Origin of the sequence: Bradyrhizobium sp. CIR18, from assembly GCF_014198295.1 — a bacterium.
In the GTDB taxonomy this organism is placed as follows: Bacteria; Pseudomonadota; Alphaproteobacteria; order Rhizobiales; family Xanthobacteraceae; genus Bradyrhizobium.
Genome location: NZ_JACIHF010000009.1, coordinates 226,617 through 282,403, shown reverse-complemented (window position 1 = coordinate 282,403; position 55,787 = coordinate 226,617). Strand labels below are relative to the sequence as shown.

Below are 55,787 nucleotides of genomic sequence, written 5' to 3'. Positions count from 1 at the left end.
CCTTGGTGATGCCATCAAGCGGGTGGCCTGATAATTGCTCTCGCCGTTGCGAGTTGTTTCCTTGCAGCGGCGAGCGTGATGCCGCGGGAGTTTGACCAAGCGTGAAAGTTCTGATCCTCGGCAGCGGTGTCATCGGTGTCACCTCTGCCTACTACCTTGCGCGTGCCGGCCATGAGGTGACGGTCGTCGACCGTCAGCCCGAACCGGCGCTGGAGACCTCTTTCGCCAATGCCGGCGAAGTGTCGCCCGGCTATTCCTCGCCCTGGGCCGGCCCCGGCGTGCCGGTGAAGGCGGTGAAGTGGCTTCTGATGAAGCACGGCCCGCTCGTCGTCCGGCCGAAGCTCGATCCCGTGATGTGGGTCTGGCTGCTCAAGATGCTGCGCAATTGCACCAGCGCGCGTTACGCCGTCAACAAGAGCCGGATGATCCCGATCGCGGAATACAGCCGCGATTCCTTGCGCGATCTGCGCCGCGACATCGGCATCCAGTATGACGAGCGCTCGCAAGGCACGCTGCAGCTGTTCCGTTACCAGGCCCAGCTCGACGGCACCGCCGAAGACATCGCCGTGCTCAAGCAATATGGCGTGCCCTTCGAGGTGCTGAGTCGCGAGGGCTGCATCGCGGTCGAGCCGGCACTCGCCGGCGTGAAGCAGAAGTTCGTCGGCGGACTTCGCTTGCCGCAGGACGAGACCGGCGACTGCCACATGTTCACGCAGGCGCTGGCCAAGCATGCCGAGGCGCTCGGCGTGCGCTTCATGTTCAACACCTCGATCGACCGCATCGTCACCGACGGCGCGCGCGTCAGCGGCGTCGCGACCAGTGCCGGGATGTTGCAGGCGGATGCTTACGTGCTCGCGCTCGGCAGCTGGTCGTCGCGGCTGGTTGCGCCGCTCGGCATCCCCCTGCCGGTCTACCCGGTGAAGGGCTATTCGATCACGGTGCCGATCAAGGAGGCCTCCGGCGCGCCGGAATCGACCGTGATGGACGAGAGCTACAAGGTCGCGATCACGCGGCTCGGCAATCGCATCCGGGTCGGCGGCACTGCCGAAATCTCGGGCTATTCGGACAAGCTCTACGACGCGCGCCGCGCCACGCTCGATCATTCCTTGTCCGATCTGTTTCCGCGCGGCGGCGATCTCGCCAAGGCGACGTTCTGGAGCGGCCTGCGTCCGATGACGCCGGACGGCCCGCCCGTGATCGGCCCGACGCAATTCGCCAACCTCCACCTCAACACCGGCCACGGCACCCTCGGCTGGACCATGTCCTGCGGTTCGGGTCGCGTGCTCGCGGACATGCTGTCGGGCAAGAAGCCGGACATCGACGTGAGTGCGCTGACGGTGGACCGGTATAAGCACCGGTTTGGCTAGGACTTTCTCCGTTCGGCATTGCGAGGAGCTTTTGCGACGAAGCAATCCAGTATCCCTCCGTGGAGACAGTCTGGATTGCTTCGCTACGCTCGCAATGGCGATGTGGAGGTAGCGCGCGTCCAAAATCCATCACCGTCACCCTGAGGTGGCCGCTTCTTCAGCGGCCCTCGAAGGGCGACGGCCCGGGTCCATCGGGGCCGTGCATCCTTCGAGGCTCGCTGCGCTCGCACCTCAGGATGACGGGAAACTAGGTGGTGCCCGGCTCAAGGCCGCTTGCGGCGCGCAGATATGGTCCGGGCGATATGGCCTTCGTCGCCATACATTGCGTCCCACAGATTGACGCCAGAGGCCCACGATCCAATCCAGTCTTCGATACTGGGAGCGTCCTCGAAGAATGCGTCGGTCCAGTCATCGCCATCATGACCGTTGGGATCGAAAACCCGCATCCGGAAATCCGGGTCGAGACAATCGACGCACGAATAGATGGCGCATCCCCAATGGCAGATCGGCAGAAGGCCATCCGGCCAAGCCAGCTCTGGCGCACTCCGAAATACGTCGTAGATCGCAACAGCGGTCTTGCCGGTATCGTCGGGAACGCCTTTGGTCAATCCAATGAGCCCGTATCCGGGGCCAAAACCTCCATTGCCGATATCTGCATACATTCGTTTCAACAGGGGTGGCAGCCGGAAACGAAGATGCTCTTCGTCGGAGGCAATGTCGCCTGCCTTGCGGGGATTAATGCCGCGCGCGGAGGTCGGCCCAGATCGGTTGGGTTTGTCTTCAGCCGTCGCTGGATCGCAGCGATGATGAGGTCATCCATCGACGAGGCCCTTCGTCCTGCAGAATGCCTTCACATCATGCCAGCAGACGGCGTGCCGGCAAACTACCCCGCCCCCGTCACGCAATTCACCCACAGCACCATGGCCTTGGCATCCTGCGCCGGATTGGAAAACCGGTGTGGCCGGCGGCTGGCAAAGCGAAAGCTGTCGCCGGTCTTCAGCGACCAGGTCTCGCTGTCCACCGTCAGCATCATCTCGCCTTCGAGCACGAGGCCGGCCTCTTCGCCGTCATGGGTGTAGAGCTCGTCGCCAGTGGAGCCGCCGGGCTCCAGATGCACCAGGAACAGATTGAGCCGGTTGTCGGCGCTCGCCGGGCTGAGCAATTGCTTGGAGACGCCGGTGCGCCAGAGCTTCAGTTCGGGCCGCTGCAGCCCGCGCGTCACCACCTGATCGGAGGCGCCGTCGGCGCTCGGGCTCGCGCCGAACAATGCAGCGATGCCGACGCCGAGCACGTCGGCGAGCGTCGCCAGCACGCGCAGCGATGGTGACGACAGGCCGCGCTCGATCTGGCTGAGAAAGCCGATCGACAGGTCCGTGCGCGCCGCGACCGTTTCCAGCGAGAATTGCCTGCCGCGCCGGAGATCCCGGATACGGCGGCCGACCGCGACGTCCATCGCGGGCTCGGCGGATTTGGCGACGGCTTTGGTCTTCACCCTCTTCACCGGCTTTATCGCGGCCGGTCTGCGCATTCTTTTGCCACCGCTCACGTCAAACCGCTTCCTTCATGTGCATGAAAACCACTTGCATCATCCGCGAAAGTGTGACCAAATTTTCATATTGGTGAAAATAGGCCGAAACGGCTCGGCTCGCAACGTCTGATCATGACACCCGCGAGCGCCGCCATCGGCCAGACCCAAAGGGGGATGCGATGAAGCGTTTTGGTCTGGCCGCGGTCGCGGCGCTCGCACTGATAGCCGTGGCGCCCGCTTCGGCGCAGCAGGTGCTGAAGGTCGGCTCGACCCCGACGGGTATTCCCTTCACCTTCCTCGACACCAAGACCAACACCATCCAGGGCATCATGGTCGATCTCGTCACCGAGGTGGGCAAGGATGCCGGCTTCAATGTGCAGATCGAGCCGATGCAATTCTCGGCGCTGATCCCGTCGCTGACCTCGAGCAAGATCGACATCATCGCCGCCGCGATGTTCATTACCGCACCGCGCAAGGAAGTCGTCGATTTCTCCGATCCGATCTACACTTACGGCGAAGGCCTGGTGGTGCCGAAGACCGACACCAAGGCCTACGCTACGCAGGACGACCTCAAGGGCGAGACCGTCGGCGCGCAAGTAGGCACCGCCTTCGTCGATGCGCTGAAGAAGTCCGGCCTGTTCGCCGACGTGAAGGCCTACGACACCATTCCGGACATCCTGCGCGACGTGAACACCGGTCGCCTCAAGGCCGGCTACGCCGATTATCCGATCCTCGCCTACAATCTGAAGCAGGGTGGCTTCCCCGAGGTGCGGCTCGTCGATGGTTACAAGCCCGTCACCGTCGGCTCGGTCGGCATCGGCGTGCGCAAGGGCGAGAGCGCGCTGCTCGGCAAGATCAACGCCTCGCTGGCCAAGCTGAAGGCAAACGGCACCATCGACAAGATCCTCGATAAATGGGGCCTGAAGGCCCAGGGCTGATCGATAAATTCGGATCGATGAAGGCTGCCCGATGAAAGGCTTCTGGCGCGACGCCGTCGAGTTCTTCCCGATCCTGATGAACGGCGTCGCGCTGACGATCGTCGTCACCGTGGGCTCGCTGCTGCTCTCGACGGTGCTCGGCCTGATCTGGGCGATGATGCGGGTCTCCGGCATCAAGGTGCTGTCGATGATCAGCGCCAGCCTGATCAATGTGATCCGCGGCATCCCGATCATCGTGCTCTTGTTCTATCTCTACTTCGTGATGCCCGATCTCGGCGTCACGCTGTCAGCCTTGCAGGCTGCGATCCTCGGGCTCGGCATCGCCTATTCGGCCTATCAGGCGGAAAACTTCCGCGCCGGCATCGAGGCGATCGACAAGGGCCAGATCGAGGCGGCGCAGTCGATCGGCATGGGCTGGTGGCTAACCATGCGCCGCGTGGTGCTGCCGCAGGCGGTGCGCATCGTGCTGCCGCCTTACGGCAACGTCATGATCATGATGCTGAAGGACTCTTCGCAGGCCTCCACCATCACGGTCGCCGAGCTCGCGTTGCAGGGCAAGCTGATCGCGTCCTCGACCTTCAAGAACACCAGCGTGTTCACGCTTGTTGCGCTGATGTATCTCACCATGAGCATTCCGCTGATCCTGCTGGTTCGTCACTTCGAGAAGCGGGCCGGCAAGCGATGATCGAGCTGAACGACGTCCACAAGAGCTTTGGCGAGAACGAGGTGCTCAAGGGCATCACGGCCTCCGTGCAGAAGGGCGAGGTGGTCTGCATCGTCGGTCCCTCCGGCTCCGGCAAGTCCACCATCCTGCGCTGCATCAACGGGCTCGAAAGTTACGACCGCGGCGAGATCAGCGTTGAGGGCCTGAAAGTCGATCGCGATGCGCCGTCGATCGTGAACATCCGCACCCAGGTCTCGATGGTGTTCCAGCGCTTCAATTTGTTTCCGCACCGGACGGCGCTGGAGAACGTGATCGAGGGGCCGCTCTTCGTGAAGAAGGAGCCGCGTGCCCGGGCGCTGGAGCGCGGCCGCGCATTGCTTGCCCAGGTCGGGCTTGCCGAGAAGGCCGATGCGCATCCGCCGCAGCTCTCCGGCGGCCAGCAGCAGCGCGTTGCGATCGCGCGGGCGCTCGCCATGCAGCCCAAGGCGATCCTGTTCGACGAACCGACCTCGGCGCTCGATCCCGAACTCGTCGGCGACGTGCTCGGCGTGATGCGCAAGCTCGCCGACGACGGCATGACCATGGTCGTCGTCACTCACGAGATGGGCTTTGCCCGCGACGTCGCCGACCGCGTGCTGTTCATTGACGGCGGCGTCATCGTCGAGCAGGGGCCGGCCAAGGCGCTGCTCAACCAGCCCCAGCATCCGCGCACGCAGGATTTTTTGCGGCGTGTGCTGCATCCGCTTTGATTGGTCTTTGCCATGCCTGCGCGCCTGCCTCTGCCGCCCTCGCTCTATGCCGACACCGCCGTTGCGCCGGCCGCCACGCCGCCGCTCGATACGGACAGGAATGTTTCGGTCGCGATCGTCGGCGGTGGTTACACCGGCCTGTCCACGGCGTTGCATCTGGCGGAGCAGGGTGTCGAGGCGCTGGTGCTGGAGGCGCAGGAGCCGGGTTGGGGCGCGTCCGGCAACAATGGCGGCCACACCAATCCCGGCCTGAAGCACGATCCTGATCAGATCGAGGCGGACTTCGGCGCAGACCTCGGCCGCCGTATGATCGAGTTCTCTTACGGCACCACGAATTTCACGCACGATCTGATCCGCCGCTACCAGATCCCGTGCGAGGCACGTCAGAACGGTACGCTGCGCGCGGCCTATCACGAGGCCAGCGCTGCCGCGATCAAGACGACCGCTCAGCAATGCATCCGCCGCGGCATGCCAGTGACCTATCTGAACCGCGAGCAGCTCCGCGAGATGACCGGCACCGACCGCTACATCGGCGCCATGCTGGATGCGCGCGGCGGCGATCTGCATCCGCTCAGTTACGCCCGTGGTCTCGCGCGTGCGGCGGTCTCGGCCGGCGCGAAGGTGCATGGCGAGACGCCGGCGCTGTCGCTGCGCCGCGATGGCAGCCGCTGGCGCATCGAGACGCCGCGGGCGGTGGTTCATGCCGACAAGGTCCTGCTCGCCACCAACGGTTTTACCGACGATCTCTGGCCGGCGCTCCGCCGCACAATCGTGCCGGTGTTTTCCTCGATCGCGGCCACGGCGCCGCTCTCCGATACGGTGGCCCGCGCGATCATGCCGACGCGGTCCGTGCTCTACGAGAGCGGCCACATCACGGTGTATTACCGCATCGATCAGCACAATCGCCTCTTGATGGGCGGCCGCGGCCCGATGCGCTGGATCAAGTCGCCGTACGACGTCGCCTATCTCATGCGCTATGCCGAGCGGCTATGGCCGCAGTTGAAAGGCGTTGCCTGGACTCACGGTTGGAATAGCCGTCTCGCCATCACCGGGGATCATTACCCCCATGTGCATGAGCCGGCCGAAGGCATCCTGATCTCGCTCGGCTGCAACGGCCGCGGCGTCGCGCTCGCGACCGCGATGGGCGCGCAGCTCGCGCGTCGGCTGATCGGCGGCGCCAAGGCGGAGATCGACATGCCCATCACGGGCATCAAGCCGATCCCGATGCACGCCTTCTGGCCGATGGGTGTGACGACCGCCGTGATCGCCGGCCGCATACGGGACCGGCTCGGCATGTGAAGAAGGCGCCGCCCGGTCCAGGAGCGACGCCTTGCATCATAGATAGATATAGGACGTCAGCAGCGGCCCTGTTTCCACAGGCCGGGCGGGCACCCGTGACCGCGCCAGCCGACCTTGCGTCCGCGCGACCATCCGGGTGGTGAGCCGTGGTAATGATGGCCCATCGAATGACCATGACCATGGCCGTGCCCATGTCCACCACCATGCCCGCCCTTGGCCAGGGCAGGACTGGTGAATGTGAATCCGGCTGCAAGGATCAGCGACGCGGCGAGCGCAAGTTTCTTCATATGTCCTCCACTGGGGCGAGCGCACTTGTCCGTTCAATCAACGAACGGCCGGTAGGTAAGTTCCCTGCGAATGTGGAGGAGTCGTGACGCTCGCGCAGATGCGTAATCGCGCGAGAGCTCAACGCGCGCTGGCACATTCCCGCATTGATCGATGCGCTCAGGCTTCCGCCACCGCGTCGGCCCAGGGCTGGAAGATCTCGACCGCACCAAAATTCGTGTCGCCCTCGCGCATCACCACGCTCGGGCAGGCGAATTTCTGCGGTAAGGTCTGCACGCGGGTCTCTTCATAGTCGAAACGCGAGCCCAGCGTCTTGCGCACGTCCTCCGGCAAGCGAGCGTCCCCGATCACCACCGCGCCCTCGCTGGCGTCGATGCGCGGCTGGTGGATGGCGGCATCGAGGTCCATGCCGAAATCCATTGCGAAGGAGACGAGCTGCATCACCGAGGGCAGGATGCGGCGGCCGCCGGAGGCGCCGACCGCGAGCCGCTTGCCGTCCTTAGTCTCGGCGATGACGGGCGTGTAGTTGCAGAGACAGCGCTTGCCGGGCGCGAGCGAATTGGTGGTGCCCGGCGTCGGATCGAACCACATGATGCCGTTGTTCATGGCGATGCCGGTGTGCGGCGTCACATATCTCGAGCCGAACGAGGAGAGCAGCGTCTGCGTCACCGCGGCGATGTTGCCGTGGCGGTCGACCACGGAGAAATGCGTGGTGCAGGCGGGTGCGAGATATTCGGCGCCGAGCGAGCGTTTGCCGTCGGCATCGCCCATGTCCTTGAGCCGCTCGCGGAAGGCCGCCTGCAGAGCGAGCGCATATTCGACATAGGCAGCCGCGTCCGGCGCGCTTGCCGGCGTCAAGCTCTGCTGCAACAGGCGCAGCGCGTGCGCCATGGTGGGCCCGGCCGTGAGCTCAGGCGTCGCATAGACCTTGCCGCCGCGATACGGGATCGCCAGCGGCTCGCGCAGATGCGCGCGGAAGGCGGCGAGGTCCTCGACCGACAGCGAACCGCCATCGGCCTTGATGTCGGAGGCGATGCTCCTGGCGAGATCGCCCTGGTAGAAATCGCGCGGTCCGGCCTCGGCGAGATGCGACAGCGTCGCTTTCAGCGTGTCCTGCGGCAGTCGCGTCTCGGCCTTGATGCCCCATGGCGCGCTCGGCGGCAGCCCATCCTTCAGGAACGCCGCCGCGCTGGCGGGATAGCGCCTGAGATCGGCGGCCGAACCCGAGATCGTCACCGTGGTCCACCAATCGACCAGCAGGCCCTCGCCGGCGAGCGCGGCTGCCGGCGCGACCAGATCCTTCCACGGCATTTTGGCGTAGCGGCGATGCGCCTCTTCCATCCCGGCGACGACGCCGGGCACGGCGATCGAGCCGGGGCCGTGGATGTTGCGATCGTCCTTCACCCGCGGCCAGGGGAAGAGATCGGAGGCCGCGCCTTCGCCGCTGAGCGGATAGTCGGCAACGCGCAGGCTCTGCGGCGCACACATGCCGTAGTCGATCACCTCGTAATGATTTTCCTTGGCACGGTAGAGCACCATCGCACCGCCGCCGCCGATGCCGCTATTCCAGGGCTCCAGCACGTTCAGCGCCATGGTGGTTGCGACGATCGCGTCCACGCAGTCGCCGCCCGCCGCCAGCACCTGCGCGCCCACTTCGGCCGCCCGCCGCGATTGCGAGGCGACGATGCCGCCCTTGGAGCTGACGGCGGGTTTGCGGACGGTTTGGTTGAGGCTGAACTGATGAGGCATGATGTCGTCTTGATCTCTGTTGTTCTGGCGTTGCTGTGCTGGCGCGGAAGCTCAGCATTGGCGGGGCCTGCGAAGGATGGCACATTGCCGCCAACGAGAAAATCCAAAGGGAGACGCGACATGGCTGGTGTGAAACAGGCGCGGGATGGCGCGGTCGGAATCCTGACGCTGGACGAGCCGGCGAGCCTGAATGCGATGACGCCGGACCTGCTCGGTGCGCTCGCCGCCGCCATCGGCGAGATGTCGCAGGACGAGGGTATTCGAGCCCTGATCCTCACCGGGGCGGGGCGCGGTTTTTGCTCAGGACAGAATTTGAAGGCCTCGGAAGCGCTGGGTGAGGATCTTGCTGCCGGCGTCATGAGGTTCTACTGGCCCGCCTTCAAGGCGCTGCGCGAATGCCGCGTGCCCGTCGTCGTCGCCGTCAATGGCGTCGCGGCCGGCGGCGGCTTCAGCCTGGCGATGGCCGGCGACATGATCGTGGCGGCGCGGTCGGCGAGCTTCATCCAGGTGTTCAGCCGCATCGCGCTGGTGCCGGATCTCGGCTCGACCTGGCTGTTGCCGCGGCTGATCGGCCGCCAGCGCGCCCTCGAGCTGATGCTGCTGAACGAGCCGCTGACGGCCGAACGCGCCCAGGAGATCGGCCTGGTGCGGCAGGTCGTCGAGGATGCAAAGCTGATGGACGAGGCGCTGGGTCTGGCGCGCCGCCTCGCCGAGGGACCGACCCGCGCTTTGGTGGCAACGCGCCTGCTCGTCGAGGAGAGCGAGCATGCGACCTACGAGGCGCAGTTCCGCCGCGAGATCGAACTCCAGGCGGTGATCCGCAAGAGCGCCGACGCCGTCGAGGGGCGCAGCGCCTTCGTGGAGAAGCGCAAGGCGAAGTTTACGGGGGGGTGAGGTGGGGCACGCTTGCCCTGCTCGTCATGCCAGGGCTTGCCTCGGGCATCCGTCTTTGGCCCACGCCCCAAAAACGTAGATGGCCGGGACAAGCCCGGCCATGACGAAGGAGAGACGGAGATTGGAAGCCGCGAGGCCTCAGCGCTCAGAGCGAGCGGTTCAGCCGGCTGGCCTGATACTTGGCGCGCCATTTGGGGCCCGGCCCGCGCATGTAGTGCAGCTCCGGGCGGTAGGGGTCGCCCGCGACCCTGATCAGCGTCTGCCATTTGGCGGCGACGAAGTTCACGGGCTGGCGGAACAGGCTCAGTGAAGCGAGCAACATGACATCACCTCAATGCGGCTTGCCGAGCATGGCGGTGAAGGGAAGATCGAACAGATCCTCGCCGTCGGAGCCGCTGACATGGATCACCCAATCGCGCCAGTCTTCAGCGCCGGGCGTCTGGATCATCGAATTCATGATCTGGGAGGCACGGTCGCGCGCCTCCGTGAGATTGGAGACGGCGGCGCCGTAGCGGTCGATCAGCGTGCCCTCGGTGTTGGAGCAGTGAAAATAGACCTGGACCATATGCGCCTCCTGGCGGGAGTAACTTGGATGGCAAATCGATACCACCCGAAGCCTTCGCGAAACATTCGGGTCGAGCCCGGTAAGGGAATCTACGGATATTGGTCGGCTCAGAGGTCGTTACAGGTTTAATCACAGGCGAGTGATGTTCGGCTGGACGGCGTTCGGACGGCGTGAAACAGCTGTTTCGCGGGAAATCTTGGGGGCCGCCGTGAGCTACTTCACATCCAGGCGTGGACGCCGAAGCCTGCGCGCATGTGCGGGGATGTTGGCGGTCCTGCTTGGGCTCGCCTCGGCGGCGTCATCGGAGCCGCTCCGCCGCAGCGGCTATGCGGTCGGCGCGGAAACCTGCGGCAATGGCGATCTCGCTTTTCCCAGGATCCAGATCGACATGAAGGCCGGATTTTGCGCCGGCCTCGTCGCCAGCGAAGAGGATGGCCTGAAATTCCCGCGCGCGATCGTCCAGGTGCCGGGCCGGGAGCTGCTCGTGGTGGCCGACATGGGCGGCTGGGGCCACACCGACGGACGGCTGCTGCTGCTCGACCCGCGCGCGGCCCAGGGCCAACGGTTCAGGGAGCTTCTGACGGGAATCGAATATCCGTTCGGCCTGGCCATCGGCCCGGACAAAAAGCTCTACGCCTCGACCGCCGAGACCATCTTCCGGTTCGACCCGCTCGCCGACAATCCGCGCGGCACGGTCGAGACCATCATCCGTCATATGCCTGGCCGCCGGATCACGCTGCCCGACGGGACAAGGCTCCAGGAGAGCGCGCATCCGCTCAAGCAGTTTGTCTTCGACAGTAACGGGCGGCTATTCGTCAATGTCGGCTCGCACAGCGACGACTGCATCACGCCGGCGCCGATCACAAAGCCTTGCGCGACGGCCGAGGGCGCTTCCGCGATGGCAGCGATCTGGCTGTTCACGCCGCCCACGGGTGGCGTCTTCCCGGCGCTGAAGCCTGGCGATGCCGATCCGCCGCACACCGTCTATGCGCGGGGCTTGCGCAACTCGATGGCGCTGGCGCTGCATCCGAAGTTTCCCGAGGCCGGCTACGCCTTCCTGCAGGGCGAGAACAGCCGCGACTTGCCCGACATCTTCAAGCCGAACGAGGAGATCAACGCGATCGAGCAGGGCAGGCATTATGGCTGGCCCTATTGCTACGATCTGTCGACGCCGAGCCCGGAATTCAGGAACGTGCTGCAAGGTGGGCTCTACAAATCGCTCTGCACGGCCAACGCGCTCTACAAGCCGCCGCTCTCGCTGATGCCGCCGCACGGCGCGCCGCTCGCGATGCTCTATTATCACGGTGGCAAATTTCCGGAGCTGGAGGGCAAGCTACTGGTCGGCCTCCACGGCTATCGTCCGACCGGCAGCCGTGTCCTCGTCTACGACGTCGACGATCGCGGTTTCCCCAAGCCGTCCCCGGCGCCGGTGCGCTACCACGTCAATTGCGCCGCCGATCCGGCGCGCAGCTTTCAGACAGACGCCGGCGAGGTCGCCGCCGCGCCGTTCGACGAGCTGATCGCAGGCTGGCACCGCGTCAACGGCACGCGGCCGCAAGGTGCGCCGGTCGGCATGACGGTCGCGGAAGACGGCGCGATCTGGCTGGTCGAGGACAAGAACCGGACGGTGATCCGCATCGATCGTGCCGCGGGTGATCCGCCACAGCCGCTGCCGTGCGACATGCGCAGCCAGGCGATGATCAATCAGCTCGCGGCCTTCGTCGCCGGGGATGCGCAGAACAGCGCCCGGCTGACCACGCTGCGCAAAGGCCTCGTCGAGAAGCATTGCGTCGGCTGCCATTCCGATTTCGGTTTGAAGGGCGGCCAATCGGAGGCGGAGAAGGACGCGGCGGTGCTCCGCTTCATGCTGTCGCAGGACGGCTGGATCTATCCCGGCGATCCCGATGCCGGCAAGCTGCGCACGCGACTGCGCGGTCTCGGCGCGGAGAAGCTGATGCCGCCGGGCGGCGAGAGCCTGCCGAAGACCGAGCCTGGCTACAAACGCCTGCTGGACACCGCGGATCTGCTCGTCGCGACAATGGTTCCGGGCACGCGGATGCGGATCAAGCCGGGCCCGCCGCAGCGCAAATTCTTTGGCAAAACCAGCAAGGAATGCGGCGAAATACCGGCTGCGAAGGTCGTTGTCGTGACACAAAGGAGCGCTGTAGACAAACCCGGCTTCAGCCGATTCTTCCGGCCTGCCGATCCCTATTTGAATGGCGAGTGCACCGACGGCGATGGCTATTACATCCGGCAGGAATTTCTGGTGCCTGTGCAGTAGCGTCCTACTCGCCGTTGCGACGGCATCCGCCCAGGCAGAGACCAAGCTGTTCGAGAGCGCGCAGGTGACGCCTCCCGGCGAATATACCTTCGGCATCGAGGGCCCCGCGGCTGACCTCGACGGCAATTTGTTCGTGGTCAATCTCGGCAAGCCCGGCACCATCGGCCGGCTGCCAGCCGGCGCCACCGCGTCGGAGCCGTTCACGGCGCTGCCCGATGGCAGTGTCGGCAACGCCATCCGCTTCGATCGCAGCGGCACCATGTTCATCGCCGATTACAAGAAGCACAACATCTTCGCGATTGCGAAGGGGGCGACCGAGCCGTCTCTCTGGTTTCACTCCGACGAGATGAACCAGCCCAACGACATTACGATTGCACGCGAGGGCACGATCTATGCGAGCGATCCGAACTGGAAGGGCCGCGAAGGCCATATCTGGCGGATCGCGAAAGCCGCCGACGGCACGGTGCAGGGGCAGATCATGTCGGCGCCGCGCGCAATGGGCACCACCAACGGCATCGATCTCAGCCCTGACGGCAAGACGCTTTATGTCGGCGAATCCAGCAGCGGCCAGATCTGGTCCTATGCGATCAATGGCAACGAGCTCACCGGCGCAAAGCTCGTCAAGGCATTTCAGCCCGACACCGTCGACGGACTGCGCACGGACGTCATCGGCCGGCTCTATGTCGCGCGCATTCTCAAGGGCACGATTGCGCTGATGAAGCCGAACGGCGCGGTCGAGCGGGAGATCGCGCTGAAGGCCAAGGAGCCGACCAATCTCGCCTTCGGCGGCAGCGACGGCAAGACCGTCTTCGTCACCCAGCGTCAGGGTGGCTTCATCGAGTCCTTCCGCACCGATCAACCGGGCCGCGAGCACTGTCTGCAGCGCGGACGCTGCTGAGCCGAGGGCGATCTGCTTCCGCCGCAGGGCGAGACGGCATTCTTCTTGCTTGCATCTGGCCGCCGCAGCGATCAAGACGTCTGTGAGCACGCGACCACGGAGTGTTTGAGTGAAAGCCGTCCATACTGAACTGCACCGCAGCCACGATCCGCAATTCTTCCTGGTTCGCGGCGTCGTCAAACGCACCACCGAGCAGCCGGAGCGCGCCGACCGCCTGCTGAAGGGGTTGAAGGACGGCAAGCATCAATTGGTCGAGCCGACCACATTCGGGCAGGGGCCTCGCGCGCGCATTCACAGCCCGGAATATCTGTCGTTCCTGAGCGAAGCCTGGGAGGCCTGGACCGCGCTCGGCGATTCCGGCCCCGAAATGATCGGCAACATCCATCCGGTGCGCCACGCTGCGACCTACCCGACCCACATCGTCGGCAAGCTCGGCTGGCACACCGCCGACACCGCGGCGCCGATCGGTCCGGGCACTTGGGCTGCGGCCTGTGCTGCGACCGACGTTGCGGTCACTGCCGCGCAGATGGTGATGGATGGTGAAGATGCGACCTATGCGCTTTGCCGTCCGCCCGGCCATCACGCCTATCGCGACATGGCCGGCGGCTTCTGCTTCCTCAACAACAGCGCGATCGCGGCGGCGCATCTGCGGCAGAAGCACGAGCGCGTGGTGATCCTCGACGTCGACGTCCATCACGGCAACGGCACGCAAGGCATCTTCGACGCCCGGCCCGACGTCTACACGGTGTCGATCCACGCCGATCCCATCGCCTACTATCCCTATGTGTGGGGCTATGCCCATGAGCGCGGCGAGGGACCCGGCCTCGGCACCAATCTCAACATTCCCCTCGCCATCGGCACCGGTGATGACGGCTACATCCAGGCGATGGACGTCGCGCGCAAGGTGATCGAGTCCTTTGCTCCCGGTGCCCTCGTTATCGCGCTCGGCCTGGACGCCTCCGAGCACGATCCGCTCAAGGGATTGGCCGTCACCACGCCTGGCTTCCGGCGCATCGGCCAGGCCATCGCCAGGATGGGCCTGCCGACCGTGTTCGTGCAGGAGGGCGGTTATCTCTCGGATATTCTGGGCGCGAACCTGACCTCGGTGCTGGCCGGATTTGAAGAGGCGCGGTGAGGTTCGCCGAATAGACCGCCATCCTCCGTCAGTGCGAGCGAAGCGAAGCAATCCAGAATCTTTCCGCGGCACCAGTCTGGATTGCTTCGTCGCAAGGGCTCCTCGCAATGACGATGTGGAGGCACAGGATCCTCAAAACATCCCGCTCGCCGCGAGCGCCATGCAGACGTGCTGCATCTCGGCCTCGTCCGCGACCATGTCGAGCATGACAGTGGTGAGCCCCTTGGCCGCAAAGTCCTTCAGCTTCGCGCCGATCTCCCGGTAGCTGCCGACGAGATAGGGGCAGTCGGCCTGGAAGGTCAGGAACGGCAGCAGCCAGTAGCCATTGTCCTGAAGTTCGCCGGTCTGTCCCTCGTACAGGTGCCGCTTCCACACGGAGTCGCTGTTCTCGACGGTGAGCACGAGCAGCTCGCGATCGTCAGGGTTGTCGCGGAAACGTAGCTTCGCAGCCTGCCGCGCCTCCTCGCGTCCCTCGCGGGCGAAGATGCCGAAATTCATGCCTGATACGCTGAGGCCGCGATCGAGATCGGGCGGCAGCATCTGCATCTTGATGCAGCCGGTCTCCTTCGCCACGCGCTGGGCCGCCTCGGATTGGCCTGCGATCAGGAATTCGGGCATCAGCTCCGCCGGCAGGCGCGGGCGAAGCTGCAGATGGTGCGCACGGTAGAAGCGGCCCTCGAAATTCACCGGCCGCGGGCTTGCCAGCAACTGCCGCATCAGCCCGACGAATTCGCCGAGCCTGATATAGCGGTCGGCATGCGACTGGTCGTCGCCCAGCCCCTGCAAGTCGCTGACCGCGGTCCCCGTGATCATGTTGAGATAGACCTTGCGGCCGTAAAGCTGGGCAAAGGACGAGACGAATTTCGCCGCCGTGAACGGGTGCATGTAGACCGGATTGACGGCGATCAGCGGCGAAGATCGCGTCGTCGCAGCCATGACGTGCTGGGCCATGGCCCAGGGCTCGACGAACACGTCGTTGCCTTCGAACAGCAATATGCCTGCGAATCCGTTGCGGTCGGCGAACTGCGCCACCCGCATCAACTCGCCGACATATTTTCCGGCGTCGCGGTTGCGTGAAATCGCGGGAAAGACGCGCAGCCGCGGCTGCGTCATTCAGCCGCTTCCTGGAGCGGCCAGGCATTGCGGCTGATGGGAAGGCCACCGTCCGCACGGGAGCCGTCGGCGATCGCGAGGCGATGCGAGGGTGAGGGCGAGCACAGCGAGAAGCGCCAGCCGTCGGGATCGTCGGCGATATCGGGCTTGAAGCTGATCTCGATGGCCTCGCGCGAGACCTGCATCGCGAAGGCGTCGAGCGGCAGATTGAGCCCAAAGCCCCTGGCCTTCAGATAGGCTTCCTTGAGCGTCCAATAGTCGAAGAAGCGCTCGGTCGCCGCGGGCTCGGGCAATCCGCGCAGCGTTTCGACCTCCTCCGGCGCAAAGAAGCGAAGCGCGGTGGATAGCGGCGCCACCCGCCGCGACACGGTTTCGACGTCGACGCCGACGGACTCATGTCTCGACACGACGCAGGCGACGCAGCCGTCGGCATGAGACAGGCTGAAATGCAGCGCGCTCGAGGTCGCGGGTGCTGCGACAAACGGCCGCCCATAGCGGCCGGCTGCAAAGGACCAGTCGGACGGCGCGACGTTGGAGGCGATCTGCGACAGCGCCAGGCGCAGCATCGCATGTGCGAAAATATACTGCCGCCGATGCCGCTCGAACATGAAGCGATCGGCCCGGACCCGTTCGTCGACCGAGAGCAGCCGTCGACAGGCCTCGACCGCGCCCGGCGCGTCGATGGACTCGATCAGTCCGACAAAGAGTTCAATTCTGTCGTCCGCCATCAATTGGGCCTTTTGCGTCAGGCCGAAGGCAGATCCCCGGTCCCGACGGAAGAAACAACTGAGCAAGAATCAATCAAGCGGACCGCTTCTAGCGGTCCACCCGGGCGAATTCTTGTCGATTTGCAGGCCGGTTTACAGGCGCAAGCTTGTGCGAGACCCCAACTCGACACGCGAGCGGCCCATCCCCGAAAAGTGAAGCCCTAAAGATTCGTACGGCGTCCCGGTCGACGAATCTTACTTCTTCTTCTTCTTGGCTTTCTTCGAGCCGCCAAGCACCGAAAGGCTGGCGTCGACGTCCTTCAGCGCGGACTGGAGCTTCTTCTTCTCGGCACCGAGCAGCTTCTGGAGGGCCTTGCGGTCCTTGTCGCTCAACGACGTGCCCTTTGTAAATTTGATGAAACCCATAACACTCCCCCGGTGGAAAATAATCGTCCAAATCAAAACGCGGGAATAATCTTGCGCGACGGCGCCAAAAAATCAAGATGCAACTTGGTCATGCACAGCTTTGACGAGTGAACCCGTATTAGTCCGCGATGTCATCCGCTCACGCCGCGTTGCGCGCGAGTAATCGTTCGAGCGGCGTGTTGGGCTGGGCGACGGCGGCCCCCAGCAGCGCAACGAGATCCTCCATCCACGCGCCGACCCTGCGGCCGTCGAGTAGCTCAAGCTTGTAATTGCATGAGCCGGTGATGCCGGTCGGGCGCTCCTTGAGCATCAGCGACAGCCATGTCTGGTCGATCGGCAGCACCGGCTGGCCTTCGCGTGCGATGTTGCCGATCGATCCTGTCGCGAGGTCCGGGAGATCGAGCGGCTGGCGCAGCGGATTTTGCAGCGTGAAATAGACCTGGAGCAGCGAGGCCGGATCGATCCCCTCCCGCTCCAGATGGTCGGCCAGGATGTTGAAGGGCAGCTCTTGCCGCGCATGCGCGTCGAGCACGCTCGGGCGTACCCGCGCTAGCGCCTGCGTGAACGATAGCTCCGGCGTGATTTTGGTGCGGACGATCACCGTGTTCTCGAACGGGCCGACGATTCGGTCGGTGTCCGGCTGGGCGCGATTGGCCATGGCGGTCGCGATAGAGATGTCGGTGCGACCCGTCCGGGCCAGCAGGAGGGCCTTCAGACCGGTGAGCAGGCACATGAACAGCGTGCCATTGTGCCGGCCGGCGAACACCGTGAGTCGGCTGATCAGCTCACGATCCAGATTCACCGGATGATGCCCGGTCGACGCGCCCGGGCTTGATTCGCCGTCGAAAACGGACACCGCGCCGCGCAAATTCTCCGTCCAGTCGGCCGCCTGCAGGCGGGCGGCGTCCGTGCCGCACCACCAGCGCTGCCAGCGTGCGACGTCCGAAAAGGCCGGGGGCGGCTTCGGTAGCGGTACCGACTGATATCCGGCCAGCGCCGCATAGCGGCTGGACAATTCCTCGAACAGCACGCCGATCGACCAGCCGTCGACAATGGCATGATGCAGCGTCAGCAGCAGCACATGTTCGTCGTCATGGAGCCGCAACAGCCGGGCGCGGAGCAGCGGCGCGCGCGTCGTGTCGATGGGCGTAGAGGTCTCCTGTTGGATCAGAAGATCGATCTTCCGGAGCTCCAGTGCCTTGCGCCGCTTGTTGGCGTGGGGATGACCGTCGCCGATCGTCTCGATCGTCAGGACACGGCCGAGGGTGCCGGGTGCGGCGATGCGGCTGACGGGCTCCTCGCCGTTCCAGCCGAACGCGGTCCGCAGCGATTCGTGCCGGCGCACGACGTCCTCGATCGCCTGTGCCAGGGCGGCCGCATCGAGCGGACCCTGCAGACGGAACGCGAAGGGCAGGTTGAACAGCGGCAACCCCGGGAGGTTCTGCTCGATCCGCAGCATCTGGTCCTGCGCGATCGAGAGCGTTGGTCCGCTGCTATCGGTCAGGCTCGCTTCAGCCAGACTTTTCACGCTTGCGGCAGGCTTGCGCGGCGTCGCCGCCATGGCCTGGTCGACCCGCCGGGCAAGCCCTTCGATCGTCGGTGCCTCGAAGATGGTCTTGATCGGCAGCGACACGCCGAGCGCGCGGGCGATGCGCGCCATCGCCTGGCCCGCCAGCAGCGAATGGCCGCCAAGGTCGAAGAAATTGTCAGTGACACCCAGGCTTTCCACCTTGAGCAGGTCGATCCAGATGTCGGACAGCACCTTTTCAGTAAAGCGCCGCGCCGGCACGGGCGCGTCCGGTCCGGGCGCCTCCTGCTGCGTCGGCGCCAGCAGTGCGGACCGGTCGATCTTGCCATGGGCATTGAGCGGCACGTGATCCAGGAACAGGAATGCGGACGGGATGGCGTGGCCCGGCAACCGGCTCTTCAGGAATTCGCGCAGCTCGCTGGCGCTGATCCGGCTGTCGGGCTTTGCGACGATATGGGCGATCAGCCTGACATCGCCGCTCGCCTCGCGGCGCGGCTCGACGATGCCGGTCCGCACGCCCGGATGGTCGGCCAGCGCGTTCTCGATCTCCTTGAGCTCGATACGGTAGCCGCGGACCTTGACCTGATGGTCGGCGCGGCCGAGGCATTCGATCGTCCCGTCGGCACGGCGGCGGGCAAGATCGCCGGTGCGGTAAAGCCGACTGCCTGGCTGGCGCGAGAACGGATCGGGCAGGAAGCGCTGCCGGCTCTGCGCGGGATCGTTGACATAGCCGCGGCCGATTCCGGCGCCGCCGATGCAGAGCTCGCCGGTCACGCCGACCGGCTGCGGCTGGAGGTTGGCGTCGAGCACGTAGAGCTGGGTGTTCGGCAGCGGCGCGCCGACCGGAACGTTGCTCGTCGCGCTCGCCGGCGCTTTGGTCAGGCGATGCAGGGAGACGTCGTCGGAACATTCCGACGCGCCATAGGCGTTGATCAGCGGCACCTTTGGGCAACGGGCGAACCAGGCCTGGCAAAGCTCGACGGGCAGCGGCTCGCCAGTCGAGATCAGCAGCCGCAATCTCGCAAAGGCGCGCCGGACCTGCGCCTCGTTCATCCGTTCGACGATGACGCGCAAAAGCGACGGGACGATCTCGAGCACCGTGATGCCTTCGCGTTCAATCTCCCGCGCCAGCAGGATCGGGTCCTGCACGATCGCGTTGTCGCAGACATGCACGCGCGCGCCGACCATCGGCCCCGCCAGGAACTGCCAAACCGATATGACAAAGCTCTGCGGCGCGGTCTGCGCAATCACGTCCCTGGCGGAGAGGCCGAGCTCGGCAATCAGCGAGGCCAGATGGTTCGACAGGCCCCGCTGCTCGATCATGACGCCCTTCGGCGCGCCGGAGGAGCCGGACGTATAGATGAGATAGGCGAGGCTAGAGGCTGTGTGCCGTACGGCGCGGGACGGCTTGGTCGATCCCGAGGCGATCGCATCTTCGAGTTCAGCCACCGGGATGCGCTCGACCAGCGGTTCGAGCAGCGCGGCAACCATGGGTGACCGCGCGCGGCTGGTCAGCAGCATGCGGGCGCAGCTCGATCCGAGAATGGTCGTGAGCCGCGCCGGCGGCTGATCGGGATCGAGATTGAGGAAGGCCGCGCCCGCGCGCTGGACGCCGATCATCGCGGCGAGCAGTTCGGGGCCGCGATCCGCAAGCAAGGCCACCACGCTCTCGGCACCGACGCCTTCGCGCACCAGCCAGCGCGCAACCGACCGGCTGCGGCGCGCCAGCTCGCGATAGCTCAGGGAGGTGTGTCCATCCGTCACCGCGATGGCGTTCGGCGTCATCCTGGCCTGACGGTCGAAGCGTTCACTTACATTGCCGCTTGTGATGAAATTGGCCGGCGCGCCCCGGCCTGTCGTCAGCAATTGCCGGCGCTCGGCCTCGTTGAGGAGCGGCAGGCGCGAGATGCGCTGCTCCGGATTGGCGATGACGGCCTTCAGCAGAGACTTGAACTGTGCCGCCATGCCGTCGATCGTCGCGGCGTCGAACAGATCGGTGGCGTATTCGAAGAAGCCGGTGAAGCGGCCGTCGGCCTCGACCAGCTCGAGCGTGATGTCGAAGCGCGCCACTTTCGGATCGATCTCCAGCCGCCGCGTCGAGAGGCCGGGAAAGCGGGCCGCCTCGATCGAGGCGTTCTGGAGGATGAACATGATCCGGAACAGCGGATTGCCGTCACTGCGGCGTGCGATCTGCAATGCGCGCAACACCTCCTCGATCGCAAGGTCCTGGTTGCGGTAGGCATCGAGCGTGATCTGCCGGACCCGCCGCAACATCTCGCTGAAGCTCGGGTCGCCGCTAAAATCGTTGCGCAGGATCAGGGTGTTGGCAAACAGCCCGATCAGGCGCTCGCTCTCGATCTGGTTGCGATTGGCGATCAGCGATCCCGTCGCGACGTCCTCATGCCCAGTGTGGCGGTACAGCAGGCACTGGAAGACTGAGAGCAGCGTCATAAAAGGCGTGACGCCCTGATCCTGGCTCAATGCTCGGACATCGCCCGAGAGAGCCTTGGAGAACTCGAAATAGTGGCGAGCGCCGTGACCGCTCCAGACCTCCGGCCTCGGCCGGTCGGTCCGCAGCGGCAGCGTGGTGACGCCGTCGAGTTGGCCTCGCCAATAGTCGAGCTGGTCCTTGGCTGCTGGCGTCTGCGCCCAGCTCTGCTGCCAGAGCGCGAAGTCGCGATATTGAAAAGCGGGCAAAGGCAATGCCGCCACGCTCTTCTTGTGAGCGGCGGCGTAGTGGGCGGCAAGCTCCTCCCAGAACAGGCGTTGCGACCAGCCGTCGGTGACGAGGTGATGGACATTGACCACCAGCGCATGGCTCGTCTTGTCGAACGACAGCAGGGTGACTTTCAGCGGCGGCTCGTGCGCCAGATCGAACTTGTATTGCGCGAGCTTGAGCGCCTCGCGCCTGATCACTGCGGTCCGCTTGTCGGCAGGACAGGGCTTGAGCTTGACCCGCTTGAGCCGCGACGGCGATTGCAGCACGAGCTGCGCCGGCTCGCCCTGCCGCTCGACGACGACCGAGCGCAGCGCCTCGTGGCGCGCGCTGATCACGGCAAGGCTCGCCTGAAGCGCGGCGACGTCGATCTGGCCGTTGAGCACCGCGACTTCGACGACGTTGTAATTGTAGCGCGTCGGATCGAGCCGCGAGAGCACGTACATCCGCTGCTGCTGGAACGAGAGCAGGGCGTCTGCTTCCATCGCCTGCCGCCAGGCCGGCAGTGTCGCCCCGGGCCGGCTTGCGGCGGTGTCGATCCGGGCTGCAAGCGCGACGACCGTGGCGCAATCGAAGATGTCCTCGAATGAGAAGTCGACGTTGAAGCGTTCGCGCAGGCGAGAGCGCATCTGCGTCACCGCGAGTGAATCCGCGCCGAGCGCGAAGACGTCCTGATCGATTCCGACCTGCGGCAGCTCCAACAGGCCGGCCCAGATCGCGGCGAGTTGTGTCTCCAGCGCGTTGCGCGGCAGCCGTGCCTCGTCGCCGTTCTCCGGCTTGGCGATCAGCTCGGCCAGCGCGTTGCGCTTGACCTTGCCGCTGCCGCCTTTCGGCAGGGCTGCCACGCTGCGGATCAAGCTCGGCACCTTGTAGGCCGCGAGCCGTTTGCGCGCGAACTGGCGCAGCTGATCCGAGGTCGCCTCCGCATCCGGTCGCAGCACCACGACGGCGGCGACGTTCTCGCCGAGCTTTTCGTGCGGGACGGCGAACACGCCGGCCTCCAGCACCGCCGGATGGCTGAGCAGGACCTCTTCCACCTCCAGCGGCGAGATCTTCTGCCCGCCGCGGTTGATGACGTCCTTGATGCGGCCGACGATGAAGAGATAGCCGTCCGCGTCGAGATAGCCGAGATCGCCGGTCCGGAACCAGCCGTCGCGGAAGGCGGCCTGTGTCGCCGCCTCGTCGTTGTAATAGCCGCGGCTCATGTTCGGTCCGCGCAGCATGATCTCGCCACGCTCGCCGCTCGCAAGCGCGCGGCCCGTCTCGTCCATGATCGCGATCTCGGGGCCGGCGGCGCGCCCGACCGATCCGACCTTGCGTTGCTCGAACGGATTGGCCGCGATCTGCGAGGCCGCTTCGGTCATGCCGTAGGTCTCGAGCACGGGAACGCCGAACGTCGCCTCCAGTCCTTGGAGGATCGTGGGCGCGAGCGAGGCCGAGGCCGAACGGATCACGCGCAGCGACGACGATCGGGCGCGGTCCGGGTCGGATTCCGCCGCCGTCAGCAGCGCGCGATGGATGGTCGGCACCGCCGTGTACCAGGTGGGCTGCAGCTCCCGCATCCAGCCGAAGAAGGACGGTGCATCGAAACCGTCGGTGCAGATCACGCTGGAGCCCGCGGCCAGCGCCGTCAAAAGGCCGGAGATCAGGCCATGGGCGTGAAACAGCGGCAGGACGTTGAGCAGGCGATCGCGGGACGAAAGCGACAGCACGTGGCCGGCATTGTAGGCAGACAGGCATACATTGCGATGCGTCAGCGGTACCATTTTCGGCCGCGCCGCCGTGCCTGACGTCAACAGGATGAACGCATCGTCGTCGCCGCGCGAGGCGCCGCCGGTCGCCGCCGGCCCGACCGTCGGACCGATGAATTTGCCGCCGCCCAGATTGTCTTGCGGTCCCGGCACGAAATCGATCACCGCGATATCGAGTGCCTTGGCGACGTCGCGGCTTGCCGAGTTCATGTCGGCCCGGGTCACGAGCGCGGTCAGCTTCAGTTCGCTGAAATAACGCTGCAGCTCGTCCGCGGTCAGATCGGGATTGACGGGGACGCAGGCGCCGCTCGAGGCAACCGCGATCAGCGCCAGCGCGCTGTCGGCGCCGCGCGGCAGCGCAACCGCAATCCGGTCGGCAGAGGTGATGCCGAGCCGGCGCAGCGTGCCGACGAGATCCTGCGTCACCTCGCCAAGCGCGCCGTAGTTGAGGACGGGCCGACCCGGGGCGAGGAGGGCGGGCGCCGCTGGCGTCTTGCGGGCGTAGAAATCGAGCAGGCCGCCGATGTGGACGAAGGTCTTCGTTTCGGCCGCCGTACCGTTTGATTCCTCCGGGGCTGGGAGTGTGACGTCCGACAATTCCATTCCCTTTTGATCCGATTGAGCTATTCTTCCAAGAAGTCAGGGAACGCGTCCAGTCTGAGGTGAAGTTTTGGCCCCAAAATCTGTGGTTGAGGGGCCCTAAGCCCTTCGACGGAATTATGGTCGGGCAAAAATCACCATGCTGGAGAATGGGCCGGACACGGAAAGGGAAGGCGAGCTGAAGCGCTGGCTCGAGGGCGTCGGCCTCGGCCACTACGCCGATCTCTTCGTACAGCACCGTCTCGATCTCGACGTCATGGGTGACCTGACCGAGTCCGATCTGGTCGAGCTCGGATTGCCGCTCGGCGATCGCAAGCGGCTGCAGCGGGCGATGGCGGCGCTGTTCCAGGCGGAAACGGCCGAGGCGCCCGCGACAATAGTGCCGCCAACGCGCACGGAGGTCGGCGCTGAACGGCGTCAGCTCACCACCATGTTCTGTGACATGGTGGATTCCACCTCGCTGTCCGTGCAGTTCGATCCGGAAGACGTCCGCGACATGATCGCGAGCTTCCGCGAAACCTGCGTCCGTGTGGTCAAGCATTACGAGGGCTTTGCCGCCCGTTTCGTCGGCGATGGTATCCTCGTCTATTTCGGCTATCCGACCGCGCATGAGGACGATGCCGAACGCGCGGTGCGCGCCGGGCTCGAGATCGTGCGGCTGCTATCGAGCGCACGCGCGACCGAGCTGCGCGGTGGGCTCAGCCACTCACCCGCCGTCCGCATCGGGATCGCGACCGGCCTCGTCGTGGTCGGCGATCTCGTCGGACAGGGCACCGAAGAGCGCGACTCCGCGGTCGGAGAAACCGTCAATCTCGCCGCGCGCCTGCAGGGCCTCGCGCCGCCCAACGGCGTGGTGATTTCCTCATCGACCCAGTCGCTCTTGAAGGGGAAGTTCGACTACCGCAATCTCGGGGTCCATGCCTTGAAGGGGATATCCGAGAAGACGCAGGCCTGGCACGTGGTGCGCGCCTCGCGGGTGGAGACCCGTTTTGCCGCCGCCATGGGCACGCGGCTGACGCCGCTCGTCAACCGCGAGGAGGAGATCGCGCTGTTGATGGGCCGCTGGGAGCAGGCCAAGGATGGTGATGGCCAGGTCGTGGTCAAGTTCGGCGAGCCCGGCATCGGCAAGTCGCGCATCATCCAGGAAATCTTCGAGCGGATATCGGGCGACCGGCATGGACAGGTCTCGTTCCAGTGCTCGCCCTACTACACGTCCACCGCGTTCTATCCGTTCGCCGAGCAGCTCAAATTCTACCTCGGCCTCGACCGCGAGGATGCGTCCGCGCTGTCGCTGGCGGGCCTGGAGAGCGCGATCGCCGCCGCTCATGGCGACATCGAGCAGGTCACGCCGCTGTTTGCCGCGCTGTTGTCGATACCGACCGGCGACCGCTATCCGCGGCTCGAGCTGTCGCCGCAGCAGCAGAAGGATGCGACCGTCGGGGCGCTGGTCAATCACTTCCTCGGCCTTGCGCGCGAGATGCCGCTGGTGATCGCGTTCGAGGATTTGCACTGGATCGACCCGACCTCGCGCGAGGTGATCGACCTCCTGGTCGACCGGGTGCAGAACCGGCCGATCCTGGTCATCATCACCGCGCGGTCCGAATTCCAGCCGAGCTGGAACGCGCATTCGCACATCACGACGCTGGTGCTGAACCGCCTGAGCCGGCAGCTGCGCGCCACGCTGGTGGAGCGCGTCGCCGGCAGAGAGCTGCCCAAGGAGGTCGTCGAGGAGATCATCGTCAAGACCGACGGCGTGCCGCTGTTCCTGGAGGAGCTGACCAAGACGGTCCTCGAATCCAACCTGCTGACCGAGCGGCAAGGGCGCTACGTGCTGTCGGGCCCGTGGCGGCAGCTCGCGATCCCGGCAACCCTGACCGACTCGCTGATGGCGCGGCTGGACCGGATGGGGCCGTTCAAGCGGATCGCGCAGATCGGCGCCACCATCGGCCGCGAGTTTTCCTACGAGACGCTGCACGCGGTCGCCAATACGCCGGCGGAACAGATCGAGGCGGCGCTCAATCATCTGGAGCAGGCCGGGCTGATCATGCGCCGCGGTCTTCCGCCCGATGCGCTCTATTCCTTCAAGCACGTCATGATCCAGAACGCCGCGCATGCGAGCCTGCTGCACAGCGAGCGGCGCAAGCTGCATTCACGGATCGTCCAGGTGCTTGCCGAGATGTATCCGGAGAAGACCGAGCGCGAACCGGAGCTGCTCGCCCATCACATGACTGAATCCGGCCAGAGCGAGGGCGCCGCGAGCTTCTGGCTCAAGGCCGGCAAGCAGGCGGCAAAGACCGGCGCCAATCTGGAGGCGATCGGCCATCTGCGCCGCGGCCTCAGCGTCGTGCAGGCCAATGCGCGGATGCAGGGCGCCGACGAAATGGAGCTCGAGCTGCGCATTGCGCTCGGCAACGCGCTGATCGCCGCCAAGGGCTACGCGGTCCAGGAGGTCGAGGAGAACTACATCCGCGCGCTCGAGCTCGGCCAGCAGCTTGACGACGACGAAAAGATCTTTGCCGCCACCCGCGGGCTCTGGGTCTGTCACTTCATCCGCGCCGATCTCACCCGCGCGCACGATCTCAGCGTCGAGCTGTTGAAATTCGCCAAGCGCGAGCGGCTCAACGAGCGGACACAGCCGGCGCAGCAGACCGGCTATCTGATCGAGGCGCACCGCTCGATCGCGATGACCATGCTCTATCGCGGCCGCTTTGCCGCTTCCCAACATCATCTGCACCGCTGCATCAATCTCTACAGCCCGGATCTCCACTCCGATCTGATGGAGCGGCATGGCATCGATCCCGGCGTCGTCTCGCTGTCCTATCTCGGCTACCTCCTGTGGTTCCTCGGCCGCCCCGACGCGGCGCGCCAGCACAGCGAGCAGGCGATCGCGAATGCCGAGAAGATCCGCCATCCTTTCACGCTCGCCTTCGCGCTCGTGTTCGGTGCGTATCTCTGCCAGCACTTGCGCGACGTCGAGGGCACGCGCGACCATGCCAACCGCGCCATGATCATCGCCACCGAGCATAATTTTCTGCATTGGAAGCAGCAGGCGGCGATCCTGCGCGGCTGGGCGCTGGCGCAACTCGGCGAGGCCGATGAAGGCCTCAGCCAGATGCGCTTCGGCCTCGACGAGTACGAGGCGATGGATTCTTGGCTCGCCGGCTGCTGGTTCCGCTGCCTGCTTGCGGAGGCCTACGCCAAGGTCGGGATGCGCGAGGCCGCCTTGCGCGCGCTCGATGGTGCGCTCGCGACCGCGCGGCGGACCGGCGATCATTCCTATCTCGCCGAAGTCTATCGCCTGCAGGGCGAGATCACGCTGTCGGACGGCGACCCGGCCTCGGCACAGGAGGCCGGTGATCTGTTCGCGCTGTCGCTGGAGATCGCGCGCAAGCAGGGCGCGTTGTCCTGGGAGCTTCGCACCGCCGTCAGCCTCGCGCACCTGTCACATCAAGCCGGCAGGCGCGAGCACGCGCGTCTGCTGCTCGTGCCCGTTGTCAGCAAGTTCAGCGAGGGTTTTTACACGCCGGACCTGAAGCAGGCGGTGCAGCTCGTCAACGAGCTCGGTGCGGACGCGCCGGTCCGCGAACGCGCCGACCCCTGACATGAGCGATCTTGCCGCCGCGCGTGCGCGCTATGTGGAGAGGATTGCAAAGCGCGAGCGGATTGCCTCAAAGCGCCTGCTCGAAGCGCTCGCCGCCATCCCGCGCGAAAACTTTCTGCCGAGAGGGCCCTGGCGGATCAAGAGTGAAGCGGCGCGCAGCTATCGGCTGACGCCGGATGGCGATCCCGTCCATCTCTATGACAACGTGCTGGTCGCAATCGACGCGCGCCGCAAGCTCGACACCGGGCTGCCCAGCCTGTGGGCGCATTTCATCGATTTGCTCGACATCAAAGAGAAGCACCGCGTGGTCCAGATCGGCTGCGGGCTCGGCTATTTCTCGGCGGTGTTGTCGAGGATCGTGGGACCGAAGGGCAGGTTGATCGCCATCGAATGCGACGAGCGTCTGGCGCGCCGCGCTGCAGGTTTCCTTCAGACTTATCATAACGTCGAGGTGGTCCATGGCGACGGATGTGAGGAGATCCGCGAACCGGCTGACGTGATCATCATCCACGCCGGCTTCTCGCATCCGCATCCGCTCTGGCTCGAGGCGCTTCGGCCGCGCGGCCGCCTGTTGGTGCCGCTGACCCAGCGGGACCGTGAAGGCGCCGCCCTGAAGATCACGCGCAGGGGCGGGGGGTTCGAAGCCGAGGCGGTGCAGCAGATCCGGATCTTCCCCGGCCAGGGCCGTGGTGTGACCGCGCTCGACGACCGTGTCGCCGACTGGTGGCAGCGTGCCGCGGCTCTGGCGCCGCTGCGCTTTCGCGGGATCGAGCAGGGACTGCCGTCGGATTAGGGCTTGCCGGAATCGAGGTGGCAACTTCTGGAAGTTATGCTCTTTTTTGTTTCGCGTTGGTTGTCTATATTCTGGTCCGGTCCACGGACAAGCAGATGAGTGACGGATTGAACGAAGGCGTGGTTGGCGACACCGCTAAGCTGATGATGCATCGGCTGATCGCGCGGAGACTTCGTCGTGACCCAACTTTGGTGGACAAGGCCAAGGCAGCTCACACGCGTCAGGCCGACCAATTCACCAACTGGCCATTCGTGCAGGAATGGCAGGAATTGCTGGCGCTTCCGACCGGAGAGTTGGCGGTGAAACTGATCAGTCGCGATCGCGAGATGGTCAGATTGCGCAATTCGTCGCCGTTCTTTCTCACCGATGGCATTCATTTCGGCGATTACGACACGAGGATCCGGCTACGGAGGGCTGCGAGAAGAATCGTCGAGCGCGGCTTGAGCACTCAACTCGCTTCTGCTCGAGGCCTGTGATGCCTGGTGGCCCCTTCCGCGATTTCGAGGATTTCCTCTGAGGGCACTTGCCTTGGAGTTCAAGACGGACACCGTGTTCATCGTTGGTAGCCAGGCGATTCTGGCTTCCATGTCGGACGCGCCGGAGGCGGCGACGGAATCGCCGGAAATCGATGCGTTTCCAGCAAACGCGAAAGTCTGGGAAATGACGGAGGCCAAGCGCACGCGTGACGGTGTGCAGCCTATTGCGTCTGAGCACATCGATGGTCTTTTCGGATCTGAAAGCCACTTTCACCGAACACATGGTTTCTACATCGACGGCGTGGATGAGACGACGGCCAAGCTTCCGAGAGGCTGGCGGCACCGCGCCGTTACAGGTGCAGACCGAAGTCGAAGGACGGACGGTGATCGGCGTGGCGCCAGCGCCGGAAGACCTCGTCGTGTCCAAGATCGCCAGATTGGATGAGAGGGACAAGCGGTTCGTTGGCGCGATCCATGAGACGCATCCGTTGGACCTGGAGTTGATCGAACGGAGAATCCGAGAAACCGACCTTGATCCGGCTATTGCGGAGCGAGCGGTCGCCTACATCAGAAGCCTGAAATCCAAAAGCTAGATTTCCCGTGTCGCGCTCCATTTCGCTTTACCTTGATTCAGGTTGAGAGTTTCCAGTCTCTATCCGCGCCGCTATGAGTACGGCCTGATGGCCATTTGAGCGCGCTCCATGCATTCCGTTGCCCTGCTGACCGCCAGCTATGCCAAGGATATCGAACGCTTTTCGCTGCTCAGCGAGAGCATCGACACCTGGCTCTCGGGATACACGCGGCATTATGTTCTCGTTAACGATGAAGACGTGCCGCTGTTCGAGCGCTTCGCCTCCGACAAGCGGGTCATCGTTCCGGCCTCGCGCTATTTGCCGAAATGGCTGTTTGCGCTGCCGCCGGCGCTCCAGTTCATCAGCAAGCGCCGCGTCTGGCTGTCGCTGCTGTCCTCGCCGGTGCATGGCTGGCACATCCAGCAGATCCTGAAGATCGCCGGCGTCCTCAATGCGCCCGAGCAGCGCGTCTGCATCCTGGATTCGGACAATCTGTTCTTCCGCGAATTCGACGTCGGCCAATATGCCGGGGCTGAGAAGACGCCTCTGTTCGTCACGCCGAAGGACATCCGCGCTGACCACCCGCTGCACGGGCTGTGGCTGCGCACCGTCGATCAGCTTCTCGGTATCAAGGATCGCTCGTTTCCCGCCGATGATTATGTCGGCAACGCGCTGGTCTGGGACAAGGACACCGCGCGCGCGATGACCGCCGCCATCAAGTCGGCGACCGGCTTGAACTGGGTTCTGGCGCTGTGCCGGAAGAAGAAGTTCTCGGAATATCTGATGTACGGCCACTTCGTCGCGAACTCGCCCGCGCATCTTGCCGCCCATCGGGTCACCGAAGACAGCATCGCGGTCTCGCATTGGGATGACACGCCGCTCGACCGCCCGGCGATCGAAGCGCTGATGCGTGCCGCTTCGCCCGGGCAGGTCGCGCTCTGCATCCAGTCCTATTCCTCGACCTCGGTCGAGGATATCCGCGACGTGTTCCGCCTCAGCTCGCGCGATCGCCGGGCTCCGAGCCTGTCTCCCGAAGATATGGGTGACGCGGCCGAGTTCGAGGTGAAGACGCGCAGCTAAGCTCGCGCGTTCAAACGTCCTTTGTGAACTTGCTGATCACGTCCATGAATGGCTTCGGCTTGAACTCGCCGTCGAGCGGCAGCGGCCGGTTCGGCTGCTTGTCCGCGCGGGCGAAGGTGCCGTTGATCCAGCTGTAGCGATCCGAGAGGCCCCAGGTCAGGATCGACCGCACCGGGCCGCTGGTTGAAATGGCCGTCAGCAGATCGTCGACGCGTTTGGCGACGATGGCGTCGCGCTCGGCCGGATTGCCCGTCAGCTTCTGGTCGTCGACGTCGAGTTCGGTGACATACACCTCGAGTCCCCACGAGCGCAGCTCGGTGACGAACTCGGCGAGCCCATGGGTATCGATCTCGAGCTCGGCGTGCAGATGCGATTGCAGTCCGACGGCGTGCAGCGGAACACCCTGGTCGAGCAGGTCCATGATCAGATTGCGATAAGCCGCGCGCTTGGCAATGAAGGAATCCTTGGCCGACTCGATATCATATTCGTTGATCGCGAGCTTGACGAACGGATTGGCCGCAGCGGCCGTGCGGAACGCCAGCGGAATCCAGCTCTGGCCGAGATGCTGCGTCCAGAACGTGTCGCGCCGGTCCTTCGGGCTGCGGGGATTGTCCGGGATCGGCTCGTTGACGACGTCCCACGACGTCAGCTTGTCCTTGTAATAGGAGACGACGGTGCCGATGTGGTCGACATAGGCGCGCTCGACGCCGCGTGTGTCCTTGATCTGCTTGGCCCAGTCCGGAATGTCGTGATACCAGGCCAGCGCGTGGCCGCGCATCGTCAGATCGTTGTCCCGCGCAAAATCCAGAATCGCGTCGGCGCGCTCGAAATTGAACGTGTGCGCATTCGGCCGCAGCATCGGCCATTTCAGCTCGAGCACCGGGACGACCTGCGTGCAATAGGTGCTGATGGCTTCGCCGAGCCTGGGATCGGCCTGCAGGTCCCAGAGCGTGGCCGCTGCGCCGAACCCCGGATGGCGCTGCGCCAGTTTCGACGCCGGCGCCGCCGACGCGGATGCGCCCGCCGCGAGGGCTGCGGCGCTGCCGAGGAGAAATTCGCGTCTGTCGAGCCTGGTCACGGCCGTCCTTTTCGAACCAACGCACCATCGTACCAAGCGGCGCCCGGCGACGCCGGGGTTTCGCCTTGTTGGGTTAACCTCTGCCGCCTGGAAGTCATGGTTCCTTTTCGTGATCGCGCCTTGCCGTTCAGGGAAGGGCAAATTTAACGCTAACGCGCGAAAGCGGCTCCAAGGCTTCATTCGCCGCCCGATCTGCAGACTTATGTGACACTCTTGAGCGATGCTGCGGCGCATTCGTTTGCCCCGCCAAAGGCCCCATTTAAGGCCCCATTCAAGGCCCCATTGATGAACGGCCGCCACACTCGCAAGACCGCTGCCGGTCCCGTGCTCGCATGCTGAACCGACATTTTTCGATTTATCTCGTCGCCTACATCCTGCCTGCGGCGGTGGGCTTCTTCGCGGTCACGGCCTATACGCGGCTGCTGACGCCGGCAGAGTACGGCGTCTATGTCGTCGGCATCAGCCTCGCCGGCATTCTGGGCGCGATCTTCTTCGCCTGGATCAAGCTGTCGGTGTCCCGTTATCAGGCGATGTCGGCGGAGGTTGATTTTCGCGGAACGGCGATGGTCGCCTTTGGACTTACGGTCGCCGTGCTGTGCGCCACGACGCCGCTGGTCTTCCTGTTCCGTAGCGACCTCAGTGTCGAGCTGCTGCTCGCCAGCATGTTCGTCGCGGTCATGGCCAATGCGGTCGATGTCGGCCAGGAATTCGAGCGCGCCAAGTTGCGTCCCTACCGGTTTGCCGCGATCTCGATCGTGCGCAGCGTGTCGAGCGTCGGCTTTGGCCTCCTCGGCATCTGGCTCGGCTGGGGTGGATTGGGGTTGCTTGCCGCGTTTGGTCTGGGGTCGCTCACTGGCATCATCCTGAACCTCGTCGGCGACCGCACCAAGATCGCGCGCTTCCAGCGCAGCCAGTTCATGCAGCTCGCGCGTTACGGCCTGCCGCTGACGCTGGCCGGGCTTTCCGTTGCAGTTTATTCGGCCTGCGACCGCCTGATTGTCGCGTATCTGCTCGGCAAGGACGCCGCCGGCATCTTCGGCGTTGCCGCCGACCTGCCGCGCCAGTTCATGGTCATGATCGCATCCAGCGTTGCCGCGGCCACCGTGCCGCTGGTGTTCCGGTCGTTGTCGGAGAATAGCAAGGAGGCGACGCGGGAGCGGCTGACCGAGAGCCTCGAGCTTCTGCTCGTCGTCGTCACCCCCGTTGCGATCTGGCTCGCGCTTGCAGCGGATCAGGTTGCCGGCACGCTCGTCGGCATCGACTTCCGCGCCGGCGTGTCGGCGCTGCTGCCGACCCTGGTGCTCGCCCGCTTCTTCGGTATTGCCAACCAGTTCTACGTCCAGATCAGCTTCCAGCTTGCCGAGCGGCCCTTCATGCTGGCGGCGCAGTCCTTTCTCACGCTGGTGGTCAGCGTGGTCCTGATGTTCGCGCTGGTCGCCGGCTACGGCATCTACGGCGCCGCGCTTGCGACGCTTGCGACCGAGGCGCTCGGTTTCCTCGTTGCCGTCGTCCTGATGCATCGCGCCCACCCGGTCCCGTTCGACCTCGGCCGCCTCGCCGGTATTGCGGCCTCCGCAGCGGCGATGGCGGCTGCAATCCTGGCGGCGCGGTCGCAAGCGGGCGGCACCGGCTTCGTCTCGCTCCTCATCGTCAGCCTCGCCGGCGGCCTTGCCTATGTCGGAGCGGCCTGGCTGCTCAACGTCGCCAATGTCCGGACGTTGTCGCTGCGCTTCCTGCGAGGCTTCAACCGCAAGGCTCTGGGCGTCTGACGGGCGTGTCCTTGCCGGCAGAGGCGGACATTCTGCCGCAGTGAATGCCACCAGGTTCGGACCAACCCCGGCTGCAACCGACCTTCCGCCGGCTCGGGCCGTCATATATGAGGGATTTGTCGCCGGACCGAGCCGAATATCGCCACAGACGGAACGTATGGCGGCTGCGATTTCTTAATTGAATGACCGCAATCTGATACCTGATCGGCACGAGCGGGCTGGCATTTCGACCGAGGATGGCATGAAAAACCGACTGACGACGGCGCAACCCACCAAGGCGATGCGGCGTCGGGTGCCTCCCGGAATCGTGACATTGGCGGCAATGGCGGTCCTGGCGGCGGTCGCGCCGGCGAGCGCGGCCAAGCAGGCGCGCCAGCCCGCCGAGGCGGTGGCGCAGCGCCAGGCCGGCGATCCCATCATGGCGATCGTGTCGATCAAGAGCCAGCAGGTCACGTTCTACGATGCCGATGGCTGGATCTTGCGCGCGCCGGTGTCGACCGGCACCACGGGACGCGAGACGCCGGCCGGCGTCTTCGCCGTCGTCGAGAAGGACAAGGACCACCGCTCGACCATGTATGACGATGCCTGGATGCCGAACATGCAGCGCATCACCTGGAACGGCATCGCGCTGCATGGCGGACCGCTGCCCGGCTATGCCGCCTCGCACGGCTGCGTGCGCATGCCCTTCGGCTTTGCCGAGAACCTGTTCGACAAGACTTATATCGGGATGCGGGTGATCATCTCGCCCCACGATACGGTCCCGACCGATATCGCTCACCCCTCGCTGTTCGTACCGAAGCCGGAAGCGATCGCGGCAGCGCCCAGGCTGGCCGACAAGCTCTCCGTCGAGGCCGACGAGGCCACAAGGGCTGCCGACGAGGCCAAGAAGGCTGCGTCCGCCGCCGCCAAGGAAGCTGCGTCGCTTCCTGCCGCGCTGCGCAAGCTGGAACAGCAGAAGGCCCGCGCTGACGCCGAGCTCGCCTTCGCCGACAAGACGCTCGCGAATGCCAAGAACGATCAGGCCCGCGCCAAGGCCGAGGAGTTGAAGCAGAAGGCGGCGACCAAGGCCGCCGACGCGGCGACGCAGCTCGACGCCGCCAAGGCCGCCGCGCAGCCGAAGCGCGATGCCGTGGCCGCGACGAAGGACGCCGCGAAGGCCTCCGCGGCCAGGAAGGCCGACGCCGTGAAGGCTGCGACCGACGCGAAGCTCGCGGGTGAGCCGGTCTCGGTCTACATCAGCCGCTCGACACAGAAGCTCTACGTGCGGCGAAACACGCACAAGCCAGCCCCCGATGGCGGCGGCGAAGTGTTCGACACCAGCATCGAGGTTCCCGTCACGATCCGAAATCCCGAGCAGCCGATCGGCACGCATATCTTCACGGCGATGGCGAAGTCCGCTACGGGCTTGCGCTGGAGCGTGGTCACGATCGAAAACGGCGATGAGGCCCGCAATGCGCTCGACCGCATCACCATCCCGCAGGACGTCTGGGATCGCATCGGGCCAACTGCATTGCCGCGTTCTTCCATCATCATCTCGGACGAGCCGCTGAGCAGCGAAACCAATTACCGGACTGAATTCGTCGCGGTGCTGAGCGACCAACCGCAAGGCGGCTTCATCACGCGCAAGCCGACCGCTCCTGCCATGATCGCCAGCGATGACGGCTGGGACAATGGCGGTAACGGCTTCGGCTTCTTCTACCAACGTGACCCCTATGTACAGCCGGCCAATCCGCGCCGGCAGCGCGGCCAGTACCAATATTATCAGTCGACGGAGCCGATGCAGCGGAGCTGGTGGTAGGACGCAGGATAGCCGCCCGGGCGGCCTGCAGTTACGGACGCGCTTCGATCACCACAGCCTGAATCTTGCCCTCCACCGGTCCGGCGCCATGACGCGTCCGGATCGCCTCGGCGACAATGTCGGTCGCGGCCTGAAGCTTGCTGGCGTCTCTTGCCTCGATCTCGCTGCGCAGTGGCGTGCCCTGGCAAAGGGCGAGCGCGACATATTCGGGCGATGGCGCGCGGCTTGTTTCAGATCGCGTCTCGATCGAGATATCGCGGAAGCCGGCACGTTCGAGGTCGGCTCTGATGACGTCTCTGTCGTAATAGCCGTGGGGCGTGCGGACCATGAAGCGCGGCGGGTCGTCGGGAAATAGCTTTCCGAGCGCGACCGTCGCTTCATGCGTCAGCACATTGTCCTCGATCCGATCCCAGACGTTGAACACGAACGTGCCGTCCGGCTTCAGGACGCGCTTCACTTCCGTGTAAGCTTTGGTGCGGTCCGGAAAGAACATCGCGCCAAATTGGCAGCAGACCACGTCGAACTCGGCATCACCAAAGGGCAGGGCCATGCCGTCCGCCTGGCGCCAGCTGATGCGGTCATCGTCCTTCTGGCACTGCGCGGCGACTGCGAGCATGGGCTCGTTGAGATCGGTGGCTACGTAACGGATGCCGCGCGGCAGCGCCGCCGCTACGGCGCGCGTCACTGCGCCGGTGCCAGCGGCGATCTCGAGCAGCGCGGAGGGCGAGCGGGCGGCGATGCGTCTTGCGATGTCCTCCGCATAGACGGAGAAGATCATCGGGACGAGATACTCGTCGTAGATTTTCGGAATCGAGCCGGCGAAAACCTTGTCAGTGTCGGACATGCTTGCCTCGCTGAAGGTTCGGACACCTGGCTTATGTACCATGGTTTGTCCGCCAACGCGCCTGCCCAGCCGGCGACCGACACTACGATTTCCCGCCGCCGACCTCGCGGATCGGCCGCGTGCCGTCCCAACTCAGTGCAGCTTGCCGGACCTTCTCGAAGAACGGCCCCTTGGTGCCGCTGATGTCCGAAATCTCGATTACCGTGCCCGGATGGGCCTGGGTGTCGAAATAGGCAAAGCGCCCCTTCTCGCCGCCGATCTGGCCCTCATGGCCGATCCTGTAGCCGAGCCCGATCGCCTTGTCGTAGAGCGCCTGATAGTCGTGGCTCCAGTACGACATGTGCTGGAGGCCTTCGTGCCCGGCGTCGAGGAATTCCTTGTAGAGCGAGGGCGCGTCGTTGCGCTGCTGGATCAGCTCGATCTGGAGCTCGCCGGAATTTGCCAGCGCGATGCTCATCTCTACGGCGGAGTCCTCGCCGCGATGGCGAAACCAGTCGGTCTTGACGCGGTCCATGTAGTACCAGGGGCCGACCCCCATCACCTCGATCCAATGCTTCATCGCAGCGTGGATGTCCCGCACCACATATCCGTTCTGGCGCACCGCGCCGAAGATGCGGCTCATGCCCGCGCTCCTGTCCTTTGCCTATTCACTTGACCTCAATGCCTGCGTCCTTGGCAACCTGCTTCCAGGCCGCGATGTCGCGCGCGTTGAGATCGCGCTGCTCGTCGCCGGGGACGAAATGCGGGGTGATGCCGAGTGCCAGCAGCTTCTGCTTCACCACCTCGTCACCGAGCGCGTCCTTCAGGGCCGCCGAAAGCTTCTGTGCGATCGGCGGAGCGACGCCCGCCGGCGCATACATCGCCCAGGACAGACTGCGATCGAACGGCACCCCCTGCTCCCCGTAGCTGGCGACATCCGGCAGGCTCGGCGAACGCTCGCCGCAGGCGGCCAGCGCCTTGATCGAACCGTCCTTCACCAGCGGCGTTGCCGTCGCCACGTCGAGCGTTGCAAGGGAGATGTGGCCGCCGAGCAGGTCGCCGGCGAGTTTTGCGATGCCGTTGAACGGCACGTGGTCCATCTTGATGCCGGCCTGCTGCATCAGGATCTCCGCGCAGAATTGGCCGGTCGAGCCGACGCCCCAACTGCCGTACTGGATCGGCTCGCCCTTCTTGGCCAGAGCGACCAGGCCCTTGATGTCGTTGGCGGCAAAATTCCTGGTGGCGACCAGCATGATCGAGGAGGTGCCGACGCGGCCGATGGTCGTGAAATCCTTGATCGGATCGTAGGGCAGTTTTGGATAGATCGCGGGAGCCAGCACATGCGTGGTCATGCCGCCGACGGTGATGGTGTAGCCGTCATTCGCAGATGTCGCGACCATCTGCGTGCCGAGCGTGCCGGCCGCACCGGTGTGGTTCTCGATGTAGATGCTCTGTCCGAGCGTCTTGCCCATCCTGTCCGCAAGCAGCCGGCCGACCACGTCGCCGCCGCCGCCGGCCGCATAAGGCAGCAGCATCCGGATCTTGCGGGTCGGGTAGGCGGCGGGATCTTCGGCTCGTGCCGGCAGGGCCGCCGACAGCAATGCTAGAAACGAAAGCGTGATGGTGCGCAGCTTCATGATATTTCCCCCTAATTCTCGAAACGAAATCTGTAGGCATCGCCGTGCCTGACCACGCGTCCCGCGGTCGGTGCCGGAAAATGGCCGGTGAGCAGATAGCTCGGCGTATCCGCAAGCTCTTCCAGCAGCGCCATGCGCGTTGCGACCGCCGCAGCCGGATCGACGTCGGCGGCATTCGATAGCCACGGCGCCGCGCACTGGATCGGATGATGGATGACGTCGCCGGACATCACCGCGTGATCGTGGCCGCCGTTGAGGTGGATCTGCATGTTGCCGGCGGTGTGCCCAGGTGCCGGCGCAAAGCGCAAGGTCGCGTCGCGATCGCTAAACAGGTGATGATCGGTCTCGACGAATTCGGCAAGGCCGGCCGCCACGACCGGCAGCACGGAATCCTCAAACGAGCCGTGGTTCACTGGGCTCCTCGGCGCCGCATTGTGCGCGGCTTCGAAGTGGCGATATTCGGCGCGGCCCATCAGATAGCGCGCATTGGGGAAGGTCGGCACCCAGCGGCCGTCGATCAGCCGCGTGTTCCAGCCGACGTGATCGACATGCAGGTGCGTGCACATCACGAAGTCGACCTGTTCGGGTGCAACGCCCAGCGCCTGCAGGTTCTCGAGATAAGGCTGGTCGAGGTTGTTCCACGCCGGCACGCGCGGCCGCTTCTTGTGATTGCCGCAGCAGGTGTCGACGATCGCGGTCCAGCGCGGCGTGCGGATGAGATAAGAGTGATGGCTGAGGATGAAGCGGCCTGTCTCCGGCTCGATGTAGCGATGATCGAGCCAGCTCCGGTTTTCCGCGATCACCGCGTCGGTGACGTTGGCGAACAGCCAATCCTTCTCGAAGGCGAGCGCGGGGATCTCGCTGACGAGATCGACCCGCATGCTGCCGATCTTGACCTGCCGCATCGATCAGTTCTTCAGGAGATTGCCGAACGGCACCCAGCGCTTGCCGTCGAAACGGATCAGCTGGAGGCTCGTCATCGGCGTAAAGCGCTCGGGCGAGTTGTTCACCGCGGTGCCGTTGATCAGCATCGGCAGCTTCACGTCCTTCATGGTCGTCGCCTGCTTCATCACGTTGGCTCGGGTGAGATCGTTGCCGGAGGCCTTCAGCACCGTCACCAACGTCTGCGCGATGGTGTAGCCGTAGACGTTGAGCCAGTCGCTTTTGTTGGCGTCCGGCATGTACTTGTCCATGAAGGCGAGCCACTCCCGGTAGCCGGCGTCATCCTTGTTGGCGGGATCGGTTGCGTCCTTCAGATATTGGCTGGAGATGACGCCGGTGGAATTGTCCTTGCCGGCCGGCTCCAGCACGCCGCTGATCGAGGCCGAGACGTTGGATATGATGGTCGTGGGCTTCCAACCGATCTCACCGATCTTGCGGATCGCTTGGGCTGCAAATTTCGGCGTTGCCGCGACCAGCACGACGTCAGCGCCGGCGGTCTTCAGTTGCAGGATTTGTGTATCGACGGTCGGCGCCGAGGTCTCATAGGCCGCGCGCGCTACAATGGCCTCGCCGCTGCCGAGGCCTTCCTCCAGCGCCTTCAGGTAATCCTTGCCGAGGTCGTCGTTCTGGTAGAGCACGCCGATCTTCGCATTGGCGTGGCTTGCCTTGATGTACCGGGCGTAGGCGATCGCCTCATCGCGATAGGTCGGCTGCCAGCCGACCGTCCATGGAAAGTTCTTGGGATCGTCCCACTTCGCGGCGCCCGAGCCCAGAAAGAGCTGCGGCACCTTGCGGTCGTTGAGATATTTGTGCACGGCGCCGTTGGTCGGCGTGCCGACGCCGCCGAAGATCAAGAGCACCTCATCGCTCTCGACCAGCTTGCGCGTCTGCTCCACCGTCTTCGGCGGGCTATAAGCATCGTCGGCGATGATCATCTGGATGCGCCGCCCGTTGACGCCACCATCGTCGTTCACCTTGCGGAAATAGGCTTCAGCCGATTTCGCGATCTGCGCGAAGGCCGACACCGGGCCGCTCAGCGGCGCGGTGGTGCCGATCTTGATCGTCTTGTCGTCGGCGCCGGGATCGTATTTGCTTTGGGCAGAGGCGGCGCTGCTTGCGAGCAGCGGCAACAGGATGCAGGCCGCACGAAGGCGGGCAAGGCGCGCCATGACGTCGTCTCCCCAAAATTGCTCTCCGCCTCTCGAGGAGCGGAGTTGAAACGCGAGAACAGCGCCCGCAAGCGGGCTTGCGGGCCGCGACCGTTGTCGCCAGACTGGCAAACGAACGATCGTTCGTACGGTTGACTAACGAACGATCGTTCGTTAGTCAAGCCGACATGGCTGTCCACACCTCCAGCGCGGCGGAAGCGGCTGCGCCCACGACCCGTGAGCGCATCCTCACCGAAGCGCTCGACCTGTTCGCCCAGAGCGGCTATGGCGGCGCCTCGATGCGCGAGCTCGCGCGCCGCGTCGGCATCCGCGAGAGCAGCCTCTACAATCATTTCCCCGGCAAGGCCGCGATCCTGGAGGCGATCGTCAGCGAGCATGGTCCGGCAAGCTCGGCGAGCCGGCTGGAGGAGCCGCGCTACAAGCAGCTCGCGCGCCAGCCCGCCGCGTTCTGCCGGCAGTTTGCGCTCGACCTCGTCGAGCAATGGTCCGATCCGCGCGAGCACCAGTTCCAGAAGGTGATCACGGCTGAGCGTAACCGCGTGCCCGGTATCCGCGCCAAATTCGCCGATCATTTCTACGCGCGCGAGCAGAGCATGATGACGGACTATTTTCGCGGCTTTGCGCTCGCCGGCCTCGTCAAGACGCCGGACCCGCGCGAGACCGCGCGGCTGTTCGCGGCCGGCCTGATCTACATCCGCCTCGAGCATTACGTGATGGGCGCAACGCCTTCGCCGCGGCCCAAGGTGATCGAAGCGATCGACCGCTATCTCGCCTTCTTCCTGTCGCTGATCGCGGCAGGCGCTGATACCGACAACAAGAAACGGAAACCCAAGGGAGAGAACCGTGGCAAGGCTGCCCCTGATTGATCCGGAGACGACGAGCGGCGACATCCGCGCCTCGTTCGACCGCATGCCGGTCAAGCTCAACATCTTCCGCATGATGGCCCATGCCGAGGCCAACATGATCCCGGCGATGCGGCTCGGCAATTCGATCCTGCACAAGCAGAAGCTCTCGGCCGTCAACCGCGAGCTCCTGATCCTCCAGGCCGCTCAGCTCGAGGGCGGCGCCTATGAATGGCGCCAGCACGTGCCGATCGCGCTCGGGGTCGGCTGCACGCAAGCGCAGGTCGATGCCGTCGAGCGTGCAGATTATGACGCCGCCGCGTTGAGCGAGGCCGAGCGTGCGCTGCTCAAGTTTGGCCGCGAGGTGGTCGAGAACGTCCGCGTGCCCGAGGCGACCTTCGCCGCTGCTCGCGCGCATTTCAGCGACCAGGAGATCGTGGAATCCATCGTCGCGCTCGGCTTCTACATGATGATGGCGCGCCTGACCGAGGCGACCGAAACCGATCTCGATCCCGCGGCCGGGATGACGGTCTATGACGGCGGCAAGAGGCCGGGTGGTTGAGATGGCGGAAACCGACAGCAGGCCGGAGCGCTATGTTCGTCCGCCCAGCGCGGAATCGCTAGGCGAAGCGCCGGGCAGGGGGCGGCTGAAAGGCCGCCGCATCCTGATCGTCGGAGGCGGCCAGCGCGTATTCGATGCCTCAACCGATCCGATCGGCAACGGCCGCGCCATGAGCATTTTGTGCGCACGCGAGGGCGCGAGGGTCGCGGTGGCCGACCTCAACCATGCCTCCGCGCAGCAGACCGTCAAGCACATCACCGATGAAGGCGGCGAGGGCTTTGCCATCGTGGCCGACGTCACGTCAGAGGCGGACGTCCAGCGCATGATCGAGGAAGCCCATCGCGCCATGGGCGGCCTTGATGGCATGGTTCTGAACATCGGCACCTTCGGCAAGACCGGCCTCGATAACGTCAGCCCCGAGGAGTGGAACAGGATCTACGACGTCAATGTCCGCGGTCCCATGCTGTGCTGCCGCGCCGCGCTGCCGCGATTCGACGATGGCGGCGCCATCGTCTTCATCTCCTCGATCGCCGCCTTGAAGGCTGGATCGCAGATGGCGGTGTACGATTCCTCCAAGGCCGCACTCGGCGGCCTGATGCGCAACATCGCCCATCTGGGATCGCGCCGCGGCATCCGCGCCAACCTCGTCTATCCCGGTCTGGTCGATACCCCAAACGGTCGCGAAGCCGGCGCCGGCCGCCCCAACCGCGGCAAGGGCCACCTCCCGTTCGGCCGCCAGGCCACGGCCTGGGAGATCGCTTATGCGGTGCTGTTCTTCCTGTCGGACGAAAGCGTCTACGTCACCGCGCAGACACTCGCAGTGGATAGTGGTCTCAGTGGGATGTGAGGCCTGCCATTCGGGCTACTGCTGACCACACCCTTTGACGTCATCCTGAGGCGCTCACCTTGCGATGCGAGAGCATCGCAGGGTGAGCCTCGAAGGATGGGCCACGGGCGCTTGCGGCCCATCCTTCGAGGCGCGCAAGGGCGCGCACCTCAGGATGACGGCGATGCATGTGGAGACACAAAATCGGGTATCTACTGCGGCTGCGATCGCGCGCGACAAAGCAAATGATCGAGCGAAATGTTCCCCGGCCCGTGAGCCATGATGCCGAGCGCCATCGCCGCCCAGGTGAGGTGGATCGGCCAGCCATCGGGCACCGTGAGCTCGACGACGACAGTCATGAACAACAGCCCGAGCGCGGCCAGCCGGGTGCCCAGCCCGAGCACCAGCAGGATCGGAAGCAGGATCTCGCCGGAGCCCGACAGGAATGCCATCACGGTCGGTGCCGGGAAGTGATAGGGCCCGCCCGGCAGATGCAGCATGAATTCGTCGCTGAACAGAGTCACGGCGCTGTCGTTCAGCCTGAGGAAGCCGCCCCATTTGAGCATGCCCGAGCGCCAGAACGGCACCGCCAGCGCGAGGCGCAGCACGAGCTGGACGAGCGAAGGCGTCGCAAGCGTCTGGATCAGACGATTGGCCCTGTCGACGAGCAGCCAGGGCGAGGGCAGTCCGCTTTCGGTAGTCATGCGTTGGTCCGTGATCATGATGGGTCTCCGCAAGCGAGCGAGATGAAGGCGCCGGCTTCGATCAGCCCGGCGATGTTCGCGGCGATGTCGAATTCGGGCGCAGCCTCCAGCGCCGCCGCCGCGGCCTCGCCGAGCGATAGCCCCGAGATCAGGTTACTCGCGAAGACCGCGCCGCCGGGCGGAAGGCGGCGCACCGTGACGTCGAATGCCGGTCGCGTGATCAGGGCGTCCTCCGGCGTCGAGGCATCGATGCGCAGAAGCGGTGCACCGTCGCGGTTGGCAGCAAAGATCGTGACGGCTGCGTATCGCGAGCGCAGGCATCGGGCAGCCGGGTGAGCAACGAACACCAGCTCTGCCAATCGGCCAGGCGTCACCGCCGACAGCCGGTCCGCCGGCAGCGGGGCGGCATCGCGCGCATGGTAGCAGTCGAGCCAGGCCCGCTCGATGCGCGCGACGTCGGCGAGAAAGGGCATATCTTGCGCATGCTCATAGGCTGCGATGAACTCCGGAAAGTCGCGGCCATACTCGAACAGCAGCGGCGAGGTCGGCGGATTGCTGCGAACATGGAAGCGCGCCATGGCGCGGAAGAACTCGGCGCCGGTGATGCGCTGCACCGCCGGATAAATCGCGGCCAGCGCGTCGATCAGGCTGACGGTGACGTTGTTGCGGTAGACATCGTAGCGCCGGCCGGCGGCCTTGCCGTTCGGGCCGGTCACGATCGCAGGCGTGCTGCGTGCCGGATCCAGCAGCGCCGGCGCGAAGGCAGCAGCAAAGGACAGACCGGGTTCAGGCAGCATGACGCTCTCCTGCCATTGCTGTGGATTGATGACGGTCGAGGATCGCCTGTGCGGCAAGGGCTTCCGCTTGCAGCACCGGCCAGTCCGGAATTTTGCTGTCCCATTCGACCAGCGTCGGCACCGCGCCGCGGCGCCTGATGACGATTTCATAGAGCTTCCAGACGGCGTCCGCGACCGGGCCGTCATGGCTGTCGATCAACAGCAGCTCGCCTTCGTCGTCGGCCTGCTCGGCATGGCCCGCAAGATGAATTTCCTGGACGTGCGACAGCGGGAAATTTGCGAGGTAGTCGAGCGCCGAATAGCCCTGATTGGTGGCGGAGACGAACACGTTGTTGACGTCGAGCAGCAACCCGCAGCCGGTGCGCTCGGCAATGGCGCGGATGAACTCGGTCTCGCGCATCGAGGATTCGCGGAAGGCGACATAGGTCGACGGATTTTCCAGCAGAAGCGGTCGCCGGATCGCCTCCTGCACCTGGTCGATATGGTCGCAGACGCAAGCCAGTGACGCCTCGGTATAGGGCAGCGGCAGCAGATCGTTGAAGAAGCTGGTCTCATGGGTCGACCACGCCAGATGCTCGGAGACCAGCGCCGGCTGATAGCGCGCGACGAGGCTACGGAAGCGCGCCAGATGCGCCTTGTCGAGCGGCCGAGGGCCGCCGATCGACATGCAGACGCCATGCAGCGACAGAGGATGGTCGCGGCGGATCGCTTCCAGGGCGCGATGCGGCGGACCTCCATCGCCCATGTAGTTCTCGGCGTGAACTTCGAAGAAGCCACGCCGAGGTCCCGCCTCGAGGATATCAGGCAGATGCTCGGGCTTGAAGCTCGTCCCGGCAACGCCGCCGATGGGCGTTGCGAAGCGGAGCGGCATGGCTGCTGGTCGGGTCGGCTGGATCACCGTGCTCATCGTGCTGCTCCGTTCGTGCTTGTTGGCGACGTCGCGGCGGCGGTCAGACCGGCTTGAGCGAGCCCTTCTTGCCGCCCGGCAACTCGATGCTGGTGCAGGTGCCGCCCTGCACGAACTTCCAGGCGTTGCCCTGGAAATCGATGGTCGAGGTGCCCTGGCAGGTGGTGCCCGGTCCTGCCGCACAATCGTTCTGGCCCTTCAGCGCAACGCCGAAGCACTTTTCCTTCTTGGCGGCGACGGCAGCTTCGCCCTCGGCCTTGGTCAGCGGGCCGGCGGCGGCGAGGGTCGCGAGCGCGGTCGAGACGGCGCCGGCGAGGACGAGCGAGGTGACGGCATGTTTGGCAGACATCGAGATTCTCCTGTTCGAGATGGCATCGCCTGGCAGGCGACGCGCGCATGGTCTCCTTCGCTGCGCGCGCAGCCCGCGTTACAGCGAGACTGCTCACGAACCCGTGAGACCGTTTGGATCGGGCGCACCGCCGGTGCGCTTGGGCCGGCATTAGCGGGCAAGCGTTCTTTGAAGGCCAATGCCTAGGGTCTATCGAGACAGTAGCCACCGGGCATTGGCGGCGCGTGTCCATTTCCTGCCAGACGTAACGGGCGGGCGCCGGCGGCGTAGAGCAATGTCAGTGGCTCGTATGGACCGGCAGGCGAAGACAGCGATGAAGGTTGATCCCGAACGACGGCTTCATGCGATCGCTGGGCTGACGGTCAGCATCCGTCTTGCGGTGTCCGCGCTGGTCCTCGCGGCGATCCTGCTGACGGCCGCGCTCTCCAGCCTGCTCTGGTGGCGCACGGCGGAGGCGACCAGCCGGCAGCTCGCCGCGACCATCAACGAGCAGATCGTTGCGGCGGTGCGCAAGGAGGTCTCGGCCATCGTCGACGAGGCCCGCGCCGCGCACACCGCGATCCGAACGCTGTTCCTGCAGAACGTGCTCGACACCCGCGAGGCCGACAAGCGGGAATTCGTGTTCCTGTCGCAATTGCAGTCGCAGGCAACGATTTCCTGGGTCGCCTTCGGCTGGCCCGACGGCTCCTTCTTCGCCGCGCACAAGCTCGGCGATCGCCGCCTGGAGATGATGGAGATCTCGCTGACCGATCATCCGGGCCAGCGCCGCGTCGATGAATACGACGTGGTGCCCGGCGATATCGAATTCGCCAATCGCCGGTTCGAGCCGAGCGGATTCCACGTCGCCGATCAGGCCTGGTTCAAGGCCGGGCTGACCGCGGACGAGCCGCAATGGTTCAGGGTGATGGACCACCCGACCGGCGAGCGGCCGTCGATCGCGTTCGCGGGGCCGATCGACGTCTATCAGGAGCGGCAGGGCGTTCTGGCCGTCATCATCGAATATACCAGGCTTGCGCGTTTCCTGTCGCAGCTCGAGGTCGGACGCACGGGAACTGCCTTCATCGTCGATGGAAGCGGCGAACTCGTCGCGGCGCCGGACAAGGAGGCCGACGAGCTCCATCCGGCGCGGGGCAACACGACGCTGCTGCCGCTGGCGCGCGCAGCGCTCGACAAGGCGGGCGAGGCCGGCCGCAAGGAGGCCTGGCGGAGCCGGCTCACCTCCGGCGGCGCGGCCTACGAGGTCGCGCTGACGCCGCTGCCGTTTCCGGGCTGGTCGCTCGCCACCGTGATTCCGGAGGCCGAATTTCTCGGGCCGGTCGAGACGACGTTGCACCGCCTGATCCTCGGCCTCGCAATCGGCGCCGTGCTCGCGGCGCTGGCCTCGGCGATGCTGGCGCGATCCGTCATCGCCGCGCCGCTATCGCGTGTCGTCGGCGAGCTTCGCCACGTCGAGGCTTTCGCGCTGGAGCAGGTCCGCCGCCACCCGTCACGACTCAAGGAGATCGCGAGTCTGTCGGGTGCGATCGCCGAGATGGCGTCCGGCCTCTCCGCGTTCCGCAAATTCATCCCGGCCGATCTGGTCCGCGGCCTGCTGCGCCAGGGCGTCGAAGCGCGGCCCGGCGGCAGCGTCCAGGAGCTCAGCGTGATGTTCATCGACATTGCCGGCTTCACCGGGCTGTCCGAGCGGTTGGGCGATCGCGTGGTGCCGCTCCTGTCGCGCTATCTCGACGTCACCTCGGAGATCATCGTCGCCAATGGCGGCACCATCGACAAGTTCATCGGCGATGCCGTGATGGCGTTCTGGGGTGCGCCGCAGCCGCAACGCGACCACGCCGCGCGATGCTGCCGCGCGGCGCTCGCTTGTCGCAGGGCGATCGAAGCATCGGGCCTCGCCGACGATCTCGGTCAGCCGCTCCAGATCCGGATCGGCATCAATTCGGGCCGCATGCTGGTCGGCAATATCGGCTCGGAGTTGCGGCTGAACTACACCGTGATCGGCGATGCCGTGAATGTCGCCAGCCGGCTCGAAGGCGCCAACAAATCCTATGGCACGCAGATTCTGATCGGCGAGGCGACCGAACGCCTGGCGCGCGGCGCCGTCATCACGCGCGAGGTCGACAGCATCGCGGTCTACGGACGGGAGGAGGGACTTTCCGTCCACGAACTGGTCGGGATCGCGGACGAAGACGCCATCGACGGAGAGGCGATCGGCTGGATCGGGGATTACGAGCGCGGCCTTGCCTGCTATCGCGCGCGGCGGTTTGCCGATGCGCTCGCCGATTTCGAGGCCGTGCTGAAACGGCGCGGCCACGATCGTCCCGCCGAGCTGATGCGCGACCGCTGCAAGCAGCTCGCATCGGCCGCGCCCGACCCCGCCTGGCGGGCCGTGGCGACACTGGCGTCGAAATAGCGGCGTCCGAGTCCGGGACATCTGGCGTTCTAATCGCGTTTGTCCGCGCATCTCGCATCAGGCTCTTGAGCCCGCCGGGCGTCTATAGTAGGAACTGCGTGGGTCTGCAGTTCACCCAGGCGTCACCGTCCCGCGAGGGAAGCTAAACCTGCAAGGCTCAATCGCACCGACACCAACCTCGTGCCGCGTCGTAAGCCGGTGACCTCCGACAATCCTACCCGGATCGGCGCATCGAGGATTGGTCATGACCAGAACTCCCATTGCCTTTGTCGCGGGCGACATCTCCGCGCTCGCGAAATCCGTACGTGCCCAGCTGCTGCAACGGACGTCGCCGCCCGGTCACGTCGAGCTGCTCAACATTCTTGCGCGTGCGACGGGACACAGGAACTATCAGCATTTCCGCGCGCGTGCGGTCGGCACTGCCGTGGATGACCGCGGCACGCCCGCACCACAAGTCGATGCCGTCGATTTGAAGCGCGTGCAACGCGCCGCGCGCCATTTCGACGACCACGGCAGGCTGTTGCGCTGGCCGGCCCGCCACAGCCTGCAGCAGTTGAGCCTCTGGGTGCTGTGGGCCGGCTTTCCGCCGCGGAGCAGTCTGGCCGAGGCGGAAGTGAAGACGCTGCTGAACCGTCAGCACGCTTTCGCCGATGATGCCTTGCTTCGCCGCGCGCTGTGCGATCACGGCATGGTCTCACGAACGGCCGACGGGCGCGCGTATCGCCGGATCGAGCGTCGGCCGCCGACGGAGGCGGCAGCGCTTTTGCGTCATCTCAAGGCCAGCGCACCCGGGCGAGCGGAAGCCGCAACATGACCGCAATTTCGGACGCATTGCCGCCCGCCGGGCGAACGCGCTTCCCTGCATCGCCATCGCATCGAGGACCGCCATGAAGGCAACACTGCTCAGATCTGAAGACTACACCCGCTCGCCCTGGAAGAACGGCGGCGGCATCTTCACCGATATCGCGGATGAACATCGCGCTGACGCAGCGGTGAAGGATTGGAGCAGCATGCTCTGGCGTTTTGCGAGCACGCCGATCGTGGCGCCCGGTCCCTTCTCCCATATGCCGGGCATCGACCGCTTGCAGATGGTGGTCGGTGGGCGCGGGCTGGTGCTCAAGGCTCCGGGCCAGGAATTCGACGAGCGTGAACCTTTTACGACCGTGCGCTTCACCGGCGAGCTCGAGATCGTGACGGAGCTTCACGCCGGGCCGGTCGAGGTCGTCAACCTGATGGCGCGGCGCGGCGTCGTGGAGATCGAGCTTGAAGCGCTCAGGGAAGCCGGCGATCGACCGTTGCATGCCGGCACGCATCTGGTTTACGCAGCGCACGGCGATTGCCGCATCCGCCTCGATGGTGAGGATTTTGCCATCCCCGGCAACGGCACGCTCAGGATCGAAATGACCGAGACATCGAGGCTCGCGCTCGTTTCGGGTCTGGTGGTGCTGGGGTCGATCCGGATCGTCGGCTAAGGGGCGATAGCCCCGACCGGCCGATGCGTACAATCCATGCAACTGGCTAGGTTGACGCGGCGGAGCCGGGGCCCGATATCTGCCCTGATGCAGACCGCCGTGAAGGGCAGGACATGACCGCGCAAGACAACCACGCCACGCAGGCCGACGGTGTCGTCGACTGGCTGACCAACGGCACGCGCGACGAACGCTTCATCGACAATATCTTCGCCGACATGTGCATCCGTCTGCAGCAGGCGGGCATTCCGCTGAAGCGGTCGACGCTGCATGTCCTGATCCACCATCCGCAATGGCTTGGCGCCCGGTTCATGTGGTCCGACGGCATGCGCGAGGCGGAGATCGCGCGGGTGGATTATGACGTCCGCGAGCGGTCCGAATTCATTGGCAGTCCCGCCAACGAAATGCAGGACGGCGCCAGCGAGGTGCGCGAGAATCTCGAGCGCGATCCCTCGCTCGGCCGCAAGCACGCCCTCTACGACGAGATGCGCGAAAAGGGCCTGACCGACTATGTGGCCTGGCCGCTCTACCACACGCTCGGCAAGCGGCATCTCATCACCTTCGCGACCGACCGTCCCGGCGGCTTCGAGGATTCGCATATTGCCGCGCTCAAGAAGCTGCTGCCGGTGCTGGCGCTGGTCAGCGAGATCCGCATCAAGAACCGGTTGGCGCGCACGCTGCTGGAGACCTATGTCGGCTCCCATGCCGGCCAGTTGATCCTCGCCGGTGCCACCAGGCGCGGCAGCGGCACGACCGTGCGCGCCGCGATCATGATCTGCGACCTCAGGGATTTCACCAAGATCTCCGACAATTGGCCGCGCGACGACGTCATCGATCTGCTCAACGATTATTTCGACGCGATGTCCGAGCCGATCGCGCGGCACGGCGGCGAGATCCTGAAATTCATCGGCGACGGCCTGCTCGCCATCTTCCCGCTTCATGAGCCCGATGCCTGCGCGAACCTGCTCCACGCCGTGACCGAAGCCCGTCAAGCCATGACCGGGCTGAACGAGCGGAACAACGCGACCAGCCGCGCGCCGCTGAACTACGGCATCGGCGTCCATGTCGGCGATGTCATGTACGGCAATATCGGCTCAACCAGCCGGCTCGACTTCACCGTGATCGGCCCCGCCGTCAACATGGCCTCCCGCCTCGAAGCCCTCACCAAGCAGCTCGGTCGAACGGTGCTGCTGTCACGCGACTTTGCGGAGCTGGTGGAGGAGAAGTTCGAGCTGGAGCACGTCGGCAAGCACGAGGTCCGCGGCTTCAGCGATCCGATCGAGCTGTTCGCGTATCACGGGTAGGGCGACTGCCTGACCCAGGACGAATTGCCAGCGGCGCATCTATTTGCGGTTCGCTCCGGTGGAGCCCGAGTTCGGCATCGCCTGCTGGCCGCCCTGGGTTTGCCTTGGGTCGTTGTCCCGGGCCGCGTCGTTGTCGATTTGGCCGGGGCGCTGGCGCCGCCGCTATTGTTGTCCGATGAGGTATTGAGGCCCGAAGCTCCTGCTCCGGTCGTGCCGCCCGTCCCGGTCGAATTGATGCTCGACCCGGTCCTGGAGGTACCCGCGCCGCCTTGCGCGAACGCGGAGGGAGGCGATGCGAGAGCCGCAACGAGCCCTGCGAGAACAAGCACTTTCATGTCCGCTCCTCTTGCTTCGGTCAAGCAGCCCCGGCTCTCGGTCCAGGGGGCGGAGGTCGAGCCGAGGCCGCCATTCGCCGGAATTGTCGGACCCCGGTGCAGGCCAATGCTCAGGACCGCGCGGTCGTTCCAATCTGGGACGGCACGCCCATCACGCCTACGCGGACCAACGATCCTGCTCTTCCTGGTGCGCGTGCTCGTTCAGACGTTCGGCGATCTGGTCCGCAATCTTGTCCGACTCCGCCGAGGCGACGGGCTCGCCCTTGCGTGTCCTGAGCTTGTCCTTGTCGGCCTCGATCGGGAAGTCGTCAGGCTTCAGTCCATCATCCTTGCCCATGGCGCGCCTCACTGCATCTCATGTCGGAAGAACACGTCTGGAGGCTGATCGTTGCTTGGACAAGAGAATCTTCCGACCGACGAATGGACGGGCGGCTCGCGTTTGGGCGTTGTCAGCACGATCCCGATGTCAGGCGCCGCCGGCAGCCCTGGCAAGCCCCTATTGCCGATGCAGGATTGTACGAATAGGCTTCCGCCCCGAAGACGCCCAAAGGGTCTTTCAAATCGGCCGCACGTTCATGCCCAAATTCCTTCGCATCGGAGTCCTGCAGTCCAACGTATCCGGCTACACGTCGAAGGCGTGGTGCGTTCGGCGCGTCGGCTCGGCGGTGTTCCTGAAGTGGGGTGCCGTGGAGGTGCAGGGCGCCGGCGATGGGCGAAGGGTCTACTGGACGCGACTGCCGCAGGAGAAGACAGTTCGCTGCGGCACGACGCAGCGCGCCCAGGACTACGCCAAAGCGGCTATCGCCCGGCGCCGCAGCCACCGCTACGAACCGCTGGCCGGGCCGATAGCGCTCCGGCCCCGATCCGGCGAGCGGAGCGCGGAGCTCAAGCAGGCACTCGCCACCATCCTGATCGTCGATATCGTCCGCTCCACCGAAAAGGCGGCAAAGCTCGGCGATGCCCGGTGGACCAAGGTCATGGGCCACTATTACGCGGCCGTGCGCAAGGAGCTGAAGAGTACGCGTGGCAAGGAAGTGGTGACGACCGGCGACGGCGTGCTGGCGACATTCAAGGCGCCGGCTTCCGGCGTCCGTTGCGCGACTGCGATCCAAAAGGCCGTGCGCACGCTGGGGCTCGACATCAGGGTCGGGCTGCATGCGGGCGAGTACAGTGTGAGCGGAGGCGAGATGGTCGGTCTCGCGTTTCACATCGGCACGCGCGTCGCCGCCAAAGCGCGCGCCGGCGAAGTCCTGGTCTCGAGCGCAGTCAAGGACCTGATGGCGCAGTCGGAGATCCGGTTCCGCGATCACGGCGTGCATCAGCTCAAGGGCGTGCCGGAGCGGTGGCGGCTGTTTCGGGTGGAGGATTGAGGGGATTGCGGCCTATCCGTTCGGATCGGTCCGGTCGCATCTCGGGCATCGCCCGTCCGCGGCGGCGGCGAGTTGGTGGCCGATCTCTTCCCTGAGAGCGTCCGCCTCGAAGGCCGTGCCGTCGCTCCTGAGGATTCGCTTGGCGCGTTCGTAGGCATGGCTCTCGGCGGCGTCGTCGCCGACGCGGACGATCACCTCATCGTGGAAAGGGCAGATCGTGGTCGCACGGGTGGTTTCGAGCGCGTAGCGCACCACTGCGGTCAGATCGTCGATGTTGGCGGATATCATGGCTGCTCTCCTGATCGTGGCGGTCCCGATGGTGGCCCGTTTCCGGCGGAGGTCGTACCGTACGGCCGTGTTGGTCGGGTCAGGCGACAAGGACGACGTCAATCAGCGTCGGCTTCCTTGAAGCGCCGAGGCCGATTGCGTGTTCTGTTCAGGGCTGCGCCATCTCAACCCGCGGTTCTTGCTCTGGTTCCATCGAAGCCGCTCGTCCGGAGCCGGCTCCCTGGTCGCGGTCGGTCGGTGCCCGTCTTGCGAAGCGGTGCCCGGAGTGCCTAGGAGTCCGGGCTCCGCTTCGTTCGGCACCGGAGCAGGAGCGCGCCCGATGTCATGCAGAGCATAGGCGTGGGCAGACCGTTTGCCTTGACCCATCTCAAACACGGGGGGAAGGCCCCTAAGGAATCATCCGCAATTTCGCCGGCCGCGGTTCGGGCGCATCAATAAGGGATGCAGCGCCAGATCCTCTTCGAGTGCCCGCGCACCGGCATGAACGTCCAGCATCGGATCGATGACGCGCGGCCCGAGAGCTTCGAGCCGGCGGACAGCTATGTGTCCGTGAGGTGCCCGGCCTGCATGTCGCTGCACTTCGTCAACAGCACGACCGGCAAGCTGCTGGGCGAGCGAAGCGCGCAGCCCGTCCCGATGCCGCGTTCCGCCTGAACGGTCCCCGTCGATCGTGCTGCGACGTGGCGGGCGGGCAACCGTCAATGGATCGCGGCGTACATGGGCGGGCGCCGAGCGCCGGTGATGACGTTCGGCGGCAACCAAGCTCGGCAAATGGCCGGCCCGCGTGTTCTATTTCTCCACCGCCCCCGACCAGTCCTTGAAGCCGCCGACGTTATAGACATTCTCGTAGCCCATATCCTTCAGCACCTTGCCCGCCAGCGCCGACCTGCCGCCGGACGCGCAGTAGAGAATGACGGACTTGCTCTTGTCGAACGCCTTGTCGTGATAGGGCGACTCCGGGTCCGCGCGAAACTCCAGCATCCCGCGCGAGACGTGCACGGCCCCCGCGATCTTGCCGCTGGCCGCAACCTCCGGCGCATCGCGAACGTCGACGACCAGCGTGTTGCCGTTCTTGATCATGTCAGTGGCCTGTTCCGACGTGATCTTGGGCACCGCCGCGTTGGCGGCTTCGAGCATTTGCTTGACGCTGGTTGGCATGTTTTGTCTCCGTTGGTGGCCTCGCGGGGAGGATAGCACATTGGCCGCGCTTCGCCTCCTTCTGTTGGAGGAGCGTGCTCTGCTTGATCATGCGCTCATTCTGCGCCCAATATCGCCCGGGCCAGCTCCGACGGGTTCTCGACAGCCGAGAAGTGGCCTGTATTCCTCAGCGTCACCATCTGCGCGTTGGGAATGAGAGACCGTGTGCGCTCGCGCTCGTCGGGCCGGGACCAATCGCTGTCGCCATAGATGAGCGTCACCGGCGCCGAGATCTGCCAATAATAGTCGCGGGCCTGGCTCCAGGATCGCCATCCGGCCAACACCTTGCGTGCGGCCCGCTTGTATCCCGGGCGGTGGGCCACCTTGTCGAACTCGGCGAGCAGATCGGCCGGCAGCTTGCGCGGGTCGTGATATCCGCCGCCCATGATCTTGCCGAGAACGATCTTGTTTTCGAGCGACGCGTTGATCGCGCCGAGCACCGGCACTTGCAGGCTTCCGATGATGAAGTTCGCGAGCCAGTTGCCACGTCGAAGTCCGTCGCCGTAGCGGGTCTCGTAATCGTAGGGATTGATTGCAAAGACCCGCTTCACCCGGTGTGGGAGGGAGGCCGCCACCGTGAGAGCCAATGCGCCCCCGATCGACTCGCCGACGAGCGTGACATCCGAGAGGTCTAGCTCCTCGAGGAAACGTATCAGCGCCTGCCTGAAATAGGGTTCGTTGAAGCTTGCGTCCGGATCGATCGGCGAGTGTCCGTGGCCGGGCAGATCGATGGCGTATACCGTGTGCGATCCTGCGAGCAGAGGCGCAAGACTGCGGAAATATTCGAGCTGCGTCCGGATCGTATGGAGGAGGAGCAGCGGAGGCCCGCTGCCGGTCTTGTGAAAACGCACACTGAGCCTCTCCGATAATTTGAGCAAGCTCGGCCCGGCTTCGCTCACGTCAAGCATCCGGTCTCTCCATGTTTCGAGGGGGCCGTCGTTCAAGCGGCGGCGGCTTCACGGACCAGCGCGGCTGCGGCATCGAGAAGGGCCCGTGCGAGGTCGGTGTCGTTGACCGCGCGCGCCAGCGTCACGGCGCCCACCATCGTCGCGAGAATGGCCATGGCCTTGTCTCTCGACCCCTTGTCGCCGTCCTTGGCGATGAAGCGGCTGAGCACGTCGAGATGGGCCTTGATGCCCGCTTCGAACTCGGCCTTGACGTCGGGGCCCTGCCGGGCGGCATCCGAGCCGAGGGCCACGATCGGACATCCGTCCATTCTCTCTTCGCGATGATCTGCGCTGAGATAGAATCCGATCACTGCGCTGAGCGGATCGTCAGGATTGCGTGCGGCCGCGTCCGACCATCGGGTGGAAGCGCTCTCCAACGCTCGCTTGGAGGCCTCGACCGCCAAGTCCTCCTTGGACGCGAACTGCTTGTAGAAGGCGCCCTGGGTGAGCCCGGCCCCTTCCATCAGATCCTTGAGCCCAATGCCGTCAAAGCCGCGCTCCCTGAAGAGGCGACTTGCCACATTGATCACGGTTTGGCGGTTCTCCGCGGCTTGAACGCGACTGACGCGCATCATGCTCCTCCATTTGGATTTCAGTCGAAATCTATGCCCAATATAGATTTCGAACGACATCTATCAAGTTGCCCTCGGACGCGCCCTGGCTTGCTGAGATCACGTTTCCGTCAGGACGCAAATTTAGATTGCGATCGAGCGCTAAGTCAATATAGAGTTCGAACGAAATCTAAATTCCAGAGGAGACCGTCATGAAGAGGGGAATTGCCGTGTTGGCCGGTATTTTGGTCCCGGCGGGGGTGGCCACGTTCGTCAGTCTTGGCATTTTCGCCCCCAACGCCTCTGCCGTGAGCGACCCGAGACAGGAGCCGCCGATGGTCAGCCTGGCGACGGCCACGCGGGTGAGCGGATCCGACCGCGGGTTCACGGGCACCATCGGCGCGCGGGTGGAGAGCAATCTCGGCTTTCGCGTCGCCGGCAAGATCGTCGAGCGGCTGGTGAATGTCGGTGAGCAGGTCAAGGCCGGGCAGCCGCTGATGCGGATCGACGAGACCGACCTCCGCCTTGCGCTCGCGGCGAAGCGCAACGCTGTCGCCGCAGCGCGCGCGGTCGTCGTGCAGACCGATGCGGATGAGCGTCGATACGCCAACCTGGTCAACGACGGATGGACGTCCAAGCAGCGCTACGAGCAGGCGAAGGCCGCCTCGGATACAGCCAAGGCCCAGCTCGCAGCGGCCGAAGCCGAGGCCGGGGTCGCGGAAAATCAGGCGACCTATTCCGTGCTGGTGGCAGACGCGGACGGCACGGTCACGCAAACGCTTGGCGAGCCCGGCCAGGTGGTCTCGGCCGGCCAGACGGTCGTTCGGCTTGCGCAGTCCGGGCCTCGCGAAGCCGTGGTGGCGCTTCCCGAAACGATCCGGCCGGCGATCGGCTCGCTCGCCGAGGCCAGCCTGTATGGCAGCGATGGACGCCGTTATGCGGCGCATCTGCGCCAATTGTCGAACTCCGCCGACGCGCAGACCCGGACTTACGAGGCCCGCTACGTGCTCGGCGGCGAGGCGGCAGCAGCACCACTCGGCGCGACAGTCACCATTCGGCTCGCAAGCCAGGACAGTCAGTCGGAAGTCCAGGTGCCGCTCGGCGCCGTGCTCGATGATGGCAGGACCACCGGCGTCTGGGTGTTCGACAGCGCCAGCTCGACCGTACACTTTCGTCCCATCAAGCTTCTGCGTGTGACCAGCGAAGCGGCAATCATTTCTGGATCGAGCTCCAGTGACCCCATTGTGTCCCTCGGCGCTCACCTCCTGCACGAGGGCGCTCGCGTCAGGACGGCCACCGACGGCGGGAGCAAATCATGAGCTTCAATCTCTCCGCGGTCGCCGTTCGCGAGCGGGCCGTGACCCTGTTCTTCATCATGCTGCTGGCGGCCGCAGGCGCCTACGCCTTCTTCATGCTCGGACGGGCCGAGGACCCGTCCTTCACCATCAAGACGCTCACGGTTACCACGGTATGGCCCGGTGCGACGGCACGCGAGATGCAGGACCAGGTCGCCGAACCCCTGGAGAAGCGGATTCAGGAGCTGACCTGGTACGACCGGGTGGAGACGACCACGCGGCCGGGTTATGCCTACATGACGGTGACGCTGAAGGACAGCACGCCGCCATCGAGCGTGCAGGAAGAGTTTTATCAGGCGCGCAAGAAACTCGGAGATGAAGCGCGCAAGCTGCCGGCCGGCGTGCTCGGCCCCTTCGTCAACGACGAATATTCGGACGTGAGCTTCGCACTCTATGCCCTCAAGGCGAAGGGCATGCCAATGCGTGAGCTCGCCAGGAAGGCGGAGGTGATCCGCCAGGACCTGCTGCACGTGCCCGGCGTCAAGAAGATCAATATCTTCGGCGAACGTCCCGAGCAGATCTTCGTGGAGTTTTCCTATCCCAAGCTGGCAACGCTCGGCGTGTCGGCACAGGATATCGTTGCCGCCCTGCAGCGGCAGAATACGGTGACCCCGGCAGGTTCGATCGACACAAGCGGGCCGCA

At 65.1% G+C, this 55,787-nt stretch carries 53 protein-coding genes (2 of these 53 cut by a window edge); 28 read left to right on the top strand and 25 right to left on the bottom strand.

Annotated elements, in window-relative coordinates; translation table 11 throughout:
- Window positions 1-31 carry the 3' portion of an aspartate aminotransferase family protein gene (locus GGD65_RS26520; protein WP_183237115.1) on the top strand. The gene continues 1,298 nt to the left of window position 1, outside the view, so the window shows 31 of its 1,329 coding nt (coding positions 1,299-1,329); the start codon falls outside the window, past its left edge; it ends in the stop codon at window positions 29-31.
- Window positions 32-101: 70 nt separating this feature from the next.
- A complete protein-coding gene (locus tag GGD65_RS26515; protein WP_183237114.1) occupies window positions 102-1,367 on the top strand; it encodes a D-amino acid dehydrogenase in 1,266 nt (421 codons plus the stop codon).
- Between the two features lie 263 nt (window positions 1,368-1,630).
- On the opposite strand, the gene GGD65_RS40335 is transcribed toward GGD65_RS26515, so the two are convergent.
- Together GGD65_RS40335 and GGD65_RS26505 are read right to left on the bottom strand one after the other, a co-directional pair.
- The gene (locus GGD65_RS40335) at window positions 1,631-2,029 is read right to left on the bottom strand and encodes an SMI1/KNR4 family protein (RefSeq protein WP_409362761.1); all 399 of its coding nucleotides are present in this window, start codon (window positions 2,027-2,029) and stop codon (window positions 1,631-1,633) included.
- Window positions 2,030-2,250: 221 nt separating this feature from the next.
- Window positions 2,251-2,895 carry a helix-turn-helix domain-containing protein gene (locus tag GGD65_RS26505; protein WP_183237113.1) on the bottom strand — a complete coding sequence of 215 codons (645 nt, stop codon included), beginning with the start codon at window positions 2,893-2,895 and terminating at the stop codon, window positions 2,251-2,253.
- 179 nt (window positions 2,896-3,074) lie between these two features.
- Between GGD65_RS26505 and GGD65_RS26500 the strand changes: the two genes are divergently transcribed.
- The 4 genes from GGD65_RS26500 to GGD65_RS26485 are packed head-to-tail and all read left to right on the top strand — an operon-like array spanning window position 3,075 to window position 6,545.
- Window positions 3,075-3,833 (top strand): ABC transporter substrate-binding protein, encoded by a 759-nt coding sequence (locus tag GGD65_RS26500; RefSeq protein WP_092253893.1) that lies wholly within the window; start codon window positions 3,075-3,077, stop codon window positions 3,831-3,833.
- A gap of 31 nt (window positions 3,834-3,864) precedes the next feature.
- Complete coding sequence (locus GGD65_RS26495; protein ID WP_183237112.1) at window positions 3,865-4,518, top strand: amino acid ABC transporter permease; 654 nt, start codon at window positions 3,865-3,867, stop codon at window positions 4,516-4,518.
- Window positions 4,515-5,246, top strand: a complete 732-nt coding sequence (locus GGD65_RS26490) for an amino acid ABC transporter ATP-binding protein (RefSeq protein ID WP_018316950.1) — start codon at window positions 4,515-4,517, stop codon at window positions 5,244-5,246. The genes GGD65_RS26495 and GGD65_RS26490 overlap by 4 nt, the downstream gene beginning before the upstream one ends.
- Window positions 5,247-5,258: 12 nt before the next feature.
- On the top strand, window positions 5,259-6,545 hold the full coding sequence (locus tag GGD65_RS26485; RefSeq protein WP_183237111.1) for an FAD-binding oxidoreductase: 1,287 nt from the start codon (window positions 5,259-5,261) through the stop codon (window positions 6,543-6,545).
- Between the two features lie 56 nt (window positions 6,546-6,601).
- Here GGD65_RS26485 and GGD65_RS40330 read toward each other — a convergent pair whose 3' ends face one another.
- Together GGD65_RS40330 and GGD65_RS26475 are read right to left on the bottom strand one after the other, a co-directional pair.
- A complete protein-coding gene (locus tag GGD65_RS40330; RefSeq protein ID WP_179734483.1) occupies window positions 6,602-6,832 on the bottom strand; it encodes a hypothetical protein in 231 nt (76 codons plus the stop codon).
- A 157-nt stretch (window positions 6,833-6,989) separates the two neighbouring features.
- A complete protein-coding gene (locus GGD65_RS26475) occupies window positions 6,990-8,579 on the bottom strand; it encodes a gamma-glutamyltransferase family protein (protein WP_183237110.1) in 1,590 nt (529 codons plus the stop codon).
- Between the two features lie 120 nt (window positions 8,580-8,699).
- Here GGD65_RS26475 and GGD65_RS26470 point away from each other — a divergent pair, with 120 nt between their 5' ends.
- Window positions 8,700-9,473, top strand: coding sequence for an enoyl-CoA hydratase-related protein (locus GGD65_RS26470; RefSeq protein ID WP_183237109.1), 774 nt, complete (start codon window positions 8,700-8,702; stop codon window positions 9,471-9,473).
- 145 nt (window positions 9,474-9,618) lie between these two features.
- Here the strand turns inward: GGD65_RS26470 and GGD65_RS26465 are convergent, their stop codons facing one another.
- Together GGD65_RS26465 and GGD65_RS26460 are read right to left on the bottom strand one after the other, a co-directional pair.
- Window positions 9,619-9,795: a hypothetical protein gene (locus GGD65_RS26465; RefSeq protein ID WP_018316954.1), complete on the bottom strand. Its 177-nt coding sequence runs from the start codon at window positions 9,793-9,795 to the stop codon at window positions 9,619-9,621.
- A 9-nt stretch (window positions 9,796-9,804) separates the two neighbouring features.
- On the bottom strand, window positions 9,805-10,038 hold the full coding sequence (locus GGD65_RS26460) for a DUF6894 family protein (RefSeq protein ID WP_018316955.1): 234 nt from the start codon (window positions 10,036-10,038) through the stop codon (window positions 9,805-9,807).
- 262 nt (window positions 10,039-10,300) lie between these two features.
- On the opposite strand from GGD65_RS26460, the gene GGD65_RS26455 reads away from it, so the two are divergent.
- The 3 genes from GGD65_RS26455 to GGD65_RS26445 all read left to right on the top strand — a co-directional run bounded on the left by GGD65_RS26455 (window position 10,301) and on the right by GGD65_RS26445 (window position 14,352).
- Complete coding sequence (locus tag GGD65_RS26455; RefSeq protein WP_210317260.1) at window positions 10,301-12,319, top strand: sorbosone dehydrogenase family protein; 2,019 nt, start codon at window positions 10,301-10,303, stop codon at window positions 12,317-12,319.
- A complete protein-coding gene (locus tag GGD65_RS26450) occupies window positions 12,276-13,217 on the top strand; it encodes an SMP-30/gluconolactonase/LRE family protein (protein WP_183237107.1) in 942 nt (313 codons plus the stop codon). Before GGD65_RS26455 ends, GGD65_RS26450 begins: the two co-directional genes overlap by 44 nt.
- Before the next feature lie 109 nt (window positions 13,218-13,326).
- Entirely contained in the window at window positions 13,327-14,352 is a 1,026-nt protein-coding gene (locus GGD65_RS26445; RefSeq protein ID WP_183237106.1) for a histone deacetylase family protein, read from the top strand.
- A 132-nt stretch (window positions 14,353-14,484) separates the two neighbouring features.
- Here GGD65_RS26445 and GGD65_RS26440 read toward each other — a convergent pair whose 3' ends face one another.
- The 4 genes from GGD65_RS26440 to GGD65_RS26425 all read right to left on the bottom strand — a co-directional run bounded on the left by GGD65_RS26440 (window position 14,485) and on the right by GGD65_RS26425 (window position 23,196).
- Complete coding sequence (locus tag GGD65_RS26440) at window positions 14,485-15,465, bottom strand: LLM class flavin-dependent oxidoreductase (protein WP_183237105.1); 981 nt, start codon at window positions 15,463-15,465, stop codon at window positions 14,485-14,487.
- On the bottom strand, window positions 15,462-16,193 hold the full coding sequence (locus GGD65_RS26435; protein ID WP_018316960.1) for a 4'-phosphopantetheinyl transferase superfamily protein: 732 nt from the start codon (window positions 16,191-16,193) through the stop codon (window positions 15,462-15,464). Before GGD65_RS26435 ends, GGD65_RS26440 begins: the two co-directional genes overlap by 4 nt.
- 234 nt (window positions 16,194-16,427) lie before the next feature.
- Window positions 16,428-16,598 (bottom strand): hypothetical protein, encoded by a 171-nt coding sequence (locus tag GGD65_RS26430; protein WP_183237104.1) that lies wholly within the window; start codon window positions 16,596-16,598, stop codon window positions 16,428-16,430.
- Between the two features lie 139 nt (window positions 16,599-16,737).
- Window positions 16,738-23,196, bottom strand: a complete 6,459-nt coding sequence (locus GGD65_RS26425) for a non-ribosomal peptide synthetase (protein WP_183237103.1) — start codon at window positions 23,194-23,196, stop codon at window positions 16,738-16,740.
- 136 nt (window positions 23,197-23,332) lie between these two features.
- Here GGD65_RS26425 and GGD65_RS26420 point away from each other — a divergent pair, with 136 nt between their 5' ends.
- The 5 genes from GGD65_RS26420 to GGD65_RS26400 all read left to right on the top strand — a co-directional run bounded on the left by GGD65_RS26420 (window position 23,333) and on the right by GGD65_RS26400 (window position 29,715).
- Window positions 23,333-26,794, top strand: a complete 3,462-nt coding sequence (locus GGD65_RS26420; protein WP_183237102.1) for an AAA family ATPase — start codon at window positions 23,333-23,335, stop codon at window positions 26,792-26,794.
- A gap of 1 nt (window position 26,795) precedes the next feature.
- Window positions 26,796-27,587 carry a protein-L-isoaspartate O-methyltransferase gene (locus GGD65_RS26415; protein WP_183237101.1) on the top strand — a complete coding sequence of 264 codons (792 nt, stop codon included), beginning with the start codon at window positions 26,796-26,798 and terminating at the stop codon, window positions 27,585-27,587.
- Window positions 27,588-27,682: 95 nt separating this feature from the next.
- Entirely contained in the window at window positions 27,683-28,063 is a 381-nt protein-coding gene (locus GGD65_RS26410; RefSeq protein WP_183237100.1) for a hypothetical protein, read from the top strand.
- Window positions 28,064-28,305: 242 nt separating this feature from the next.
- Window positions 28,306-28,656, top strand: a complete 351-nt coding sequence (locus GGD65_RS40325; RefSeq protein WP_246783403.1) for a DUF6036 family nucleotidyltransferase — start codon at window positions 28,306-28,308, stop codon at window positions 28,654-28,656.
- Between the two features lie 108 nt (window positions 28,657-28,764).
- A complete protein-coding gene (locus tag GGD65_RS26400; RefSeq protein WP_092253871.1) occupies window positions 28,765-29,715 on the top strand; it encodes a DUF6492 family protein in 951 nt (316 codons plus the stop codon).
- A gap of 10 nt (window positions 29,716-29,725) precedes the next feature.
- Here GGD65_RS26400 and GGD65_RS26395 read toward each other — a convergent pair whose 3' ends face one another.
- Window positions 29,726-30,793, bottom strand: coding sequence for an endo-1,4-beta-xylanase (locus tag GGD65_RS26395; protein WP_183237099.1), 1,068 nt, complete (start codon window positions 30,791-30,793; stop codon window positions 29,726-29,728).
- 332 nt (window positions 30,794-31,125) lie between these two features.
- On the opposite strand from GGD65_RS26395, the gene GGD65_RS26390 reads away from it, so the two are divergent.
- Window positions 31,126-32,562 (top strand): lipopolysaccharide biosynthesis protein, encoded by a 1,437-nt coding sequence (locus tag GGD65_RS26390; RefSeq protein ID WP_183237098.1) that lies wholly within the window; start codon window positions 31,126-31,128, stop codon window positions 32,560-32,562.
- A gap of 241 nt (window positions 32,563-32,803) precedes the next feature.
- A complete protein-coding gene (locus GGD65_RS26385) occupies window positions 32,804-34,360 on the top strand; it encodes a L,D-transpeptidase (RefSeq protein ID WP_183237097.1) in 1,557 nt (518 codons plus the stop codon).
- Between the two features lie 31 nt (window positions 34,361-34,391).
- On the opposite strand, the gene GGD65_RS26380 is transcribed toward GGD65_RS26385, so the two are convergent.
- From GGD65_RS26380 to GGD65_RS26360, 5 genes are all read right to left on the bottom strand, one after another.
- Window positions 34,392-35,204, bottom strand: coding sequence for a class I SAM-dependent methyltransferase (locus GGD65_RS26380; protein WP_183237096.1), 813 nt, complete (start codon window positions 35,202-35,204; stop codon window positions 34,392-34,394).
- An 82-nt stretch (window positions 35,205-35,286) separates the two neighbouring features.
- Entirely contained in the window at window positions 35,287-35,826 is a 540-nt protein-coding gene (locus GGD65_RS26375) for a VOC family protein (RefSeq protein WP_183237095.1), read from the bottom strand.
- Between the two features lie 25 nt (window positions 35,827-35,851).
- A complete protein-coding gene (locus GGD65_RS26370; RefSeq protein WP_183237094.1) occupies window positions 35,852-36,820 on the bottom strand; it encodes a tripartite tricarboxylate transporter substrate binding protein in 969 nt (322 codons plus the stop codon).
- 11 nt (window positions 36,821-36,831) lie between these two features.
- Window positions 36,832-37,725 (bottom strand): MBL fold metallo-hydrolase, encoded by an 894-nt coding sequence (locus tag GGD65_RS26365; RefSeq protein ID WP_183237093.1) that lies wholly within the window; start codon window positions 37,723-37,725, stop codon window positions 36,832-36,834.
- A gap of 3 nt (window positions 37,726-37,728) precedes the next feature.
- The gene (locus GGD65_RS26360; RefSeq protein ID WP_183237092.1) at window positions 37,729-38,931 is read right to left on the bottom strand and encodes an ABC transporter substrate-binding protein; all 1,203 of its coding nucleotides are present in this window, start codon (window positions 38,929-38,931) and stop codon (window positions 37,729-37,731) included.
- A gap of 167 nt (window positions 38,932-39,098) precedes the next feature.
- On the opposite strand from GGD65_RS26360, the gene GGD65_RS26355 reads away from it, so the two are divergent.
- From GGD65_RS26355 to GGD65_RS26345, 3 genes are read left to right on the top strand one after another with little or no spacing between them, the layout of a single operon-like run.
- A complete protein-coding gene (locus GGD65_RS26355; protein WP_183237091.1) occupies window positions 39,099-39,797 on the top strand; it encodes a TetR/AcrR family transcriptional regulator in 699 nt (232 codons plus the stop codon).
- Window positions 39,775-40,335, top strand: coding sequence for a carboxymuconolactone decarboxylase family protein (locus GGD65_RS26350; RefSeq protein ID WP_183237090.1), 561 nt, complete (start codon window positions 39,775-39,777; stop codon window positions 40,333-40,335). Before GGD65_RS26355 ends, GGD65_RS26350 begins: the two co-directional genes overlap by 23 nt.
- A gap of 1 nt (window position 40,336) precedes the next feature.
- The gene (locus tag GGD65_RS26345; RefSeq protein WP_183237089.1) at window positions 40,337-41,182 is read left to right on the top strand and encodes an SDR family NAD(P)-dependent oxidoreductase; all 846 of its coding nucleotides are present in this window, start codon (window positions 40,337-40,339) and stop codon (window positions 41,180-41,182) included.
- A gap of 191 nt (window positions 41,183-41,373) precedes the next feature.
- On the opposite strand, the gene GGD65_RS26340 is transcribed toward GGD65_RS26345, so the two are convergent.
- From GGD65_RS26340 to GGD65_RS26325, 4 genes are read right to left on the bottom strand one after another with little or no spacing between them, the layout of a single operon-like run.
- On the bottom strand, window positions 41,374-41,883 hold the full coding sequence (locus GGD65_RS26340) for a DoxX family protein (RefSeq protein ID WP_183237088.1): 510 nt from the start codon (window positions 41,881-41,883) through the stop codon (window positions 41,374-41,376).
- On the bottom strand, window positions 41,880-42,662 hold the full coding sequence (locus GGD65_RS26335) for a DNA-binding domain-containing protein (RefSeq protein WP_183237087.1): 783 nt from the start codon (window positions 42,660-42,662) through the stop codon (window positions 41,880-41,882). Before GGD65_RS26335 ends, GGD65_RS26340 begins: the two co-directional genes overlap by 4 nt.
- Window positions 42,652-43,569, bottom strand: coding sequence for a DUF692 domain-containing protein (locus GGD65_RS26330; RefSeq protein WP_183237086.1), 918 nt, complete (start codon window positions 43,567-43,569; stop codon window positions 42,652-42,654). Before GGD65_RS26330 ends, GGD65_RS26335 begins: the two co-directional genes overlap by 11 nt.
- A 43-nt stretch (window positions 43,570-43,612) precedes the next feature.
- A complete protein-coding gene (locus GGD65_RS26325) occupies window positions 43,613-43,918 on the bottom strand; it encodes a DUF2282 domain-containing protein (RefSeq protein WP_092253843.1) in 306 nt (101 codons plus the stop codon).
- Between the two features lie 313 nt (window positions 43,919-44,231).
- Here GGD65_RS26325 and GGD65_RS26320 point away from each other — a divergent pair, with 313 nt between their 5' ends.
- The 4 genes from GGD65_RS26320 to GGD65_RS26305 all read left to right on the top strand — a co-directional run bounded on the left by GGD65_RS26320 (window position 44,232) and on the right by GGD65_RS26305 (window position 49,101).
- Window positions 44,232-46,328, top strand: coding sequence for an adenylate/guanylate cyclase domain-containing protein (locus tag GGD65_RS26320; protein ID WP_183237144.1), 2,097 nt, complete (start codon window positions 44,232-44,234; stop codon window positions 46,326-46,328).
- Between the two features lie 244 nt (window positions 46,329-46,572).
- On the top strand, window positions 46,573-47,142 hold the full coding sequence (locus tag GGD65_RS26315) for a DUF2087 domain-containing protein (RefSeq protein ID WP_092253839.1): 570 nt from the start codon (window positions 46,573-46,575) through the stop codon (window positions 47,140-47,142).
- A 73-nt stretch (window positions 47,143-47,215) separates the two neighbouring features.
- Window positions 47,216-47,800, top strand: coding sequence for a HutD family protein (locus GGD65_RS26310; protein ID WP_179734646.1), 585 nt, complete (start codon window positions 47,216-47,218; stop codon window positions 47,798-47,800).
- Between the two features lie 113 nt (window positions 47,801-47,913).
- A complete protein-coding gene (locus GGD65_RS26305; protein WP_183237085.1) occupies window positions 47,914-49,101 on the top strand; it encodes an adenylate/guanylate cyclase domain-containing protein in 1,188 nt (395 codons plus the stop codon).
- Window positions 49,102-49,593: 492 nt separating this feature from the next.
- Here the strand turns inward: GGD65_RS26305 and GGD65_RS26300 are convergent, their stop codons facing one another.
- Window positions 49,594-49,773 (bottom strand): hypothetical protein, encoded by a 180-nt coding sequence (locus GGD65_RS26300; protein ID WP_018316987.1) that lies wholly within the window; start codon window positions 49,771-49,773, stop codon window positions 49,594-49,596.
- 238 nt (window positions 49,774-50,011) lie between these two features.
- Here GGD65_RS26300 and GGD65_RS26295 point away from each other — a divergent pair, with 238 nt between their 5' ends.
- Complete coding sequence (locus tag GGD65_RS26295) at window positions 50,012-50,806, top strand: adenylate/guanylate cyclase domain-containing protein (protein WP_018316988.1); 795 nt, start codon at window positions 50,012-50,014, stop codon at window positions 50,804-50,806.
- Window positions 50,807-50,818: 12 nt separating this feature from the next.
- On the opposite strand, the gene GGD65_RS26290 is transcribed toward GGD65_RS26295, so the two are convergent.
- Window positions 50,819-51,094, bottom strand: coding sequence for a hypothetical protein (locus tag GGD65_RS26290; protein WP_018316989.1), 276 nt, complete (start codon window positions 51,092-51,094; stop codon window positions 50,819-50,821).
- A 441-nt stretch (window positions 51,095-51,535) separates the two neighbouring features.
- Between GGD65_RS26290 and GGD65_RS26285 the strand changes: the two genes are divergently transcribed.
- Complete coding sequence (locus GGD65_RS26285) at window positions 51,536-51,748, top strand: hypothetical protein (protein WP_183237084.1); 213 nt, start codon at window positions 51,536-51,538, stop codon at window positions 51,746-51,748.
- A 135-nt stretch (window positions 51,749-51,883) separates the two neighbouring features.
- Here the strand turns inward: GGD65_RS26285 and GGD65_RS26280 are convergent, their stop codons facing one another.
- The 3 genes from GGD65_RS26280 to GGD65_RS26270 form a co-directional block, all read right to left on the bottom strand.
- Window positions 51,884-52,252: a rhodanese-like domain-containing protein gene (locus GGD65_RS26280; protein ID WP_183237083.1), complete on the bottom strand. Its 369-nt coding sequence runs from the start codon at window positions 52,250-52,252 to the stop codon at window positions 51,884-51,886.
- Between the two features lie 95 nt (window positions 52,253-52,347).
- Entirely contained in the window at window positions 52,348-53,199 is an 852-nt protein-coding gene (locus tag GGD65_RS26275; protein WP_183237082.1) for an alpha/beta fold hydrolase, read from the bottom strand.
- A gap of 32 nt (window positions 53,200-53,231) precedes the next feature.
- Window positions 53,232-53,810, bottom strand: coding sequence for a TetR/AcrR family transcriptional regulator (locus GGD65_RS26270; RefSeq protein ID WP_183237143.1), 579 nt, complete (start codon window positions 53,808-53,810; stop codon window positions 53,232-53,234).
- A 191-nt stretch (window positions 53,811-54,001) separates the two neighbouring features.
- Between GGD65_RS26270 and GGD65_RS26265 the strand changes: the two genes are divergently transcribed.
- Complete coding sequence (locus GGD65_RS26265) at window positions 54,002-55,108, top strand: efflux RND transporter periplasmic adaptor subunit (protein ID WP_183237081.1); 1,107 nt, start codon at window positions 54,002-54,004, stop codon at window positions 55,106-55,108.
- Window positions 55,105-55,787: the beginning of an efflux RND transporter permease subunit gene (locus GGD65_RS26260; RefSeq protein ID WP_183237080.1), read on the top strand. The gene runs 2,428 nt beyond the window's last position; 683 of the gene's 3,111 nt are visible here — the first part of the coding sequence; the start codon lies at window positions 55,105-55,107; its stop codon lies beyond the right edge, outside the window. The genes GGD65_RS26265 and GGD65_RS26260 overlap by 4 nt, the downstream gene beginning before the upstream one ends.

Excerpts from the sequence above, each read along its gene's own strand:
- GGD65_RS40335 (WP_409362761.1), bottom strand. The coding sequence starts at position 2,029 with ATGTATGCAGATATCGGCAATGGAGGTTTTGGCCCCGGATACGGGCTC.
- GGD65_RS26505 (WP_183237113.1), bottom strand. The coding sequence starts at position 2,895 with ATGCGCAGACCGGCCGCGATAAAGCCGGTGAAGAGGGTGAAGACCAAA.
- GGD65_RS26500 (WP_092253893.1), top strand. The coding sequence starts at position 3,075 with ATGAAGCGTTTTGGTCTGGCCGCGGTCGCGGCGCTCGCACTGATAGCC.
- GGD65_RS26495 (WP_183237112.1), top strand. The coding sequence starts at position 3,865 with ATGAAAGGCTTCTGGCGCGACGCCGTCGAGTTCTTCCCGATCCTGATG.
- GGD65_RS26490 (WP_018316950.1), top strand. The coding sequence starts at position 4,515 with ATGATCGAGCTGAACGACGTCCACAAGAGCTTTGGCGAGAACGAGGTG.
- GGD65_RS26485 (WP_183237111.1), top strand. The coding sequence starts at position 5,259 with ATGCCTGCGCGCCTGCCTCTGCCGCCCTCGCTCTATGCCGACACCGCC.
- GGD65_RS40330 (WP_179734483.1), bottom strand. The coding sequence starts at position 6,832 with ATGAAGAAACTTGCGCTCGCCGCGTCGCTGATCCTTGCAGCCGGATTC.
- GGD65_RS26475 (WP_183237110.1), bottom strand. The coding sequence starts at position 8,579 with ATGCCTCATCAGTTCAGCCTCAACCAAACCGTCCGCAAACCCGCCGTC.
- GGD65_RS26470 (WP_183237109.1), top strand. The coding sequence starts at position 8,700 with ATGGCTGGTGTGAAACAGGCGCGGGATGGCGCGGTCGGAATCCTGACG.
- GGD65_RS26465 (WP_018316954.1), bottom strand. The coding sequence starts at position 9,795 with ATGTTGCTCGCTTCACTGAGCCTGTTCCGCCAGCCCGTGAACTTCGTC.
- GGD65_RS26460 (WP_018316955.1), bottom strand. The coding sequence starts at position 10,038 with ATGGTCCAGGTCTATTTTCACTGCTCCAACACCGAGGGCACGCTGATC.
- GGD65_RS26455 (WP_210317260.1), top strand. The coding sequence starts at position 10,301 with ATGTTGGCGGTCCTGCTTGGGCTCGCCTCGGCGGCGTCATCGGAGCCG.
- GGD65_RS26450 (WP_183237107.1), top strand. The coding sequence starts at position 12,276 with ATGGCTATTACATCCGGCAGGAATTTCTGGTGCCTGTGCAGTAGCGTC.
- GGD65_RS26440 (WP_183237105.1), bottom strand. The coding sequence starts at position 15,465 with ATGACGCAGCCGCGGCTGCGCGTCTTTCCCGCGATTTCACGCAACCGC.
- GGD65_RS26435 (WP_018316960.1), bottom strand. The coding sequence starts at position 16,193 with ATGGCGGACGACAGAATTGAACTCTTTGTCGGACTGATCGAGTCCATC.
- GGD65_RS26430 (WP_183237104.1), bottom strand. The coding sequence starts at position 16,598 with ATGGGTTTCATCAAATTTACAAAGGGCACGTCGTTGAGCGACAAGGAC.
- GGD65_RS26425 (WP_183237103.1), bottom strand. The coding sequence starts at position 23,196 with ATGGAATTGTCGGACGTCACACTCCCAGCCCCGGAGGAATCAAACGGT.
- GGD65_RS26420 (WP_183237102.1), top strand. The coding sequence starts at position 23,333 with ATGCTGGAGAATGGGCCGGACACGGAAAGGGAAGGCGAGCTGAAGCGC.
- GGD65_RS26415 (WP_183237101.1), top strand. The coding sequence starts at position 26,796 with ATGAGCGATCTTGCCGCCGCGCGTGCGCGCTATGTGGAGAGGATTGCA.
- GGD65_RS26410 (WP_183237100.1), top strand. The coding sequence starts at position 27,683 with ATGAGTGACGGATTGAACGAAGGCGTGGTTGGCGACACCGCTAAGCTG.
- GGD65_RS40325 (WP_246783403.1), top strand. The coding sequence starts at position 28,306 with ATGGTCTTTTCGGATCTGAAAGCCACTTTCACCGAACACATGGTTTCT.
- GGD65_RS26400 (WP_092253871.1), top strand. The coding sequence starts at position 28,765 with ATGCATTCCGTTGCCCTGCTGACCGCCAGCTATGCCAAGGATATCGAA.
- GGD65_RS26390 (WP_183237098.1), top strand. The coding sequence starts at position 31,126 with ATGCTGAACCGACATTTTTCGATTTATCTCGTCGCCTACATCCTGCCT.
- GGD65_RS26385 (WP_183237097.1), top strand. The coding sequence starts at position 32,804 with ATGAAAAACCGACTGACGACGGCGCAACCCACCAAGGCGATGCGGCGT.
- GGD65_RS26380 (WP_183237096.1), bottom strand. The coding sequence starts at position 35,204 with ATGTCCGACACTGACAAGGTTTTCGCCGGCTCGATTCCGAAAATCTAC.
- GGD65_RS26375 (WP_183237095.1), bottom strand. The coding sequence starts at position 35,826 with ATGAGCCGCATCTTCGGCGCGGTGCGCCAGAACGGATATGTGGTGCGG.
- GGD65_RS26370 (WP_183237094.1), bottom strand. The coding sequence starts at position 36,820 with ATGAAGCTGCGCACCATCACGCTTTCGTTTCTAGCATTGCTGTCGGCG.
- GGD65_RS26365 (WP_183237093.1), bottom strand. The coding sequence starts at position 37,725 with ATGCGGCAGGTCAAGATCGGCAGCATGCGGGTCGATCTCGTCAGCGAG.
- GGD65_RS26360 (WP_183237092.1), bottom strand. The coding sequence starts at position 38,931 with ATGGCGCGCCTTGCCCGCCTTCGTGCGGCCTGCATCCTGTTGCCGCTG.
- GGD65_RS26355 (WP_183237091.1), top strand. The coding sequence starts at position 39,099 with ATGGCTGTCCACACCTCCAGCGCGGCGGAAGCGGCTGCGCCCACGACC.
- GGD65_RS26345 (WP_183237089.1), top strand. The coding sequence starts at position 40,337 with ATGGCGGAAACCGACAGCAGGCCGGAGCGCTATGTTCGTCCGCCCAGC.
- GGD65_RS26340 (WP_183237088.1), bottom strand. The coding sequence starts at position 41,883 with ATGATCACGGACCAACGCATGACTACCGAAAGCGGACTGCCCTCGCCC.
- GGD65_RS26335 (WP_183237087.1), bottom strand. The coding sequence starts at position 42,662 with ATGCTGCCTGAACCCGGTCTGTCCTTTGCTGCTGCCTTCGCGCCGGCG.
- GGD65_RS26330 (WP_183237086.1), bottom strand. The coding sequence starts at position 43,569 with ATGAGCACGGTGATCCAGCCGACCCGACCAGCAGCCATGCCGCTCCGC.
- GGD65_RS26325 (WP_092253843.1), bottom strand. The coding sequence starts at position 43,918 with ATGTCTGCCAAACATGCCGTCACCTCGCTCGTCCTCGCCGGCGCCGTC.
- GGD65_RS26320 (WP_183237144.1), top strand. The coding sequence starts at position 44,232 with ATGAAGGTTGATCCCGAACGACGGCTTCATGCGATCGCTGGGCTGACG.
- GGD65_RS26315 (WP_092253839.1), top strand. The coding sequence starts at position 46,573 with ATGACCAGAACTCCCATTGCCTTTGTCGCGGGCGACATCTCCGCGCTC.
- GGD65_RS26310 (WP_179734646.1), top strand. The coding sequence starts at position 47,216 with ATGAAGGCAACACTGCTCAGATCTGAAGACTACACCCGCTCGCCCTGG.
- GGD65_RS26305 (WP_183237085.1), top strand. The coding sequence starts at position 47,914 with ATGACCGCGCAAGACAACCACGCCACGCAGGCCGACGGTGTCGTCGAC.
- GGD65_RS26300 (WP_018316987.1), bottom strand. The coding sequence starts at position 49,773 with ATGGGCAAGGATGATGGACTGAAGCCTGACGACTTCCCGATCGAGGCC.
- GGD65_RS26295 (WP_018316988.1), top strand. The coding sequence starts at position 50,012 with ATGCCCAAATTCCTTCGCATCGGAGTCCTGCAGTCCAACGTATCCGGC.
- GGD65_RS26290 (WP_018316989.1), bottom strand. The coding sequence starts at position 51,094 with ATGATATCCGCCAACATCGACGATCTGACCGCAGTGGTGCGCTACGCG.
- GGD65_RS26285 (WP_183237084.1), top strand. The coding sequence starts at position 51,536 with ATGCAGCGCCAGATCCTCTTCGAGTGCCCGCGCACCGGCATGAACGTC.
- GGD65_RS26280 (WP_183237083.1), bottom strand. The coding sequence starts at position 52,252 with ATGCCAACCAGCGTCAAGCAAATGCTCGAAGCCGCCAACGCGGCGGTG.
- GGD65_RS26275 (WP_183237082.1), bottom strand. The coding sequence starts at position 53,199 with ATGCTTGACGTGAGCGAAGCCGGGCCGAGCTTGCTCAAATTATCGGAG.
- GGD65_RS26270 (WP_183237143.1), bottom strand. The coding sequence starts at position 53,810 with ATGCGCGTCAGTCGCGTTCAAGCCGCGGAGAACCGCCAAACCGTGATC.
- GGD65_RS26265 (WP_183237081.1), top strand. The coding sequence starts at position 54,002 with ATGAAGAGGGGAATTGCCGTGTTGGCCGGTATTTTGGTCCCGGCGGGG.